This window comes from Endozoicomonas atrinae, from assembly GCF_001647025.1.
Classification (GTDB): Bacteria; Pseudomonadota; Gammaproteobacteria; order Pseudomonadales; family Endozoicomonadaceae; genus Endozoicomonas; species Endozoicomonas atrinae.
Genome location: NZ_LUKQ02000001.1, coordinates 57,233 through 114,903, shown reverse-complemented (window position 1 = coordinate 114,903; position 57,671 = coordinate 57,233). Strand labels below are relative to the sequence as shown.

51 protein-coding genes and 1 tRNA gene (2 of these 52 running past the window's edge) are annotated in these 57,671 nt (G+C 47.1%); 20 read left to right on the top strand and 32 right to left on the bottom strand.

The window, feature by feature from the left end:
* Together AK963_RS00540 and AK963_RS34820 are read left to right on the top strand one after the other, a co-directional pair.
* Positions 1-497 carry the 3' portion of a Gfo/Idh/MocA family protein gene (locus AK963_RS00540; protein ID WP_202969695.1) on the top strand. The gene continues 127 nt to the left of window position 1, outside the view, so the window shows 497 of its 624 coding nt (coding positions 128-624); its start codon lies off the left edge, out of view; it ends in the stop codon at positions 495-497.
* A gap of 6 nt (positions 498-503) precedes the next feature.
* Entirely contained in the window at positions 504-797 is a 294-nt protein-coding gene (locus AK963_RS34820) for a hypothetical protein (protein ID WP_202969694.1), read from the top strand.
* Positions 798-812: 15 nt separating this feature from the next.
* On the opposite strand, the gene sctV is transcribed toward AK963_RS34820, so the two are convergent.
* The 3 genes from sctV to AK963_RS00525 are packed head-to-tail and all read right to left on the bottom strand — an operon-like array spanning position 813 to position 3,644.
* A complete protein-coding gene (sctV, locus tag AK963_RS00535) occupies positions 813-2,894 on the bottom strand; it encodes a type III secretion system export apparatus subunit SctV (RefSeq protein ID WP_066013130.1) in 2,082 nt (693 codons plus the stop codon).
* Between the two features lie 45 nt (positions 2,895-2,939).
* A complete protein-coding gene (locus AK963_RS00530; protein WP_066013128.1) occupies positions 2,940-3,233 on the bottom strand; it encodes a tetratricopeptide repeat protein in 294 nt (97 codons plus the stop codon).
* 12 nt (positions 3,234-3,245) lie between these two features.
* Positions 3,246-3,644: a hypothetical protein gene (locus tag AK963_RS00525; RefSeq protein WP_139117176.1), complete on the bottom strand. Its 399-nt coding sequence runs from the start codon at positions 3,642-3,644 to the stop codon at positions 3,246-3,248.
* Positions 3,645-3,879: 235 nt separating this feature from the next.
* On the opposite strand from AK963_RS00525, the gene sctC reads away from it, so the two are divergent.
* The 3 genes from sctC to AK963_RS00510 all read left to right on the top strand — a co-directional run bounded on the left by sctC (position 3,880) and on the right by AK963_RS00510 (position 8,736).
* Positions 3,880-6,207, top strand: a complete 2,328-nt coding sequence (sctC, locus tag AK963_RS00520) for a type III secretion system outer membrane ring subunit SctC (RefSeq protein ID WP_066013124.1) — start codon at positions 3,880-3,882, stop codon at positions 6,205-6,207.
* A gap of 27 nt (positions 6,208-6,234) precedes the next feature.
* A complete protein-coding gene (gene glpD / locus AK963_RS00515) occupies positions 6,235-7,752 on the top strand; it encodes a glycerol-3-phosphate dehydrogenase (RefSeq protein ID WP_066013158.1) in 1,518 nt (505 codons plus the stop codon).
* A 66-nt stretch (positions 7,753-7,818) separates the two neighbouring features.
* Entirely contained in the window at positions 7,819-8,736 is a 918-nt protein-coding gene (locus AK963_RS00510) for a gluconeogenesis factor YvcK family protein (RefSeq protein WP_066013123.1), read from the top strand.
* Positions 8,737-8,744: 8 nt separating this feature from the next.
* On the opposite strand, the gene AK963_RS00505 is transcribed toward AK963_RS00510, so the two are convergent.
* From AK963_RS00505 to AK963_RS00455, 11 genes are all read right to left on the bottom strand, one after another.
* Complete coding sequence (locus AK963_RS00505; protein ID WP_066013122.1) at positions 8,745-9,386, bottom strand: sugar transferase; 642 nt, start codon at positions 9,384-9,386, stop codon at positions 8,745-8,747.
* 32 nt (positions 9,387-9,418) lie between these two features.
* Positions 9,419-10,615, bottom strand: coding sequence for a glycosyltransferase family 2 protein (locus AK963_RS00500; RefSeq protein ID WP_066013121.1), 1,197 nt, complete (start codon positions 10,613-10,615; stop codon positions 9,419-9,421).
* On the bottom strand, positions 10,612-11,706 hold the full coding sequence (locus AK963_RS00495; RefSeq protein ID WP_066013120.1) for a glycosyltransferase: 1,095 nt from the start codon (positions 11,704-11,706) through the stop codon (positions 10,612-10,614). Before AK963_RS00495 ends, AK963_RS00500 begins: the two co-directional genes overlap by 4 nt.
* The gene (locus AK963_RS00490; protein WP_066013118.1) at positions 11,703-13,208 is read right to left on the bottom strand and encodes a GumC family protein; all 1,506 of its coding nucleotides are present in this window, start codon (positions 13,206-13,208) and stop codon (positions 11,703-11,705) included. Before AK963_RS00490 ends, AK963_RS00495 begins: the two co-directional genes overlap by 4 nt.
* Complete coding sequence (locus AK963_RS00485) at positions 13,198-13,710, bottom strand: hypothetical protein (RefSeq protein WP_066013117.1); 513 nt, start codon at positions 13,708-13,710, stop codon at positions 13,198-13,200. Before AK963_RS00485 ends, AK963_RS00490 begins: the two co-directional genes overlap by 11 nt.
* Positions 13,711-13,940: 230 nt before the next feature.
* The gene (locus tag AK963_RS00480) at positions 13,941-15,071 is read right to left on the bottom strand and encodes a glycosyltransferase (RefSeq protein ID WP_066013116.1); all 1,131 of its coding nucleotides are present in this window, start codon (positions 15,069-15,071) and stop codon (positions 13,941-13,943) included.
* Complete coding sequence (locus tag AK963_RS00475; protein ID WP_066013114.1) at positions 15,064-15,789, bottom strand: acyltransferase; 726 nt, start codon at positions 15,787-15,789, stop codon at positions 15,064-15,066. The genes AK963_RS00480 and AK963_RS00475 overlap by 8 nt, the downstream gene beginning before the upstream one ends.
* 55 nt (positions 15,790-15,844) lie before the next feature.
* Positions 15,845-17,245 carry an O-antigen ligase family protein gene (locus AK963_RS00470; protein ID WP_066013113.1) on the bottom strand — a complete coding sequence of 467 codons (1,401 nt, stop codon included), beginning with the start codon at positions 17,243-17,245 and terminating at the stop codon, positions 15,845-15,847.
* A 12-nt stretch (positions 17,246-17,257) separates the two neighbouring features.
* Entirely contained in the window at positions 17,258-18,688 is a 1,431-nt protein-coding gene (locus tag AK963_RS00465) for a lipopolysaccharide biosynthesis protein (RefSeq protein WP_175404398.1), read from the bottom strand.
* A gap of 5 nt (positions 18,689-18,693) precedes the next feature.
* Positions 18,694-19,794, bottom strand: a complete 1,101-nt coding sequence (locus tag AK963_RS00460) for a glycosyltransferase family 4 protein (protein WP_066013110.1) — start codon at positions 19,792-19,794, stop codon at positions 18,694-18,696.
* Positions 19,787-21,874, bottom strand: a complete 2,088-nt coding sequence (locus AK963_RS00455; protein ID WP_238593601.1) for a putative bifunctional diguanylate cyclase/phosphodiesterase — start codon at positions 21,872-21,874, stop codon at positions 19,787-19,789. The genes AK963_RS00460 and AK963_RS00455 overlap by 8 nt, the downstream gene beginning before the upstream one ends.
* A gap of 353 nt (positions 21,875-22,227) precedes the next feature.
* Between AK963_RS00455 and AK963_RS00450 the strand changes: the two genes are divergently transcribed.
* The 3 genes from AK963_RS00450 (at position 22,228) to AK963_RS00435 (ending at position 26,672) form a co-directional block, all read left to right on the top strand.
* Positions 22,228-22,560: an STAS domain-containing protein gene (locus AK963_RS00450; protein WP_066013106.1), complete on the top strand. Its 333-nt coding sequence runs from the start codon at positions 22,228-22,230 to the stop codon at positions 22,558-22,560.
* 537 nt (positions 22,561-23,097) lie between these two features.
* On the top strand, positions 23,098-25,968 hold the full coding sequence (locus AK963_RS00440; protein WP_083232355.1) for an SLBB domain-containing protein: 2,871 nt from the start codon (positions 23,098-23,100) through the stop codon (positions 25,966-25,968).
* Positions 25,965-26,672: a CpsD/CapB family tyrosine-protein kinase gene (locus AK963_RS00435; RefSeq protein ID WP_083232354.1), complete on the top strand. Its 708-nt coding sequence runs from the start codon at positions 25,965-25,967 to the stop codon at positions 26,670-26,672. Before AK963_RS00440 ends, AK963_RS00435 begins: the two co-directional genes overlap by 4 nt.
* Before the next feature lie 97 nt (positions 26,673-26,769).
* Here the strand turns inward: AK963_RS00435 and AK963_RS00430 are convergent, their stop codons facing one another.
* The 15 genes from AK963_RS00430 to hemA form a co-directional block, all read right to left on the bottom strand.
* Positions 26,770-27,546 carry a substrate-binding periplasmic protein gene (locus AK963_RS00430; RefSeq protein ID WP_066013102.1) on the bottom strand — a complete coding sequence of 259 codons (777 nt, stop codon included), beginning with the start codon at positions 27,544-27,546 and terminating at the stop codon, positions 26,770-26,772.
* 32 nt (positions 27,547-27,578) lie between these two features.
* Complete coding sequence (locus AK963_RS00425; protein ID WP_066013100.1) at positions 27,579-28,250, bottom strand: SanA/YdcF family protein; 672 nt, start codon at positions 28,248-28,250, stop codon at positions 27,579-27,581.
* A gap of 86 nt (positions 28,251-28,336) precedes the next feature.
* Positions 28,337-29,515, bottom strand: coding sequence for a hypothetical protein (locus AK963_RS00420; protein WP_066013099.1), 1,179 nt, complete (start codon positions 29,513-29,515; stop codon positions 28,337-28,339).
* An 83-nt stretch (positions 29,516-29,598) separates the two neighbouring features.
* Positions 29,599-30,696, bottom strand: a complete 1,098-nt coding sequence (gene trmA, locus AK963_RS00415; protein WP_066013098.1) for a tRNA (uridine(54)-C5)-methyltransferase TrmA — start codon at positions 30,694-30,696, stop codon at positions 29,599-29,601.
* A gap of 93 nt (positions 30,697-30,789) precedes the next feature.
* Entirely contained in the window at positions 30,790-32,097 is a 1,308-nt protein-coding gene (locus AK963_RS00410; RefSeq protein WP_066013097.1) for an NCS2 family permease, read from the bottom strand.
* Positions 32,098-32,404: 307 nt separating this feature from the next.
* The gene (locus AK963_RS33055) at positions 32,405-32,578 is read right to left on the bottom strand and encodes a hypothetical protein (RefSeq protein WP_175404397.1); all 174 of its coding nucleotides are present in this window, start codon (positions 32,576-32,578) and stop codon (positions 32,405-32,407) included.
* A 64-nt stretch (positions 32,579-32,642) separates the two neighbouring features.
* Positions 32,643-33,614, bottom strand: a complete 972-nt coding sequence (locus tag AK963_RS00405) for a GIY-YIG nuclease family protein (RefSeq protein ID WP_066013096.1) — start codon at positions 33,612-33,614, stop codon at positions 32,643-32,645.
* A 261-nt stretch (positions 33,615-33,875) separates the two neighbouring features.
* Positions 33,876-34,343, bottom strand: a complete 468-nt coding sequence (gene rimI, locus AK963_RS00400; protein ID WP_066013093.1) for a ribosomal protein S18-alanine N-acetyltransferase — start codon at positions 34,341-34,343, stop codon at positions 33,876-33,878.
* A 47-nt stretch (positions 34,344-34,390) separates the two neighbouring features.
* Positions 34,391-35,323 carry a uracil-DNA glycosylase family protein gene (locus tag AK963_RS00395; RefSeq protein ID WP_066013092.1) on the bottom strand — a complete coding sequence of 311 codons (933 nt, stop codon included), beginning with the start codon at positions 35,321-35,323 and terminating at the stop codon, positions 34,391-34,393.
* A 110-nt stretch (positions 35,324-35,433) separates the two neighbouring features.
* Positions 35,434-36,987 (bottom strand): 2-isopropylmalate synthase, encoded by a 1,554-nt coding sequence (locus tag AK963_RS00390; protein WP_202969693.1) that lies wholly within the window; start codon positions 36,985-36,987, stop codon positions 35,434-35,436.
* Positions 36,988-37,429: 442 nt separating this feature from the next.
* The gene (gene hemH / locus AK963_RS00385) at positions 37,430-38,452 is read right to left on the bottom strand and encodes a ferrochelatase (RefSeq protein WP_066013090.1); all 1,023 of its coding nucleotides are present in this window, start codon (positions 38,450-38,452) and stop codon (positions 37,430-37,432) included.
* A gap of 197 nt (positions 38,453-38,649) precedes the next feature.
* Positions 38,650-39,825 (bottom strand): Na+/H+ antiporter NhaA, encoded by a 1,176-nt coding sequence (gene nhaA, locus AK963_RS00380; protein WP_066013087.1) that lies wholly within the window; start codon positions 39,823-39,825, stop codon positions 38,650-38,652.
* A gap of 212 nt (positions 39,826-40,037) precedes the next feature.
* Positions 40,038-40,913, bottom strand: a complete 876-nt coding sequence (prmC, locus tag AK963_RS00375; protein ID WP_066013085.1) for a peptide chain release factor N(5)-glutamine methyltransferase — start codon at positions 40,911-40,913, stop codon at positions 40,038-40,040.
* A 3-nt stretch (positions 40,914-40,916) separates the two neighbouring features.
* Positions 40,917-42,002: a peptide chain release factor 1 gene (gene prfA, locus AK963_RS00370; RefSeq protein ID WP_066013084.1), complete on the bottom strand. Its 1,086-nt coding sequence runs from the start codon at positions 42,000-42,002 to the stop codon at positions 40,917-40,919.
* A gap of 45 nt (positions 42,003-42,047) precedes the next feature.
* A complete protein-coding gene (gene hemA, locus AK963_RS00365) occupies positions 42,048-43,352 on the bottom strand; it encodes a glutamyl-tRNA reductase (protein ID WP_066013082.1) in 1,305 nt (434 codons plus the stop codon).
* Between the two features lie 632 nt (positions 43,353-43,984).
* Between hemA and AK963_RS00355 the strand changes: the two genes are divergently transcribed.
* The 6 genes from AK963_RS00355 (at position 43,985) to AK963_RS00330 (ending at position 50,681) form a co-directional block, all read left to right on the top strand.
* A complete protein-coding gene (locus AK963_RS00355; protein ID WP_083232353.1) occupies positions 43,985-45,814 on the top strand; it encodes a tetratricopeptide repeat protein in 1,830 nt (609 codons plus the stop codon).
* Between the two features lie 93 nt (positions 45,815-45,907).
* Positions 45,908-46,531 (top strand): lipoprotein insertase outer membrane protein LolB, encoded by a 624-nt coding sequence (lolB, locus tag AK963_RS00350; RefSeq protein ID WP_066013077.1) that lies wholly within the window; start codon positions 45,908-45,910, stop codon positions 46,529-46,531.
* 199 nt (positions 46,532-46,730) lie between these two features.
* Positions 46,731-47,687 carry a 4-(cytidine 5'-diphospho)-2-C-methyl-D-erythritol kinase gene (gene ispE, locus AK963_RS00345; RefSeq protein ID WP_066013075.1) on the top strand — a complete coding sequence of 319 codons (957 nt, stop codon included), beginning with the start codon at positions 46,731-46,733 and terminating at the stop codon, positions 47,685-47,687.
* Positions 47,688-47,758: 71 nt separating this feature from the next.
* Positions 47,759-47,833 (top strand) — tRNA-Gln (locus tag AK963_RS00340).
* A 144-nt stretch (positions 47,834-47,977) separates the two neighbouring features.
* Positions 47,978-48,919, top strand: a complete 942-nt coding sequence (locus AK963_RS00335; RefSeq protein WP_066013073.1) for a ribose-phosphate pyrophosphokinase — start codon at positions 47,978-47,980, stop codon at positions 48,917-48,919.
* A gap of 421 nt (positions 48,920-49,340) precedes the next feature.
* Positions 49,341-50,681 (top strand): sodium/glutamate symporter, encoded by a 1,341-nt coding sequence (locus AK963_RS00330; RefSeq protein WP_066013151.1) that lies wholly within the window; start codon positions 49,341-49,343, stop codon positions 50,679-50,681.
* A 63-nt stretch (positions 50,682-50,744) separates the two neighbouring features.
* Here AK963_RS00330 and AK963_RS00325 read toward each other — a convergent pair whose 3' ends face one another.
* A complete protein-coding gene (locus tag AK963_RS00325) occupies positions 50,745-51,053 on the bottom strand; it encodes a PadR family transcriptional regulator (RefSeq protein WP_066013070.1) in 309 nt (102 codons plus the stop codon).
* Between the two features lie 54 nt (positions 51,054-51,107).
* Here AK963_RS00325 and AK963_RS00320 point away from each other — a divergent pair, with 54 nt between their 5' ends.
* The 4 genes from AK963_RS00320 to pth all read left to right on the top strand — a co-directional run bounded on the left by AK963_RS00320 (position 51,108) and on the right by pth (position 54,019).
* Positions 51,108-51,812, top strand: coding sequence for an ABC transporter ATP-binding protein (locus AK963_RS00320; protein ID WP_066013068.1), 705 nt, complete (start codon positions 51,108-51,110; stop codon positions 51,810-51,812).
* Positions 51,812-52,609: an ABC transporter permease gene (locus AK963_RS00315; protein WP_066013066.1), complete on the top strand. Its 798-nt coding sequence runs from the start codon at positions 51,812-51,814 to the stop codon at positions 52,607-52,609. The genes AK963_RS00320 and AK963_RS00315 overlap by 1 nt, the downstream gene beginning before the upstream one ends.
* Positions 52,610-52,780: 171 nt before the next feature.
* Positions 52,781-53,398 (top strand): 50S ribosomal protein L25/general stress protein Ctc, encoded by a 618-nt coding sequence (locus AK963_RS00310; protein WP_083232362.1) that lies wholly within the window; start codon positions 52,781-52,783, stop codon positions 53,396-53,398.
* Positions 53,399-53,419: 21 nt separating this feature from the next.
* Positions 53,420-54,019, top strand: coding sequence for an aminoacyl-tRNA hydrolase (pth, locus tag AK963_RS00305; protein ID WP_066013065.1), 600 nt, complete (start codon positions 53,420-53,422; stop codon positions 54,017-54,019).
* 20 nt (positions 54,020-54,039) lie between these two features.
* Here the strand turns inward: pth and AK963_RS00300 are convergent, their stop codons facing one another.
* Together AK963_RS00300 and AK963_RS00295 are read right to left on the bottom strand one after the other, a co-directional pair.
* Positions 54,040-55,041: a D-alanine--D-alanine ligase family protein gene (locus AK963_RS00300; RefSeq protein ID WP_083232352.1), complete on the bottom strand. Its 1,002-nt coding sequence runs from the start codon at positions 55,039-55,041 to the stop codon at positions 54,040-54,042.
* Between the two features lie 237 nt (positions 55,042-55,278).
* Entirely contained in the window at positions 55,279-56,493 is a 1,215-nt protein-coding gene (locus AK963_RS00295; RefSeq protein ID WP_139117175.1) for a hypothetical protein, read from the bottom strand.
* Positions 56,494-56,784: 291 nt separating this feature from the next.
* Here AK963_RS00295 and trpR point away from each other — a divergent pair, with 291 nt between their 5' ends.
* Both trpR and AK963_RS00285 read left to right on the top strand, forming a co-directional pair.
* The gene (trpR, locus tag AK963_RS00290; RefSeq protein ID WP_066013060.1) at positions 56,785-57,057 is read left to right on the top strand and encodes a trp operon repressor; all 273 of its coding nucleotides are present in this window, start codon (positions 56,785-56,787) and stop codon (positions 57,055-57,057) included.
* Between the two features lie 73 nt (positions 57,058-57,130).
* A protein-coding gene (locus AK963_RS00285) for an amino acid permease (RefSeq protein ID WP_066013058.1) crosses the window boundary here: on the top strand, positions 57,131-57,671 show its 5' portion. It continues 722 nt past the right edge of the window; 541 of the gene's 1,263 nt are visible here — the first part of the coding sequence; its start codon is at positions 57,131-57,133; its stop codon lies off the right edge, out of view.

Here is a 57,671-nt window from a genome sequence, read left to right as displayed (position 1 = left end):
GGAAGTATCGGGTAAACGACTTTTGCAGTGATTATAAACAGATGATTCAATTTGATCTTGATGCTGTCATGATCCACAGCGCAACATCATCTCATGTGGAAATAGCGACTTACTTTCTTAAGAATAGAATCCCTGTTTTTGTGGATAAGCCTTTATCAACTGACTATAGTGCCTGCGAGAAACTTTATGATCTGGCCGAACGAATTAGTCAGCCGCTTTTTATTGGCTTTAACCGACGCTACCTACCCATTCTACGTGAGCCGCTGTCCCAAGAGTCAGAAGTATCTCCACTGCTTTCTATCCGATGGGAGAAAAACCGACATAATCTGCCCGATTTTGCTCGTACCTTTGTCTTTGATGACTTTATCCACCCTCTGGATAGTGTCAATAGGTCTGCAGATGTTAATACTGGAGATCTTCTGATTTCAGAGCAAATGTCGGGCTCTGTAGTTAACCGAATTGATGTTCAGTGGCAGTCTGGAAGTACGTTTATATAGACTTCCATGAACCGGTTGAATGGCATTACCAATGAACGAGTTAGTTTGAACTATGAAAACCGCTCATACCTGTTTGATAGTTTTCAAGCCGGAGTGCTTCAGGAAAATAATCAGGAACAGATAATTCGTCTTTCGGATTGGACTCCTATGCTTGTAACCAAAGGGTTTTATGGAATGATTGAGCATTGGTTGGACGTCGTTTCGAAAGGGAAGTTAGCCGAAGATGTGATTGCCAGAAATCTCAGCTCTCATCTGCTGGCTGAAACGATCTGCCAGCAGGTTGAGAAGCGCATCCGTTAAATAGATGCTTTCTTTTTACAGAGATATACGGCCCAGTGGTTGAACGGTAATCTCTTCCGTTAACTCCTGGTGTGAAAGCACTGCCAGATCATAGACTTCAAGCTCCAGAAGTTTTCGGACATAGCGGCGTATATCCATTGAAGTGATCAGGACAGGCTTATGCTCAAGATGGCCAATTTTGCCGACAGAGTGCTTAACGTTTTCTACAAACTGAGCAGAAGTCGATGGATCAAGTGCAAGGTAGCTGCCAGCTGAAGTCTGACGGATACCTGAGCGGATGGTATCTTCGACATCCTGATCAAGTAGGTATACTGGCAGCATGTTCTTGCCGTTTGAGTACTTGTAACTGATGTAACGCTTTAATGATGAGCGTACATACTCGGTTAACTGAACAACCTCTTTCTCCTTATGTCCCCAGACAACCAGGGACTGCAGAATAGAGCGGAGGTTCCTGATTGATATATCCTCAGATACCAGGCGCTGGAATATCTCGGTGATCTTGTTAACGGGTAACAATCTTTGGACTTCCTTAATCAGTTCACCAAAACTGCTTTCCATTTTTTCCAGAAGGTAGCGTGTTTCCTGAATGCCAACAAAATCTTCTGCATATTTCTTCAGAACATGTGCCAGGTGGTAAGTCAGAATTTTTGGAGAATCCATAAAGTTGACATTGTTACGCTCAAGTTTGTCTTGCTGGCTTTCATTGACCCAGAGAGAGTCGAGACTGGGTAGAAATGCATCGCCAACTTCATAAGGTATCTTCAGCATGTCCAGGTGCTCATTACTCTCCCTGACGAAGAGTGAGCCTGGTTTGAAATAGCCAGATGCGACCGGAACCTCCTGTAGCAGTATGCTGTAGCTGTTCTCATCCATGGAGTCATTAAATCGCAGGTGTATACCGGGAAAAGGTACCCCAAGATCCATGTAAAGTGATTTCCGGACTTTAAGCAGCTCTTCATTCAAGGAGGATGTGTTCAGGCTTTTCTGTACAGAGGTAGGGACGTCAATAATCAATGGCAGAGTTTGTGTAAACTCTTCCTGCTGGTCCAATCTGGATTTGGCCTCGCTGGGCGTTTCTGTCGCTGCGGCCATGGCAGGAATACCTCCATCTTCCTCCGCTGTACGGGCTTTTTCCGCTTTCTTCATTAGAAAATAGCCACCACCACCAATGGCTGCTGCGAGACTCATAAAGGTTAGTGTTGGAAAACCGGGAATCAGGGCAAAGCCAAGTAACAGTGCGCCACCAACCATCAGGGCTTTTGGTTTATCAGTAAGTTGGGTGCCTATTTCATTACCCAGGTCTTTGGCATCCTCATTGGATACCCGGGTAACGATAATACCAGCCGTAATGGAAATCAGCAGAGCCGGAATTTGGGAGATAAGGCCGTCACCAATGGTCAAAATAGCGTAGAGTTGCAGTGCTTCTCCACCGGTCATACCTTCGCTGGTTCCGATAGCTACTCCAGCGGTTATGTTAACAAAGATGATAATCAAACCGGCAATAGCATCACCTTTTACGAACTTCATGGCTCCATCCATCGAGCCAAACAGCTGACTTTCTTTGGTGACCAGCTCTCGACGGCGTTGGGCCTCTTCCATTTCGATGGCCCCGGCACGAAGGTCAGCATCAATACTCATCTGCTTGCCAGGCATACCGTCCAGAGAGAAACGGGCACTGACTTCTGCTACACGCTCAGAACCTTTGGTGATGACCAGAAATTGCACAATGGTGATGATAAGGAAGATAACCACACCCACAGCCAGGCTTCCACCGACTACAAAATTACCAAATGTATAAACAATCTCACCGGCGTCAGCCTGCAGAAGAATCAGACGAGTGGTAGTGATGGACAATGCCAGTCGGAAGAGGGTCGTTATGAGAAGTACTCCTGGAAAAGATGAGAATTCCAGAGGTGACTTCAGATAGATGGATGTCATCAATAGTAAAGTAGATATCCCCATATTCAGAGCAATGAGGAAGTCTACCAAGGGGGTGGGCATGGGCAGAATAATTAGCCCAATGACGGAAACCAAAAGACCTGCCAATACCAGGTCGTTTTTCCCCCCCATGTTAAGTCCGGGTAACAATTGTGACATAAGAACCTGCCGTCTTTATGGGGGGGCAGGCTAATGTCTTGAAGATCAGCGGCTCAGTGCAGCTTTTCTCTTCTTGAGCAGGGCTCGCCCCTTGATCCATTTAATAGCCCGGACATCACTGCCAGGCCTTGCGTATTTTAGGAAATTATCGGCTGCGCGAATGGATTCTTCAGGTCGTTCTGCCTGTAAGTAGGCATAGCTGAGCATACGATAAATATCGGGGTTTTTCTTGTCTATTGACATCAGTGCTTCTAATAGAGCGATGGATTTTCTGGGCTGAAGGTATTCAAGATAATACGAAGCCTGTGACAGCATCCAGGTTTTTAATGACTTATCCATTTCAATAATCCTTTAGCTGGCAATCAGTACATTGCGACACATCATTAAATATTCACTGTCTTCTTTGGCTTTCTCTATTACTGACAGTGCTTCTTTCATTATTTTGGCATTAGGGCTGTTTTCAGACTGTTGTTTTAAAAAGTCGGAAAGAGAGTCGATTGCATCCTGTGTGAAACGATAATGTTCCTCGGGACTTGAATAAATATTCTGGCCAGAAATATTGGTGGCAAACTTAAGCTCACGGTTCTCAAAATTACGGCTCATATCCAGTGCCTTCCAGGTGTAATCAACAACTTTGTCACCGGAGGGTTTGAAATTTGATTTTGATTTTGGAAAGTCAGAGTGAACTAATGCACTGTCGATCCTTGAAATACCGGAAATACCACTACCGAAAGAAACTGATGCTGCCATGATAATGCCCGCCTGATAATTTAATCCTTTCGTTCTATCGGCTGGCATATAGAGTGATTAACGGAATTTCCTCATGTTAATTATTTTTTTGACGAAATACTGGTGAATCCAGTTTGTTTTCCGATAAACTGGTATGTAACGAACTTTTATTGACACTCTCGAAATTACAAGGCATCTATTCATTAAGGGCTGTTGAATAAGCTGGAGCAGACATGAGCATGGAGGCACGCGTCTGATGGGCTTTATAAGAAATACCCTGATAATCCTGTCCCTTTTACTGGCGGTTACCTTTCAGGCGCTGGCAAACTGGTCATCTGAAGAGCCGCAAACCAGAAAGCATGTAGTGCGTCCTAATGAAAGTCTGGAAGTTATTGCTGGCAGTTACGGGTTTGAGGTAAATGAGCTTGCCCGCTATAACAAGCTGGATACTGCTCAGGAATTACGGGTAGGACAGGTTATCTATTTTCCATCCGACATCGTGCCGGATCAGCCCGACCTTCCTTCAGTTGATCAGGGGAGGGCTCTGGATGCCAGAGTATTTCCCAATTCAGTTGGGGACTCTGTTGATCAAGGCAGGCCATTAGATGTCAGAGAGTTTACCAATGCAACTGGACCCTCTTCTGATCATGGGGCTCCGCTGGATGCCAGAAACTTTTCCAATATAATTAGCGCCCCTGTTGATCATAGGAGGCGACTGGATGCCAGAGCGTTTCCCCAGCCAGATAATTCATCTGTAGATGCAGAAAGAGCACGACTAATGCCATTTCTGAATGATGAGCAGCTGTCCGGGAAAGAGGCTGATATCTCCCAGTATGGCAATCAGACTCATTATGCAGCAACATCTGATTTTGATTATAACTATGCTCAGAAAGATGACCGTCAAAATGTAAATGAAAGGCCCCAGTACTCTTCAAAAAACCTCTATATGATTCGACCAAACTCGCCATCAGGAAACAGAATGGTTATTTCTGCAGAGGAGGCTATCCGGGATGCGATTGACGATTTTGAAGGTACTATTGGTGATGATGAATCACCTGCCCTGGCCGCATTCGGTGTTCGCCCGTATGCCTATTTTGGGAATGGGGACAGCTTGAAGGAAGTTTTGCAGAATTTTGCGGCGAGCTATTATATGCCAGCCATCATAGCGGATACGGTCGTTGGGGAAGTTAATGGCAAGATTGGCCCTATGACCCCTGTTGATTTTTTGGATCATCTGGCCAATATCTATGGCTTTATCTGGTATTTTGATGGGCATACCCTGTTTGTTTATGACGGAAGCGCCTCCAGCCAGCAGATTATCAGCTTAAACTATTTACCGATAAAACAGCTCAAGAAAACCCTGAAAAAGATTGGTATCTGGGATGGTCGCTTTTTCTGGAAAGAGCAGCCTAAAGAAGGTCTGGTCTTTATTTCCGGGCCTCCCCGTTATATTGAACTGGTTTCTCAGACAGCATTGATACTTGATGCGAAAGAAGGAGAGCGTCAGAAAAGTAAATTGACGGTTCGCACTTTTCCGCTCAAATATGCCTGGGCAACTGATAAGTCATTTACTTTCAGAGGTCAGCAACTGACCGTTCCGGGAGTAGCCACTATTTTGACGAGGATTATTAAGGGTGGTGGTGTCGCTCAGGTTACCAAGCAGGGATTGCCGAACACATCAGTGACTCCGGCAGAGAGTGTCAGTAAATCCGGTGAGCCAGCCCCTGCGGATAGCTCAGAGTCATCCGCAGGAGAGCAGTTGAATGCCGGTGCGGTAGCCGATGAAATTTATATCAATGCTGATCCACGACTGAATGCGATCATTGTGCATGATCTTGAATCCAAGATGCCAATGTATGAAGAACTGGTCGCTTCTCTTGATAAACCGACTTCTCAGATAGAGATCAGTGTTTCAATTATTGATATCAATACACAGGATCTGAAAGCCTTGGGAGTCGACTGGAATAATTCCGGTAGCTCAAGTGATACCAAGTTTTCTTTTACACCTTATCCAAATGCCCCGGCTCCAAACTATACAACTATTGTCTCCAGTGCTCTTGGATCATTTAATGCGAACTTACAGCTGCTTGCTGATGAAGGTAGGGTCAAAATTGTTTCAAGGCCGTCTATCCTGACACTTGATAACATAGAGGCCATTCTTGATAACAGCAGTACTTTTTATGTATCCGTAGCCAGCAATGAAGATTCTGAACTATTCCCGGTAACATCTGGGACAGTTGTTCAGGTAACTCCAAGAATTGTTCGTGAAGATCAGGGGCGACGTATTCATATGAGTGTCAATATTCAGGATGGTACGGGAAGCCAGGGGACAGAAGATATTGGGAATAAACTGCCGGAAGTGACTAATAGCTCAATTAATACTCAGGCTATTATCAGTGAGCAAGAGAGCCTGTTAATCGGTGGTTTTTATAAAGAGCAGGATGAACAAAAGCTTACCAAAGTTCCATTATTGGGTGATATTCCGGTTCTTGGTCATTTGTTCCGTGCAGAGTCAACGTCAAAGATCAAACAAGTACGCTTATTCCTGATAACGCCACGTATCATTGGCTCAACAGACACCTGATATCACTTAAGGGAAATCATTTTGGCAGTGGCTGAACAGGCAGCGGATTATGATCTTCTGGTGATTGGCGGCGGTATTAACGGAGCTGGTATTGCTTATGATGCTGCCGGGCGTGGTCTGAATGTTTGTTTATGTGAGATGGGGGACTTGGCAGGTGCTACATCCTCCTCCAGCAGTAAATTGATACATGGCGGGCTTCGTTATCTGGAGCAGTACGAATTTCGCCTGGTCAGAGAAGCGCTCGCAGAGCGGGAGACGCTACTGAAAATAGCGCCTCATATCACCCAGCCCATGAGCTTTCACCTTCCTCATCAATCCACGGTGCGGCCTGCCTGGATGATTCAACTTGGTTTATTCCTTTATGATCATTTGGGGCGGCGGAATACGCTGGTAAGTAGCCGTAGAATCAGGCCTGATGAAGACAGCCCGTTAAAATCTTCTTTCCAGACTGTATTTGAATACTCAGATGCCTGGGTAGATGATGCTCGGCTTGTGTTATTGAATGCCTTGGGCGCTCGTGAGTATGGAGGCGTCATCTATACCAGAACCCGAGTTGTATCTGGCTATCGTAAGAATGATTTATGGCACATCGGCCTTGAAGATCTGCTGACTGGTAAGACCAGAGAGATAACAGCAAGGTCACTGGTTAATGCTGCTGGCCCATGGGTTACTGAGGTTTTGTCGGGATTATCAGAAAAGTCAGCGAATAAAATACGTCTGGTAAAAGGTAGCCATATCATTGTTCCTGCCATTCACCTGGGAGATCAGGCCTATATACTTCAGAATAAGGACAAAAGAGTTGTTTTTGTTATCCCCTTCCTTGGAAAGTACTCATTGATAGGTACGACGGAAGTTGAGTATAGCGGTGATCCATCAAAAGCCACTTGCTCTGATGAAGAGCGTGAATACCTGTGTCAGGCAGTGAATGATTACTTCAGAAGAACTATTTCCGTAGAGGACATCATCTGGGAGTATTCTGGTGTCCGTCCGCTGTTTGAGGATGAAGCCAGTGATGCCCGTGCGGTTACCAGAGATTATGCTTTCGAATTAGAGGATAAAAATGGCAAGGCTCCCTTACTGTCAATTTTTGGAGGCAAGCTGACAACATACCGTAAGCTGGCTGAACATGCTGTGGGGAGACTATCTCGCTATTTGCCGATTGAGGCTGGCTGTTGGACAGGAAATCGATTGTTACCAGGAGCTCAGCCAGTTGATCAGTGTTTACTTGAACTACGAAAGAACTATCCATGGCTTCCTGATGAGGTGGCTACACGTTTTGCGCACAGTTATGGCTCTCTAGCTCATGAGTTCTTGGGTGAAGTATTTAGTGTTCAAGAATTGGGAATTCATTTTGGCGCAGGTTTATATCAATGTGAGGTTGATTACTTGATCCATAAAGAGTGGGTGATGGAGGGGGATGACCTACTGTGGCGTAGAAGTAAGCTTGGGCTTTTCCTGAGAGCCGAAGAATCTGGTGTTTTGGTCGATTATATTCGAAGCAGTGTTCAGCGTGCTTTGTCCTCTGGAATGTTAAACAGGCTCTAGGCTCATGTTGAAACATATAGCGAAAGGCACGATATACCGTACTTTATACTCATAAAAGAACTTGCCATGTATTCTGTAAAAACACTTTATCAGTGTCGCCGGATCGTTGCTATTGGTGGTGGGCATGGCCTTGGGCGGGTCATGGCAAGCCTGGGGTTTCTCGGAGAGCGCCTGTCAGGCATTGTTGCTACAACTGATGATGGAGGGTCAACTGGTCGACTCAGGGATGGCAGTGGCTGTATTGCATGGGGGGACCTGAGGAACTGTCTTAACCAGCTGTGTTCGGATAGCCCTAACCTGGCGCGGATTCTGTTTGAGTATCGCTTTAAAAATAGTGGTGATATCAGCGGGCACAACCTGGGCAACCTGATTTTACTGGCAATGGATCAAATGTGCGTTCGCCCATTAGATGCCATAAACCTGATTCGCCAGATGTTACAGGTAGGCGCAGAGTTGATACCGATGTCAGAAGAGCCTGCTCGCCTTGGCGCTATTGTGGATGGGCAGGAAGTGGTTGGTGAAACAACTATTGATTCTCTGGATAAATGCCCGGAGAAATTGATGATTCTGCCGGCTATCCAGGCGACAGATGAAGCTGTCACCAGGATAAAAGAGTCAGATATAATTATCTTAGGGCCGGGTAGCTTCATGACCAGTATCTTACCTGCGATCTTGATGCCAGAAGTGGCAGAAAGTGTTCGTAACAGCAATGCTTTAAAGGTATTTGTGGGGAATATTAATCAGGAAATGTCTGCTGTCGGAAAAATGTCCATTAGCGATAAATTGTCGTGGATGAGTGAAATGACGGGCGTATATCCAGATGTGTTATTGTGGCCTGCCGAGAATGAACAACCTGAGAAACTTCAATGCGATATACATACTATGCCACTGGCGGATACCTTCCAGCCAGGTGTGCATAGCCGAGAGGCCTTAAGGCAAGGTCTGGATGAGATTGCCGGCGTTCTGTTTCAGCATGAGACTTGATTACCGTTCTACTGTCCCCTGCCTGTTACCATGACAAAAATGGTTTTAAACATGACGTAAATATCCATTTTCAGCCATTCCCAAGGGCTGCTCAGAGACAGAGCGTAGGCATGGTCATAGGCAACTTTATTTCTCACGTCATTCAATGTTTCATCATAACCCATGTTTACCTGGGCAAGCCCGGTAATGCCGGGAACTACATCAAATGTTCGCTCACTGTAAAATGGAATGTTCGCTTCCAGTTTATTGTACATTCCTGGCCGTTCAGGTCTTGGGCCTACAATGGCCATATCCCCAACCAGCACATTCCAGAGTTGTGGAAGCTCATCAAGGCGCGTTTTTCTCAGAAAGTTACCAGTTTTGGTAATTCTTGGGTCATTTTTCTGAGCCCAAACCGGACCGGTTCCTGACTCAGCATCATTCCGCATGGTTCTGAATTTTTTCATCATGAATAAACGAATATAGTTTTCCTTCTGATAACCAATACGCATCTGCTGATAAATTATTGGTCCAGGGCTATCAAGACGAATGGCCAGTGCGATAAAGGGAAACAGTGGCAGGGTGATGGCCAGCCCGGCCAGAGCGATAAGAATATCCATTAATCGTTTGCCCATTGAGGCGAGAGGATGGACATAGGTTGACTCTTTCATGGGTACACTCCTTAAGTACGTGTTTAACATCCTTAGGTTTCAGTATTTACTCTTTTCCATTGGCCTTTGGTTTGGCCTGAAAGGTAGTTAATTAAGCCGATAGCCATGGCTATGTGCCCGGATACCAGGTAAAAAAGTACTCTCAACCTCTTATGATTGGGTTGTGAGCGTCGGAAGATATACAATACCGTGATGCCGTAAATGCCCAGCTGAACGAAAAGAAAAATCTGAAAAATAGTGTATGACAGAGACAGTAATGCTGAAGACGCCAGTGCCATAAACAGAAACAGTGGCATGAATGGGCGTAGAAATTTTCCTGAAAAAAAGTTGAATGCTATCTTTCCAAACTTTGGATGTAATAAACCTGCGTGGCGAAGGGCCTGTTGAATATTTCCGGCAGCAATTCGCTTTCTTCGCTGGAAATCCATTTCATTACATGCCTGCTCGAGTTCCATGGCAATTATTCTCGGGTCATAAAGACATCGATATCCCTTCAAAATTATTTGTACAGGCAGGGTGAAATCATCATTGATTGTATCTGCGGGGATCAGGTCAAACAGCTCGCGGCGAAAGGCGTAAAATGCACCGTGCACACCGAGTGTTGCCCCCAGAGCACTCTCTCTTGTTTTAATGCTTCGCTGATACTGCCAGTAGGCCTGCTCTCCAACACTGAGTGATTTTAAAAAGTGGTAGCTACCACAAATTACCCCGGTGTTTTCATTGCTTAAGTGAGCCGCAACGACTAACAGACTGTCGTTTGATAAAAGTGATGACACATCGGAGAGGGCAACCACACTGCAACGGGAGAGGCTGATGGCCTCATTCAAAATAGCTACTTTTCCACAATTTTCAGGCTTTTCAACTACCGATAAGTTCAGGTGGCTGCATTCAGATTCGGCCAGTGTCTCATTTGCCAGCTGAGCAGTACCATCGGTACAGCCATCGCAAACCAGAACTACTTTTAGCTTATAGTCTGGGTAATCAAGGGCTGCAAGGTTTCTAATTTTTTCCTGAATAGTGCCAGCTTCATTATAGGCGGGCATGATCAGACTGATACTTGGCAGCATATGATCAAGAGGCGTGATTTGATGGCGTCGGTGATAAAAGTTGGGTAGTGTGTTTTCCAGTCCCTGTGTCAGCATTTTCAGAACAAGGGGATAACCAATATGGTGATATACAATCACCATGGCTGCCATGAAGAAGATAACTAAGGCCAGCCACTCGATCATATTGACCTCCCGCAATACAGGTCATCGTATTGACTGATCATTCTCTCCAGGTTGCAATGGTTGACCACAAAATTGCGTGCTGACTCCTGATTTTCTTTATTGATGCCTGAAGAGAGCTGTGCTTTGAGCGCTGTTTCCAATTCCTGTGTACTTCCGGCTTTTATCAGGATTCCACTCTCTGGATCAACCGCTTCACGACAGCCGCCAACATCGGTCATGACAACGACTCTCTGGCAAGCCTGAGCTTCCAGTGGTGAGAGTGGAAGACCTTCTTTTTTTGATGCGAGACAGAAAATATCAATAGCATGGTAGAAGCTGGGCATATCATCAATGACACCCAGAAAGTGTACCCGTTGCTCTATATCAAGCCGTCTGGTCAGATTTCTAAGTTTATGCTCAAGCTCTCCACCACCGGCAAGAGCAAGGTGTGTATTGTCTGGTAACCTGGAAAAAGCATGAATCAACAAGTTATGGCTTTTAACCTCAGTAAAACGTGCTGCACAACCAATAATGGCCGCATCCAGGGGGAGGTTCAGTTTACTTCTGGCTGCCGCCTGATCTGATGGTTGGAATTTATCCGTATCAATGCCATTAAGAACGACTGACGGCGTAAAGAGTGGGATATGTTGTCGAATACTGGTTGCAACCAGCTCTGCATCTGCCGCGACGGAAGGTTTAAGCAGATGGAAGCAGGCAGCTACCAGCCAGCGTCGCTTTTGATTGTTAAGATGCCACGCATCATGCTCAGTATGGATATGACCACATCGGGCCAGTTTGGCTGCAACTCCACCATAGATAAGGGGACCAACATGATGGGTATGAACCACATCAACATTAAGCTGTCGTAAAAGTTGAGCGAGCTTTGTAACGGTTGAGAAACTCAATCCGGGAGGTTTGGTAAGAAAGTGAACCCTTTCCATACCCTGAAGTCGTGGCCAATGCTCAATAGCTCCAGGCAGTGTCCCCTCAAGGCTGATAATATGAACATTCTCGGGTTTTCTGGCTTTTCGCTGTATGTCTAAAGCCATTGTCTCGATCCCGCCCGGAGCGAGGTGCTGTACTATCTGTGCTACAACGAGAGGTGCTGTCATGATGATACCTCCCCCTCATCGAACCAGTCTTTTTCCGGATCGTAAACCAGGGTTGGTGCTGCGGGCATTGAAGGTATCCTTGCCAGAACGGGGACGCCCGCAATTCGCTCAATACTGTCCTGAAGTCGCAAGGTGGTATCGGATATCTCTGAAATCGCTGCCAGACCGGTACCGATACCCAGACCGGCAAAGAGGCCTGCCACAATAAATAATGACGCGGGAAGCTTGTTAGGGCTGCTGGGTGTGAAAGGTTCGTCGATGATTTTAACCTGTTCTGATTCCTGGTAAGCGCTCAGGTCTTCCGTTACTTTTGCCATGACATAACGGTTAAGAAAATCATCATAAAGTTTTTGTTTAATACCGAAGTCACGTTGCAGTTCAACGAGAGTCCGCTCTACTTCAGCAAATTGCTGCACTTTATTCTGGAGCTGGTCGGTTTGTTCTTTAATATTTTTCACTTCATTTTGAAGGCTGTTCACTTTGGCTTTGGCTTCCTGAACCGCCTGAAGCTGAGTGGCCAATATAGTGGTTTGTGTTCCCTGGGGGTGATCCATTGAAACAGAGGGAGTTGATGACGCCAGATTCCAGAGACGCTGAATATCTTCTGTTTTAAGCTGACTGCTTTCGGCAATCATTCTCTGCCGCTCAGCTTGCAATCTATCGAGTTCTCTTACCAGCGTCTGAACCTTGCTGTGTCTCTCTGTATAGCGGGAGCGAAGCATACTCAGCGTAGTGCGAGTGTTAATAATTCGCTCTTCAAGCTTACCGATAACAGGGTTGGTTTGAGCCAGGTTACCATTGAACTCTTCCATTGCGGCTTTGGCTCCGGCCAGTTCGGTCTCTTTTTCCATTAACAACTGGCGGAGTTCAGCCAGCCTGGTTACGTTCGCTTTATGGAGTTCAGGAAGTTCCAGTGCGAATCTTGCCTTGTATTCAGACAGTTTCAGCTCAGCATCAGAAAGCTCCTGGTGACGGCGGTCTACCTGATCCTTGAGAAACTGGGTTGAGGCAACCTGCCATGATTTTTGGGGGGCCTGAACCAGGGTAAGGAAGTGTTTAGTGACTTTGGTCAACAGCTCTTTAATATCGGTTTTGTTCTGACTTCGATAATAGATTTTGACCAGATCACCGCCGAAGACGATGGACAGTGAGCGTGAGAGCTCATCAATGGCTTCATCAATTTGCTCTTCTGACGAGGTATGGTCGATAAGCTCGACGGCCTTGGCAACGCCTTTTAATACCTTGCGGCTTTTAAGGAGAATTTTCAGTGCTAACTGTCGTTCTTCCAGGTTGGTTGATATGGTGAAGTCTTCCAGAATTGGGTTTAACTCAGTGGTATTCTGAAGAAGTATGGTGGTATGTGCTTCATAATATTTGGGGGCCATGAAGCTGGCAATAAAACCAACCACCGGCATGATGAGAATAGGCACACAAATAGTGTAACGACGGCGCCAGGCTGCACTGAGAAGTCGGAAGAGGTTTCTCAGGATTTCACTGGACACCTTTACCTCCTGAAATATTATTTCCCACCGCATGAATGGTGGCTGAATCAAGATCCAGTTCAGGTTGGTAAACCAGCTCTATTTTTTCGCTGTATTGCTCCAGTATATTCTTGAGGCTCTGTAGCCTTGCCCAGGAGTCATTCAGTGTTTTGAAGGGCTGTCCAGCGGAAGAAGGAGCTACAGAAATAATGATATTGAGGTGCTGGCTCTCGGGTAATGAATTAAAAAATAGTTCGATGACTTGTTTATGCTGACTATTAACCTCTAATTCCTTTTGGGTGAAGTTGATAGACAGCTGGCGGCGATACATGTTTTTTGAAATAGGTAATGAGTTTTCTGTTTCATTTATTCGAGTGATGGCATCGGCAATCTGCTGTGTTGATCTTGCTTGCTCCTTATCCATCAGGGTCTGAAAATTAAGTTGTGATTTGCATCCGTAAAGAAATGACAGACTGAAAAAGATCAGTAGGACAAAGATGCGGGATCCATATCGCTTAATCACGGTGACTTCCCTGTTATCAGCTTCAAATTACTCTTCAGTCAACTAGCTCGGTGGTAGATTGTCATTGATTGACAGTTTTTTGTCCTTCAGCGAACAGTTGATTACCCTGATAGCTAATAGTGTTAGCTTCTATGACGCTTTTTTGCAATAAACACAGATGTTTATGCTTCATTACTATTAATTGTAGCCTCTGTTTTTGAGGAGAAATTAATTAAATGAGCAGAGTGTTTTTACCGTGATAAGTGGTTGATCAGTGCTTCCAGCTGAGTGGCTCTGTGCTGCCATGATTCGGTTGAGACCCTGGCCTGCCGGTTGGCTTTTTCTTCCCTTTGATCATTTGCTCTCAAAATTACTCTGGAAAATGGCTCTTTAGGTGACTGAATTGCAACGAGATTCTCATATTCTCTAGCAGCAGGAAAAGAGGTGGAAGCGATGGGAGTACCCGATGCAAGATATTCTCTCAACTTCAGTGGATTACAGGCCGCTATCTGTTTGTTATTTCGAAAAGGCAGCATGGCTACATTCCAGTGCTGAATATAGGAGGGCAGCTGATTATGGGGTTTGGCTCCCAGAAAGTGTACATTTGGCAGAGCCTGAAGGGATGAAATATCTGTTTTAATATCGCCGATAAAAACAAACTGCCAGCTGGGTAGGGCAATGGCAGATTGAACCAGTAAATCCGTTTCCAGCCAGGCAGAAATACTTCCGTAGAAACCGGCAATTGGACCACTATCCGGAAGATCATGGGGTTTAGCTGCCGGTGATGAAAAAAGCGGGTAATCAACACCGTGAGGCAGAATTATGGTGTTAGGGTGAGTAAACTTCCTGGCCAGTGTTTTGCTGACGACAAGGATCAGGTCAACCTTTTCAGCCAGCTCCTGCTCCAAGGGTTTAATCATTTTGTGATCAACACCGTCAAGGCCTTCAAAATCATCACCACAGTAGTAGATAGAAGCCTGTTCATTCAAGCTACCCACCAGATCGACGGCAGTAGGCAATGAGAGCCAGAGAATAATCTTATCGAATCCTTCCTGATCTATTGCTCTGTTAATGTCTTTCAGTAAAAGTCGTTTGTTAAGCTGGCGAACCAGTTTTAGCCTGTGAAAAGGAAGAACTTTTGGGTGGATGATAACCGGTGTTATTTGCTCTGATGATGTTTGTGCAGGCTTGCCAGTTCGCCTAAGCATGGCCATCATCTTTTGAAAGACTCTTTTTATATCCCGTAACGAAAGCTGTGGCGACCTCATTCCAATGGAGTTTACCCAGATTACCCGATGCCTTTTCATTAAATGACTGATCAGGTGCTGGGTACTGGAAGGCAAGCCTCCCCAGTCTTCTCCAAATACAATGAGATCAGCCATTGTTGTTCTCCGATGGCAAATCCAGTGATTTGATGACCTTGGCAGGAATACCTCCAGCAAGAACACCTGGAGGCAAGTCTCTGGTGACAACGCTACCAGTGGCTACAATCGTTCCTGCTCCGATGGTTACACCTCCCATAACGGTAACCCCAGCTGCCAGCCATACATCATCTTCGATAATAATACTGCCAACCTGATCATCACTATCCGGTTCTCCCCGGGCTCTGGCTACCGGGTCAACAGGGTGCCCCGGGTATCCAACCAACCTGACTTTAACAGCCAGCCGAACGTTATCTCCAATCTCAACGCGATCACCGACAAAGATTTCATTCTGCCAACTGATACCGACATTATTGCCTATCTTTAGTTCCGGCTTTTGGTGGCCTGAGGCTCTTCCACTGATGGTGGTATGGCCTGATAGTCTGCAATGGTCACCCATGGTGATTGTTAATGGCCCCAGTAGCAGAGGCATACCTGAATAGAGGTAGAGTTTCCTGGGGGTATTGGCGAGTTGGGATTTGAACACCGGTGTCCAGTAGAAAATACGAATCAGACTACTAAAAGCCCCAGTAATCATTTTATGCAGCTGATACAGTAAGCCATGAAACGGTCTGATTACCGGCATTTCAATGCTTCGAATGGATTTCAAAAAGGAGAAAAGAGCCCTTCCTGCGACAGAGTCACTATTTTTTATTCGGGCTTTTAGGCTGTCTAGCATGTGGCAAACCCTTGCCGTGTCTGGTTTCCGCTAATCTTTTAACTATAGACGCTTTTTAAATATCTGCGTCTTCTTTGATTGGGTAGTGATTGTCCATAAAGTTGGCAATGGCAATACTGATTGATGTGATGATGTAGACTGGCCAGAGAAATCCCTGGCTTAGAAAGGTTCCAGATACACAGAAGCCAACTAGCCCGGCGTAGGTGCCTATCGCGATAGCTGTCATATGGGGATCATACTCTGGAGACCCTTTATTTCTGTCAAGCCGCATCAGGGAGCTGCGTATCGACATGAAAATGGTGAAAATCATAAAACCGAAAAGGCCAAAGCCAACAAATCCTGACTCTGACATGACCTGAAACCAGGTGCTGTGGGTTACGTGTGCCTGACCCTCTGCTCGACTATGGGTTGCATAATCCCAGTAATTATCCAGAAAGAGTGACAGGCCAACGCCGGTCATTGGGTTTCTGAGGGCCATGTTAAAAGCTGCTTCCCAGGCATGGATACGGCCCATGGCCGATTCATCAACGCCATCCTCTGCAGCACCACCGGATTTTCGGTCGCTGATACCAGCGGCAGCTACCAATATCATCAGAGCAAAGCTGCCGATACTGATGAGCAGTAATTTTGATTTGATGATGCGAAGACCAAAGATACCAAACACGGCAACAGTCGCCAGTAAGCCGCCACGGCTTTGTGTCGCAATGATTGATGAAACAAAGACGACAATACCAATCAGGCCAAGAAGCGTTCTGATCTTGCCGGTGCCTTTGGTGGTTGCGAATGCCACGGCATAGCTCATGGGAAAGCTGAGAACCAGAGACAGGTCGTTGGGGTCACCCAGACTGGTGCCCGGAATCGTGACACGGGTTTCCTCCACCATACCAATACCGTTGGCATTGTTATATAAGGTGACGCCGCCAACAGCCAGACCAGAGCATATGATCAGAAAGTGAGCCAGTTTGAAGTGCCAGTGCTCGGTCATCAGCCATGAGATAGCCAATACCATGATGCCGATTTTCATATAAACACTGGTGAAGCTGCTGAAGGCTGAGGGGGGATAGCTGGAAAATGCTATGCCAATCACGACCCAACCAAAAAAGCGGGCAAAAATGGTATGTTCATGCCGCCAGTAGACCTGAACTTTCTTGGTCAGGATGATATGCCAGGCCAGAACAAAATAGGAACCCAATGCGGTTAACAGCGGGATCTTGATGGGATCCAGCTGAGGAAAAACTTCATGAAGCCGGAAAAATGAGAACATGATAAAAATCAAACAAACCACAAAGGGTTTTTTAAGAATAAATATCAACCCAAGAGGGATCACTGCAAGTGGTAGCAAGGCTATAGGGTGTGGGAATATCAGACTAGGCAGTGCCGCAAGTGTGCAGTAAACGGCGACGGTTACTGTCTGGTAGCGATTAATAAACAGCCGTTCGATGTTGGGTAGCTGCATCTTTAAAACACCTTAGTGCCTCAGGTACTTGAGTGTTGTAAAGAGCTGACGACGAAAAAGCAGTAGCTGGGTGACTGAAAACACCAGCACTCCTGCCAGGATCATCAGGAACAGTTGAGCTGCCTCATGCACCTGACCGGTCAATTGTTCTCGGAGTAGCAGTAAACCCACCAGCATAGTAATGGAGCTGCAGAGGGGCGGTAGCAGAGCGCCCAGGAATGATGATGTCTTCAGCGCAAATGCTGGCAGAATGAGTTTCAGGTGGAAAGCGAAACTGATCAGATTAATGCTTAACCAGGCCCAGCATGCCCCTTCAACACCATATTGGATCCCATAGAAAAAAATAGGCAGAGTCAAGATAGTTAACAGCAGGGTTCTGCTGTTTTTACCAGGCTCTCCAATAGCGGTTATACCGGTAGCCATCATTTCCGACAGCATTCGGAATGGGCTGGTCAGGCAGAGAATTTGAAACGGAACAATAGCAGCGGCCCATTTATCAGAAAGTACCAGTGTGATCAGTTCAGGTGATATCGCACACATACCGAGATACATGGGAAAGAGTACCAGACTGGCAAGCTGAACTGATTTATACAGATACTGTCCGGCAACAGCGCGCTCATTCTGAAGTTTGGCAAATGATGAGAGCCCCAGGTGATTGAGAAGTTCGCCGATCTTATCGCTGGGAAGGTTGGCCAGGTTTCTGGCAACAGAGAACACCCCCAGGTCTGCTTTGGTAAGCAGGCGGCCAATGCTGATGTTGCCAAAGACATTGACAAAATAACGCAACACATCATTCACGGTGGCTATGCCGCTGAATCCTGCCATTCTGGAAAAACCCTTGAAGTTCAAGGCTGGCAAGACCCAGCAGGGGGCAATGAGGTTATAACCAATGGCCAGAGCCAGGCGCATGAACAGATGCCCCAAAATCAGTGACCAGACGCCGAGACCGGAAGCAGCCATGGCAATAGTGACGACACTGGTCATCAGTGCCGTATAAAACTGAACCTTTTCCCGTTCTTTGAACAGCATCTTGCGACTGGCCATGGCATAAGGCAGTGTGTGGAACACCATAATGAGATGCTGGCAGGCTACTGCCTGGATAAGAATAGTAACCCTTGGTTCATCAAAGAAGCTGGCAATAACCGGGGCGATTGAAAAGAAAAAGCTGAAAAATACCAGACAGGAAACAATATTAATTGTGAATGCCTGTCTGAGGCGGGCTGTGGTGAGTTCTTCTGCCTGAATGATCGCTTTGCCAATACCAAAGTCTCCCATCAGTGCAAATATACCGATAAAAGCCATGGTCATAGCCATCAGACCATAGTCATCAGGGGTCAGGAGGCGGATCAGAATCAGTGTATTGAGCCAGGTGAATATCTGTGCAGCAAGGCGCAGCATCGCTCCAACTTTCAATCCTTTGATAACGTTCTGGCCAAGTTCCATTGAGTTCATCCAACCGTTTGAGAGCGATCCTGTTTCTTGTTAGCTAATCCTGAGGCTAATGTCTCATTGAGCGTGCAGGGCCAGTCATACCCTTTTGCCTGCACGGCTTGCTGGTAAACATCAAGAATCTTTGGAAGAATCGCCTGACTTGAATATTTATTGATAACTGTTGCAACACACGCTTCCCTGAGCTGCCACTTCACTGCCTCTGGCAGGGAAAACCAGAATTGTAGCAAATTACTCATTCCATGAAGGTCTCCAACCGGAGATGTCCAGCCATTGAAGCCCTGCACAATGAGGTCGGGTAATCCTCCCAGTGGAAAGCAGAGAACTGGCACGCCATGAGCCATGGCTTCAAGTGCGACCATGGGTAACCCTTCAAAACGGGATGTTATACACAACAGGCCGATTTCACGCCAATGGGCTTCCATGGACTTAACCTGCCCCATGAACATGACGTTATTGATCTGCTGTTTTTTTAGTATGTCTTCCATTGGGCCGCTGCCGTAAAGCCTGAAGGGGAGTAGTGGCTGGTGCTTGGCCAGCTGCAGAAACAGGTCAGGACCTTTCTCGTGGCTCAACCGGCCAACAAAGGCGATGGCTTTTCCCGAAGACGGGTGATGTTCTGGAACATCCACAAAGTTATCAATGCGATGGGGTGCTCTGATCCATCTTCTGGCAATTTCATCACTGACGGCAATGTTTTTAGAAACGGGACTGCTCAGCTGATCAAGCAGTGAATATAGCCGGACAATACCTTCACCCGGATCACCATTATGAAAGGTGGAAACAATAGGCGTTCTTGTGATTACTGCAGCCAGGCGGCCAAAAATGCCGGCTTTGTAACCATGGGTATGAAGTAAAAGAGGTTGTGTAGATTTGAGCGCTGAAATCAGCTCAGGTAACTTGCCACTGAGATAGCGGAAACGGATTGCTGAGTCTTTCAAGGCCTGTTCAAGAGGGTGCTCAGCCTGATATTTTTGGTAAAACCAGATTTCTGCAGGCCAGCCACTGCTTTTCAGAGCTTTGCCAAGTTGATAAACATGGGTTTCTATCCCCCCTGCCTGCCTGGAGTCCAGCAGTATGACAATGGGGTGATCAGTCATTATTATCTCCCTGGCTACCAGGCTTTCCAGTCTTTTCTTGCGTATTACGCGATAAAACACTCTGGCTTGATACGAGGTTGATAAAGTCATGGGCGGACAGTGGCTTTCCGTAGTAATAGCCCTGTCCTTCCTGACAACCTTTTTTAGCCAGGTAAGCTTCCTGTTCAACAGTTTCTACACCCTCTGCCAGAACTTTCAGGCCGAAGCTCTTGCCAATCTGAACAATAGCTTCAACGATGCCACAGTTTTCCCTGTTATGGGGAAGGTCGTCGACAAAGGACTTATCAATTTTGATTTTATCGAATGGAAACTGCTTAAGGTAACCCAGGGAAGAATAACCCGTTCCGAAGTCATCAAGAGCCAGTGTTACCCCTATGCTTTTAATATTCTGTAGCTGGGCTTTTGAGGCTTCCAGATCATCAATAATGGAAGTTTCAGTGACCTCAAGTTCCAGAGTCTCAGGAGGAATCTGATACTTATTCAGTAAAAAAGCGATACGATCCACAATATTCTGATCCTGCAGCTGAATGGCAGAGAGGTTGACTGCCATGCGCAGGTTTTGATAACCAACATGATGCCAGTTACTTAACTGTTGGCATGCATTTTCCAGAACCCAGTCACCAATAGGGATAATATCAAGACTATGTTCTGCCATGGGAATAAACATATCAGGCGAGATCAATCCTTTTTCAGGGTGATTCCAGCGCAGTAAGGCCTCTGCTCCCACCAGCTCACCTTTTTGATAGTTAAACTGTGGTTGAAAGGCCAGACTAAGTTCTCGGTTTTCAAGGGCTTGATGGAGATCCATCTCCAGCCGTTTGCGCTGGCGGATTTCAGTATCAATAGTGGCTACATAGAACTGGTAGCGATTGTGGCTTCTGGACTTTGCCATAATCATGGCAAATTCAGCCTGTTGAAGTAACGTGTCGACATCCTCACCATCATCAGGAAATAGAGTTATTCCCACAGTAGCGCTGATTGTCAGTTGCTCACTGTTAATCTCGAAAGGTCTGTCAAGCTGCTTGATCAGAGACTGGGCCATTTCAGCTGCCTCATAGGGCTGCTCGATCTTTGATTGAATAATGGCAAACTGATCTTCACCTAATCGGCCAATATAGGCTTTATTACCGATGAAATTTCTAAGACGATCCGAGACTTTTACAAGAATATGCTCGGCGGCGTTGAAGTTTACCTGAGCATTTAATGATTTAAAGTCATCCAGTCCAAGGCATAGAATGGCTATGTTCTCATGCTTTTTAGAGGCCTTTTGGATAAATGTATTGATCTGGTTCTGTATGGTACGTCGGTTTGGCAGCCGGGTCAGATAGTCATATTGGGAGAGCCGCATGATGCGGGCTTCTGCTTTTTGACGAAGAGTTTGATGGTAGTTAATGGAAGTTAACAGTTTATTGGCAGTTCTGACCCAGAGGCCTAATTCATTATTTTCATTGCCTTCAGGTACAGGCAGTTGTTGTTGTCCAGGCTCTTCAGGGTTAATGCTTGATAAATGGCGTATCAAACGATTCATGGGGCGAGTTAGCAATGTTGAGTAGATCAGGTATAGCAACAGGGCCATCGCTATGGCGCGGATTATCCCAGCGAACACGACAACGACAGATCTTTGAATAAATGCCTTGCCTTCGTAGGCTGTATCAATAGAGAGAATCAGCTCCCCAAAGTACTCTTTCTCAGGCTCATGACTATACAGCGGCTGGCGGTATATACGGATGGGGTCAAAAATATAGTCTGAGAGGAGGCGGTACCGGGATGCAAAAATGGGTCTCTCAACCATTACCAGCTTTGAAGTATCATCAAGGCGTATTGCTGCCACTTGTACAAACTTCATTTCCAGCAGACCATTCAGCACTTCTTGACCCATGTCGGTATCAAGACGATAAGCCGCCCTGCTGGCAGGCTCATGAATCATTGCCAGCATTTCCCTGGCTTTTCGATCAATATCAGCGTTTGAAAGGTGAGCATCCAGAAAGACCTGCACAAGGCTTAATAAGATGCCTAATATACAGGCACAGAGTAGAACCGCCTTAAGCAGTTTGATGGACAGGTGTTCTGCAGAATGCATGCCCTTCTGGGTATCCATAAAAATAACGTCAAATGTTAGCCATTGATTCAGAGTTATTTGGATACAGCTTCATTCTGAATTCGTTTAGGCAGATTGTCTGATTGGTGTTTTTTTTACAGTCTTATGAATTAACTATAGGGTTTGCTCAGGCTTGTGTTTTATAAAAAAATGGAATTTTAATTTAATTTTAATTACTGTATCTATTTTATGAACTTTGTTGTTTCTTGATAATATTACTTTTATAAGATGCTTTTCTGTTATTTTGTCTAATCTATTTAAATGTGTGTTGTTTAAAAGTCTGTTTTACTTTGTTAGATAAATAATAAGAAGGTTGAAGTTGGGAGTAACAGGTAATGGATTACGCGACTTATCAAGCCAGTAGCTGTGATGTTATTGAATTGCATAATAAATTCAATGCAGAGACAGTAAATGAGGTTAGAGGTCACTTTGATCATTTAATTAAAGATTGTGCAGGAGATGTACTTGTTGATATGAGTTCTGTTAATGAACTTGATTCTTCAGGTATTGGTGCCCTGGTTTTTCTTTATAAGCGACTAAAGACAGAGAGTAGAAATCTTGGATTGCTTGGTGTTAATGGAAAGCCTGACGAGTTATTGACAATGCTCAGGATTAACCAGACGATCAAGCAATATGAGAGTATTGAAGAGTATCTGTCGAAAAAATAAATTATTTTTATTTTTTTGTTTTGTGATATCGGGTAGGAAATCTGCCGGATATCTGTTTATTTGTCTTTTTTTTCCTTTACTCTCCTCATGCGTAATTCTCTGGCCCTTTCATGCCGATCGCGATTATAGCCTTACCGAAGATGAAAGACGCAAGGTCAGGGATATTGACCGTTCTGACGTACTTTCTCTATTGGATTTAAGTCTATCAAGGTACCTTGAGCTAAAAGGGGTTGGTGGTGAGTTTTGTCTTCCGGGGCAAATGGAAATCATCAAAGAGCAGCATAGACTAGCTATTCATGAGGTTGATGGTGATCTCCTAGGAGATGCTATTTACACGCTAAGCGAATCAATTCAGGCCTTGGATAAGGTTCGTATAATGATGGAAGAGATAGCTGAGGATGGAGGGTGTCCTTTACAGTATGCTGCCGGTCTCATTCAAAAGGACCGCAAGCAACTAAGATCTATAGACTCTGTCCTGGGATTGTCGGACTGGCCACGACCCATAAGCTTGAAAGCGTTTATGAGGGAATCCCGGTGATGATAGCTTATTGCAGAGGGGGGCGTTGCAAAAGCCTGTTCCATGTTCTAATTATTCTCATCCTTCTGTTGCACTCTTTTGTCGGTGAATCATCAACTACTCCTATCGAAAAAGGTGGGGTGTTCATTATAAAGCTGAGTGATGGTCAAGGGACTCTCCCCCTTCTGCAGGTTGATGAGACGCTGGCAATCACTTTTCCTGACGGAATGGTTCTCCATTTTATGGAGATGGATGAAGAGGCTGCTGCTGCTGAAATACTTAGAGAGACTAAGACTAGCGAATCATACAGTGTAGAAACCATAAACTATATTGGCCCGAAAGGTATAATCAATATTGCCATTCTTGGTGATATTCAAAATCCTGGGAAGTATGCTCTTCCCATTGATTCATTTTTGCCCAGCCTTAATTCATACCACGCTCTTTTTGATGATACTGACGTTGAAGCAGATTTTACCCTGATTCGGAACAGTCAGCATATTAAGGTGCCAGCTGCAAAGTCAGCGGAATGGCAGCTGGAGGCTGGTGATGCTGTTCTGATTTCTTTACGGGGGAAAGTCCCTGAAAAAACTGTTGATTCCCAGGAGCATGAAGATAGTGATAAGGGTATTTCACACCAACTTGACTTGGAAATTAATCAAAGTTCTGGCACAGGAGCCCAAACCTCTATTACACCGGTAAAAGGAGATGAGCTTGAGACTGGGATGGTTGACCCAGAAGTTGCTGCTCCAGAAACAGTTGATTTGGAAGCAATTGATCCAGAAGTAGCTGATGCATCAAACGTTGAGGTTGATATGTCATCAGTCCGGATGAGGGATCCTGAGCAATACCAGTTGCAGTCAGGGGATATTCTGGTCATTGGGCTGCCGGGAGAAGAGGGGTTTAACACGAACTTTCTTATTGGTAGAGATGGGACTATTCACCTTCCTGAAATCGGGCAGTTGAAAGTAGCCGGCCTTACAATAAGGGCAGCAGATAAAGCAATTTATACGGCGCTGTCTGATGTTTTTCTCGGACTTGATAAACTGACCATTCACTTGAAAGAAAAGCGGCTGTTGATCACTGTGCTGGGCTTCGTCAACAATCCCGGTGAGGTAGAGCTGCCCAGCACCGGTAATATCCAGATGGCGATTACCGAGGCTGGAGGTTTCGTTGATGGTGCCCAGTTGGATAAGCTTCAACTGAGAAGGGATGGTGAGAAAAACGTTTTTAATTTTAAACGTTATCTGGATACGGGAGACCCCTCAGTACTTCCTGAAATAAAGTCTCTGGATGAAATTTTTGTACCTACCTCGCCGGGCCTGAGCAGCGTTCACGGTGAGCCAAGGGCCGTAGATGATAAAGCGGTTGATTCTGTTTCTGACAGAACCGTTATCAAGGTATTTGGTGAAGTGCTTAAGCCGTTAAGTTTTCCTTATCAGGAAGGCATTAATGTCGTGGATGCCATTTTGAAAGGTGGGGGGGTTACACGGTATGCCAATGTTGAACAGATTCGGGTGCTTTCCGGTGTAGAGCCCAAGCTGTTTAATCTGAAGCAGTTTCTTGACAGTGGCAAAGATGAAGACTTGCTGATGTTAGAGCCAGGGGCAACCATCTATGTTGCCCAGCAGGTTGATTCAGTTTCTGGTGGGGCGCGTAAAGTGTATGTGATGGGGCAGGTTCAGAAGCCCGGTGCATTTGAAACGTCCGAAGGTGTTGGTTTTCTGGATGTTATCGCTAATTCAGGTGGGCCTACCCAATATGCCGATATCCGCTCAGTAAGGATTCTTAAAAGAGATGGTACTGTTACACCATTTAACTTTCAGGATTTTACAGAGGGACGTACAACCGATATACCGATAATAGATTCAGGTGATGCAGTCTTTTTTCCTGAGAAAGGTCCTGAGGATGACAAGTCTTGGCTCAAGCTTGAAACTGATGACTCACTGAAAATACTCGGGGCCATAAAAAAACCAGGGCGCTATGAGTGGGCACCTTCGGTAGATTTTATGGATTACCTCAGTAACGCCGGGGGGCCTACAGAGAAAGCAGACCTTTCCCATGTAAAAATTATTAAGCCGGGTCCCAATAATCAGCGGAATGTCATTGAGTTCAATATGCAGGAGTTTATTGAGATTGGTGGGGCTTGGTCGGATATGCCTGAATTGACAGGTGGCACAACGATAGTGATTCCTGAGCTACCTGAAAGTCCGTCATCCAATACTTCAACCTGGATCAAATTACCAAAAGAGAATGCCATTTATATGATGGGGGCTGTATCTAAGCCCGGGCGATATGCTTTTAATGAGGACATGGGGTTCCTCGATATACTTTCTGCAGCCGAGGGGCCTGCTGAAGAAGCTGACCTGTCACAGATACGAGTGGTTCATCGAAATGAGGGCGCTCCCAAGGTCAGTAAACTGGATCTGCTTCGCTACTTTGAAACGGGTGATGATACTTTGCTGCCAAAAGTAAAACCCGGTGACACTATCTTTTTCGCATCCAGAGAACGGAAATGGGTTGAGAAAGACCCTGAAGATACGGTCAGGATTATGGGGGCTGTGTTTGTCTCAGGCCGTTATGAGTTTACCAATAACATGACCATTCTGGATCTACTTGCAGAGGCGAGGGGACCGAAAGAGTCTGCTTATATTGAAAAAATACTCATTGTAAATAGCTCCTGTTGTGAAAACAGGGCAACGACATTTGATCTGGTGGATTTTATGAAAGACCCAGATACTTCACGGTTGCCGGTGTTAAGAGCTGGTGATACGGTTTTTGTGCCAGAACTATCGCAATCGAACTGGAATGTGATCATGGGGCTGGTTGCTGATGCGGCCAGTGTTTTGACGGTAATTCAATTCCTCACTAATTTGGGGTGGTTTTCACCATGATCAAGCTGCCGGTTAACTATCTGGAGATTGAAGAGATATATGGCAACAGTATTGGTAAGGGGTTGCGTTCTGTGGCTATTACTTCCGCCAACCCGGAAGAAGGTTGTAGTACTCTGGCTTATGCCTTAAGTCAGCGTAGCGAAGTCGATGGTAAGCGAACATTGCTGGTGGAAGTAAACATGCTACATCCTGAACTGGGTGATATTTCCGGTCATATTCATACAGACTGGCTGCCAAACCCTCAGTCTGCTGACGGGTGTATTATGCGTTCGGATGATGTGAATCTCGATATTCTACCGGCTCCATGTGATACCGACGTACTTCGGTTCCGCAGTATTGCTAACATGAGCAAGCTTATGGAACATTGGCTGGAAAATTATGATGCTGTGATTTTTGATACTTCCCCGGTAAATGCCAGGAATCGCAATAATATTCCCGCAGAGTCCATTTGTGCCATGGTTGATGGCGCCATAATGATTGTGATGGCTGGAGTGACACGACAAACGCAGTTCAAAACGGCACTTGATAGGCTGACCCAAAATGATGTGTCATTGATTGGTATTGTGTTTAATGATTTTCTAAACCCTCGCCTGGCGGATGAAATTTGCCGGGAAACTCGCCGGCTAGACAACTGGTTTCCTAATACCATGAAGAAAATCAGAAATTACGTCAGAAAATCTTCATTCTTTAATATCGACCTTTAGACATTTTATTCCCTTTGGGTATTTCTGCATTTTTTTTGTTGGTCAAATGGATTTGCGGGCTGAAGTATCAAAAGGCTCCGATAATAATGCCCCAATTTTACTGATACATATTTATTATTTTTTCTATAACGCCATCTCTTTTTAATTTTTGCAATACTTTGTCTATTTCTTTTCCTTGCTGCTCTTTATTTTTATGGAACATGAACGTGATGGGCACACAGTCAAATACAGAGCCTGTTTCAAACTGATTCTGAAAATGATGTCTTAACAGGTAACTGGCAATGGTGCGGTCCATAAGCGCTAGGTCTGTACGCATATAGGCCAGCATTTTTAATACGCCACGTTCATTCTTGGCATCAGCGCGGTAAATACTTCTGTCGGCAAATAAAGGCTCAAAGCTTGGAAAGGTATAGTTTTGAACAACACCAAGTCGTTTACCTGTCATCGAACCAGGAGATGGTGTATTGAATGATTCACCTTTGCGAAAAACGGTGACTTCACAATGTTTAGCTATAGGCTTGGTAAAGTAGGTGTGTTGTTTATACTTTTTACGCCAGGCTGCTGATGTCCATGTTTCTACATCAAGTTCATTGCTGATGACTTTGCTGATTAGACGGTTGAAAGGGTAATAAAAGTACTCAAATTCGAACCTGCTGTTTTCACTGACTGCATTCAGGATATCTTTCACAATGCCCTTGTTTTCATTGACCCAGAAAAGTGGGGGGTAGTCTTCGGGCAACAGGCCTACTCGAATAATTTCTTCGTTGGTTTTATGGGCGTGGACGAATGTTACTGAAAAAAGGGTATTGCATAATAAAACGGCAATTGTCTTTTTTAGTAATAGTGTACAGAAGGATCTTATATCTCTATCCATGAGAGTTCCATTGTGAATATGAAAATGGTATGTCAGGTAGGTGGCGTAACACCAATCTCAATGGTTGGGCCAAGGAATTTTGGGCCTGTATTGAGAAAGTGCACCTCCAGTACAGCCAGTACTCTGGCGAGCATCTCCCTGGCCTTATTGCTAATATCAATGTTATAGCCTTCACCAGCATTATAAGCAATGGCATCAATATCATGATTCATTGCGATGTAAAGAGCTCGCTTATTGTGTGGAGCCTGGGAAATAATAGTAAAGCTGTCCAGGTCAAAAACATGATGAGCCCTCAGGACAGAATCAAGCGTTCTGAAACCGGCATAATCCCGATATATTCGTTCTGCAGGGATTCCTTTTTTTAGGAGATCTCGTCTGATGGTGCTTGGTTCATCGTAAAAACGAGTACTGTTATCGCCGCTAATGAGAATGTAATCAATTTTACCCGCTTTGTAGAGTTGGAAGGCTGCCTCTAGCCGTAGCCGGTAGTGGTCATTAAATCCGCCCAGGCGAGAGTATTTACTGGTACCCAGCAAAACACCTACTTGATTATAAGGGAGCTTGCTCAGGTTAGAGTACAGGGCGTCGTTGGTAGCTCTTGCCACCATGAAGTTGCAAAGTACAGTAAATGCCAGCAAGGCAACTGTAGAGAGAATGGCCAGTCTGACAAAAATCAGTAAATGGGGTATTCGGACACCCATCATAAACCTTCAACGCGAGTCACATCATTCCCTGAGTAGATCATATTGTGTAATTTCTATAAAGCTGATAAATCAAAAAAACACAATTTTTAATCAGACTTTCGTCTTAGTTCGTCAATTATCAGCTTTGATATTGTCCTGCTGGGAGCATCAGGTATGCCCAGACTTTCGGCAACTGCTGGTGCTCTGTAACCCATGATGTGGGCGTTAATCATGATGGCCAGAGGCTCTGGACTTGATGCACGAATGGCAAGCTGCTCGGTCAGCATCAGGTTATGATAGTTTTGATCAGTAACATAGATTACCGGTTTGCCTCTGTAGATGGCCTGCTGAGCTACAGATGATTTATGCACAATAACAGCAGAGGAAATTGTGCTCAGTGTTGCGGTGGAATAAGTGCCGTGATGTAGCAGATGAACATTTCCATCAGATTGAGCCTCAATGATTCTGCGTTCAAGGCCTCCATCAAACTTGGGGTGGTATGAAACCAGGAAAAGAATGTTTGGAAGCATTCTGGTTGCTGCAATAAAGGTTTGAAAAGCCCAGGGGTAGCTGCTGCTGTAGTCACCGGCAAATAACACTACAGGTTGCTCAGGATGTATATTGAGGGTGTCGCGTAACAGGAAAATATCGGTCTCTTCATAGACTCTGTCCCAGTCCTCCAATGTGGGCTGTCCCGTAACGGTTACTTCTGCTCCTAAGGATACTGCTATGCTCTGAAAGCTGAGAGCAGTTGTTTTGCTGGGGACATGGAACTCATCTATGTATCTCAGCTCTTCTAAAAAGGGCTGTACATAACTGATGGAATTAACCGGTTCAAAATTATCATAAAATGCGATGACCTTGGCGCCTCTTCTATCCCAGATATTGGCAATCTGGGCCTGCGCCCGGCTTGCCATGCCGGTATAGACGATTTTGGTCGAGATCCGTTCGGCGAGGTTGTAAACCAGCTTCTGATTCAAGGGCTGGTCGCGATTTTCAAACAGCGCCTCGTTGTGGGTCAGCCTATCTATCTGAATCAACGCTGGATCATCCTTGAAGACTTCAGCAGCATGACCCATTGCCAATATCCGGTAGGGTATATTTGAGCTTTTGAGCTTTTCCTGAATACGCAGGAAGGCGTTGCTTTCACCCTGGTCATAGGCGACGAACAGGACCGCAGTTTTTATGTAGTTTGCATCGTTGCTGTAAGAAGCAGGTGCAAAAAAGAGCCAGAGAACAGAAAAAATGATCAATGCTGGCAGAGATTTCAGCTTGTAGTTTTTCACGTGAGACTACCCCGGTGAACTTCCCTAAAACTTTTTCTTCCTAAGAATCAAAGTAGGAGTCCCACCGGGGAGTGTAAATCTGACTATTTCCGAATCAGATGAACGCCCATTTCAGCATGATGAGTGTATGGAAACTGGTCAAAAAGGGCGATTTTTTCAACTCTATGAGTCTGGCAAATAGTTGACAGATTTTTCTTGAGCGTTTCAGGATTGCAGGAAATGTACAGAATATTGTCGAAATTCTGCACCAGCTTTTCTGTTCCTTCATCAAGACCCGCCCGGGGTGGGTCAACCAGAATGGTTGAGAAATGATAGCTGTCCAGATCGATTTCGCTCAGGCGGCGAAATGCACGTTCCTTGTTCATTGCTTGAGTAAACTCCTCACTGGATAGCCGGGCGATTTCTACATTGTCCACATCGTTCAGCTTAAAGTTTTCCCGGGCTGAGTGTACTGAGATTTTGGCAATTTCAGTCGCCAGTACATTGGTAAAATATCTGGCTAATACACAGGTAAAATTACCATTCCCACAATAGAGTTCTAAAAGATCACTGTTACTGGCGGACGTAATCTCCTGTGAGGCTCGACTGGCCCAGGCAAGCATAAGCTCATTAACACTGGCATTAGGCTGGGTGAAGCTGTTTTCTACCTGAGTGTAATGGAATGGTTTACCATCCACGGTCAATGTTTCAGTGACATAGTCTTTGTCCAGCACCAGTTTCTGCTTACGGGCACGTCCAATAATACGAATACCAAACTGTTCCTGAAGTGCTGTTGCTTCCTGTCTCCACTGTTCATCCAGCTGGCGGTGGTAGATCAGTGAAACCAGGGCTTCCTTTGTCTGGGTGGTGAGAAATTCAACCTGAAAGAGCCGTTTCTTCAGATGGCTGCTGGCAATGATAGCTTCCATCAGGGGCATCATTAACCGGTTAATGGTTTCGGAGCCGCTGGGAAAGGAGGTTACCTCAAAAGGCTGCTTGGTTTGTGGATCGAACATCCGGTAGTAGCAGTGATCTCCCTCATGCCAGACATGAAACTCTGCTCTCATCCGGTAATGTTCCGGTCTGGAACGGAAAAGTTCCAGCTCAGGAATACCAAAATCGGCAAACTCGTTGCAAATGCTGCTGGCTTTTTCTGCCAGTTGCTCTTCATACCTTTCGGGTTGGACTGTAGGTAGGGACATAGCACTAGTGATCAAATAAAAACGGCCCATATTATGGGCCGTAATAGCATGCGGGTGAAGCGTGGTTTATGGCTGGATACTGAATCGTTATGTTTACATAACGATCTTGGCCAGACACAGTGCGCCAACAATGTAGGAAGCAACAGATACCTGACGATAGTTACCGCTCAATAGCTTCAGTATGATGTAAGAGAGCATACCGATAATAATGCCTTCTGCAATGCTGTAAGTCATTGGCATGAACAGCAGGGTCAGGAATGCCGGGATGGACTCACTGAAGTCATCAAGATCAATATCCTTGATAGGTGACATCATAAACAGACCAACCAGCACCAGGGCCGGAGTGGTTGCTGCACCAGGGACCATAAGGAACAGTGGCGACAGGAACAGTGCAACCAGGAACAGGCCAGCTACGACCAGAGCGGTCAGGCCAGAACGACCACCTGCAGATACACCAGTGGCGCTTTCCACGAAGGTGGTTACGGTGCTGGTACCAAGGCACGCACCCGCGGTAGTCGCAACAGCATCAGCAAACAAAGCCTGCTTACAGTTAGGTACTTCGCCTTTTTCGTTCAGCATGTTGGCTTTGGTGGATACGCCCACCAGAGTACCTACTGTGTCGAACATATCCACAAACAGGAAGGTAAACAGGATGATGGCCATGTCCGTGGTGAACACCTGGTCCCACTGAAACTGGAATAAGATCGGTGAAATATCAGGAGGGGTTAGGCCGTTGCTGAAGTCTGGCATGGAGGTCACGCCCAGTGGGAAGCCGATCAGGGTGGTAGCTACGATACCAATCAGCAGTGCGCCGCGGACATTTTTAACCAGCAGGACACCGGTAACCAGAATGCCGATCAGAGCCAGCAGTGGTTTTGGATCAGTCAAAGTGCCAACCGTTACCAACGTTGCAGGGTTAGCTGCGACAATACCGGCGTTCTGAAGACCGATAAAGGCAATGAACAGGCCGATACCGCAGGAAACGGCTTTTTTCAGGCTAAGTGGAACGCTGTTAACAATGGCCTCACGGATATTGAAAGCGGTCAGAATCAGGAAGATGATGCCTTCGAGAAAAACAGCAGTCAGGGCCATTTGCCAGGAGTAACCCATGCCAAGCACAACACCGTAAGCAAAAAAGGCATTCAGGCCCATGCCTGGAGCCAGGGCAAAAGGCAGCTTTGCCCATACCGCCATTACCAGGGTGCCGATAATTGCGGAGATGGTGGTGGCTGTAAACACAGCACCAAAATCCATGCCGGCATCTTTAAGAATCAGAGGGTTGACCACGAGAATATAGGCCATGGTCATGAATGTGGTGAAGCCTGCAATCACCTCGGTTTTGACATTCGTGCCATGAGCTTTCAGGTCAAAATAATTCTCTAGAAAATCCCTGCCGGACATAAGTTACCTTTAGTGTTTACATCAGCATTGTGTTCTTTCAATCAGAAGAGGCGTTCTAAATATTTGCCTGTTCGGATGGTCGGAAAAGCGGTGGAATATATATTTCTTAAGATTATTTATTAATACGTATTTATTCTCTTTTTGGGGCTTGATTTGAATAGAGTGGCTGGTCAATAAATGATCAGGATGTTGTTGTGTCCATGTTTTATAGTCTGTGAGATGTTTTCCTGCAGGGATTAACAGAGTTATCCACAGATGCTGTGGTTAACTGGATACTGTGTGTTAGAGAGGGTTGGCGTCCAGGCATTTAGTTCTGGATATTTTCCCGGATCTGCTGCATTTTTAAGGCGATTTGATCGCTACGATGGCCGATCAGGATCATCTTCTGCTCTAACCTCTGCAGGGTATGGCAGACTTGTTGGAGCTTGTGGGGAAGTGCTCGCTGTGTGTGTTCAATAGAGGGGTCTTTGGGCTTGTCCATAGACCCAAGTATAGATGGGGGAGAGGGGGAGCGGCACTTTCAGGGAAAATGCCGGTCTGAAGAGTCAGGCGACTGCAGCCATGGTCTGGCTATTTATGCCCATGGCTCTTGTGTTGAGTTCTGCAAGCAGTTGTTCAATTTCCTGGCGATCGGATGCCTGGCTATCTGAAGTCTTCTGAGCTCTGGCTTTTCGGTGTCGCTCAATAGCTTCACGGATGCGCTTTTCCCTTGGGTCAAGTTCAATGATGATCTCTGGCTCAGCGGCTTTCACTGGTTCAGGCTGTTGCTCAACGACTTCGATCTCAACAGGTGTGAGAGCGGCTGGTTTGCTGTTGAGAAGTTCAACCGCATTGCTGCTTCCTGAAAGGACAGCGTTGGCTGCTGCCTGAATGGCTTCAAGCTGAGCCGAAATATCGTCACTGAGGCAGATGTTGTTCATTTGAACAACGGCATTCACCTGCGAACCGTTCTCCTGTTTTGCTGCCAGCTTCTCTTTCTGGGCTTCCGCCGTGCTTTCCTGTGCAGTAGAAACATCCAGTTTGATTTCCGGTGATCTGGTGCGTTCAATAGAAACGGCTGTCAGCGGTTTCGCAGGGCTGGGCTGTTGTGGCTCTGCAGTTTTCTCTTCAGCCTGCTTTTTCGGCTCTGGAGATATCTCATCAAAGTCATCGATGTCTCCATCGAACTCGGCAAAGATATTGGCAAGCTCTTTCTCCAGATTGGATTTACGGGTTCGTGTTTTCTTTTTAGGCTGAATTTTTACGGTACTGGTTTTGTAGCCCCGGAGGCTGCGAGCATCCAGCGTTTCAATGGCTTCCTGTTCAAGGGTGTTAAGCTCATTGCGGTCTTCTACGAAATCCCACTCTTCAACGACAAAGCCATCCCTGCCGTGGACGCGAATCTCCTGATATAGCGGGTAGTCAAGATTCTGCTCGGCAGCAGCCACCATTTTTTCCCATTGGTCAACCAGGTCATTGCGGGTTGACCCTACATAGACTTGAGAGGTGGTTTTGTTGGTGACGGTGAAGATAATCAACGCTTAAGACCTTGCTATGACTAAAACAGGGGCGCGATTATACCTGTCAATTTCTCAGTGTGCAGGGGTGGAAAGCTCGTATTTTGTAGTTTTTTTTAACCATGTCTGGCTTGATTTTGAAACTTGGCCGATTGCTTTGTCGTTCGTGCGAAGTCGCATTGCGCTATTACGATTTAATTGTCGTTTAGTGTGTTGGCTTAATGGTTGTCATTTAGGAGTAAGTCGCCCCCAGAGCTTCTGTTATTTTCAGCTTGCGCGGAGCTAGATGAGAAATGTTTCAGGCTCCATTGCCATGACGATGGCGTCTTCCCAGCCCTTGCCCATGGGGTAGTAGTTTTTTCTGACTCCGATCTCGCTAAAGCCTTCATCAAGATAAAGGTTGAATGCTTTGATATTGGAGCGGCGAACTTCTAATAGTATGGTGTTGCAGTCAGACTGTGATGCTTTTTGAATCATATGTTGCAACAGTTGCCGACCAATGCCTTGTCTCTGAAACTTTTTGTCTATGGTCAGAATTAGGATGCTGGCTTCACCGGCAGCCATCATCATTATGCAGTGCCCTACAATTTCGCTGTCCAGTACTGCCAGTTCGCAGGTGTAGCCTGATTTCAGGCTGTCAGAAAAGTGCGCTTTTCGCCAAGGATGCTCTGCTGATTGCTGCTCTACGGTATAGACCTGCTCCAGGTCTTTCTCCAGCATGTGGCGAAAAGTAAGTGATTGCTGTGTCATGGCTGATGATTTGTCTGAATCGTTTGATCTGTGGGGCTGGATGATTCTCAGGCGCTTCCGAGTGTGTTTGGTATTTTAGCGAGTAAGGGAGCCAGGTCCTGCCATGCTTCTCTTTTGAGTATGGACTGCTTCATAAGTTCATTCAGCCCATGAGTTACAGCAAACCATTGGCCTGTATGGGTGCCCTGCTGGATACCCCGGAGTTGCTCAAAATTTTTCTCTGGATCCATGACAAACCTGGCGGCTGACTGGCCAAATAAAAGAATAACCTTTCTGCGGGATAAGCCGTATTGGTTGCTCAGATAAGCGCAGATAGCATCGGCGGCAGCGTAGTCATCTTGGCTTAGTTGGCTTAAGAGACCCCGGCTTTCTGCCATTGGCCAGACAAACTCACGAAAAGCCTGTGGGCCTTCAGGTTTGAGCTTGAGTGCTCTCAGGATGTCATCTAATAGCCGTTGATGATAGCGGCTGAATTGATTGAGCCCGGAGTGTGGCATTTCGGCAACCACAAGACAGTCATCGCTGACTGGCTTTATTACCAGGCGGAACTTGCTGGCAGAACCAGCCAGCTGTTTTATGGGCTCTGGCGAAGGTTGGGCTTTCTGTTTGATTTCCTCTGCAGGTTTTGAAGGTGTAATAAACTGCCCAAGGATATCCGCTGGCTTTGTCGGTGAGTATCCTGCTTGAGAATGCTTTCTTGCTTCGTGTTGGTTGAACGCTGAGCTGCTCTCAGTGCCAGAAACAGAGTTAACTGACTCTGTTTCAGTAAGTGCCCGCGCATCCTCTTCAATCCAGTCAAATGGTCTGGCTGGCTGAGCGTTGGTCAGCTGGTATCTGGGAAACCAGGTCTGAATACCCATCGCTCCCAGGTAGTTTTGCCTGATTTTCTCACGGCGGGCGGTCTGCATCTTTACTGCAGAAATGTCGACAGCCTGATCACAGCTGGATGGTGAAGGTTGGTCAACGGTTTCGCCCTGCATGTTTGCTCTCAATGGTTGTGGCTCTTCTCAAGAGTAAGAGCAGGAGGAAGATTAAAATGCCAATAGTATCACTGAAAGACTCTGTTGGCATTTTAATCAAACCAATATGATCAAACGTTACCTCCCGTCTGTGGGTTGGCTTTGGTTAAATCTGCTTCCAGCAGGTTAAGAGCGTGGATATAGGCTTTGGCGGAAGCAATAACGATGTCGGTGTCAGCCCCGGAACCATTGACTATCTGCCCGTTTTTCTCAAGCCGGACAGAGACCTTGCCCTGGGAGTCAGTACCTGTTGTGATGGCGCTGACGTTATACAGTGCCAGTTTAGCCTGAGAGTTTGCTGACTTTTCAATAGCTTTGAAAATGGCATCAACAGGACCATCACCACTGCTGGAAACAATCCGTTGTTCTCCGTTGATTTCAAGAGTGAGTGTTGCTTCGGGTGTTTCGCCAATTCTTGAGCCAGCGTTCAGGTCAATCAATTTGTATTTTTCAACCAGCTCACTGCTGCTTCGGGCATCGCTCACCAGCGCCTGAAGGTCATCGTCGTAGATTTCCGATTTTTTGTCCGCCAGAACTTTAAACCTCTGGAAGGCATCGTTCAGGTCTTCCTGGCTGTTAAACGAAATGCCCAGTTCTTCCATTCGGGTTTTGAAGGCGTTGCGGCCAGACAGTTTGCCGAGTACCAGTCGGTTGGTATTCCAGCCCACTTCTTCTGCACACATAATTTCATAGGTTTCCCGGTGCTTAAGTACACCATCCTGATGTATTCCGGACTCGTGGGCAAAGGCGTTGGCACCCACAATGGCCTTATTGGGTTGAACCGGGAAGCCGGTGATGGATGAAACCAGTCGTGAGGCTGGTACGATCTGGGTGGTGTTGATGCCGGTGGTTACCCCCAGGCAATCCGAACGGGTTTTCAGGGCCATGACAATTTCTTCAAGAGAAGCGTTACCAGCTCTTTCCCCTAATCCATTGATGGTGCATTCGACCTGACGTGCCCCATTCACAACTGCGGACAGAGAGTTCGCTACTGCCAGACCAAGATCATTGTGGCAGTGTACGGAGAAAATGGCTTTGTCAGCGTTTGGGATGCGCTCGATCAGGGTTTTGATGGTTTCTCCAAACTGGTGTGGCAGAGCATAGCCAACGGTATCCGGAATGTTGATAGTTCTGGCGCCTGCATCAATGGCGGCTTCAATAATACGGCACAAAAAGTCTATTTCTGAGCGGCCGGCATCTTCACAGGAAAACTCAACATCATCAATCTGGTTTCTGGCTCGCTTTACGGCAAACACTGCCTGTTTGATCACATCGTCCGGGCTCATGCACAGTTTGTGTTGCATGTGGATGGGAGAGGTTGCAATAAACGTATGAATTCGGCCTCGTTTAGCTGGTTTCAGAGCTTCGGCAGCACGGTCAATATCTTTCTCCAGAGCCCTTGAGAGGCTGCATACGGTGCTTTCTGTGATGTTGGAGGCAATGGCTTTAACGGCTTCAAAGTCGCCTGGGCTGGCCATGGCAAAACCGGCTTCAATAACATCTACCCTCAGTTTTTCCAGGGTTCTGGCAATGCGTAACTTTTCATCACGGGTCATTGCTGCGCCAGGGCTTTGCTCTCCATCGCGCAGGGTGGTGTCAAAAATCACAACCTGATTATTGTTCATGATGTATCCCTTGCCTTTGCCGTTCGAAAGGCTGATTAATTTCTTATTGGTTATGCTGCTGTAATCGGTTTTGAGTGCGCAGCATTCTGGTTCAGCAAAGACTCAAGCTGAGCAAGCTGGTTTGCTGTCTGGCCATTAGAGCCATGTATTGGGGGAGATAGTAATAATATGCCCTAGGGCAGTAGTAGGAGTAGCAGGCGAGCGGGGGCAAAAAAGGTTTTGGGCAGGTGAATAAAGCCTGCGTCGTGAGAAGCCTTTGTATGGTTTTTTAAGACAACGTACTTTCTGTGCCAGTTTATCACGCTATTCATTGCGCCCTTCTCTTGAGGGGGAGTTGTTTTTACGTAAATCGGCTAGGTAGTTGTACTATAAGGGCAGACTTTGTCGGATACAAGACGGATTTGGAGAGATGGGCATAATTAATGCCCATGTCCATTGGTAATCAATAAGTTAGAGGGTGCTCTGTCCATTGCTGTAACAGGTTTATCCAGGCAGGATGGTCATTCAGGCACGGGATCAGCTCCAGTGATTCGCCACCGGCTTTAATGAACTCTTCTTTGGCGCCAATGCCGATTTCTTCCAGTGTCTCCAGACAGTCGGAAACAAAAGAAGGGCAGATGACCAGTATTTTTTTGGCGCCTTGATCAGCCAGTTGTTTTATGACATCCAGCGTGTTGGGTTCCAGCCACTTGGCTTTTCCAAGTCGGGACTGGAAGCCAACGCTGTATTTATCAATCGGTATGCCTGCTTTTTCAACAAAGGCTTCTGTTGTCTGATATACCTGATGGCGATAGCAGGTTTTGTGGGCAATCGAGGTTTTCTGGCAGCAGCTTTTGTCTTTCAGGCAATGATTGCTGGTAGGGTCATCTTTTATAATATGGCGTTCTGGTACGCCATGGTAGCTGAAGACCAAGTGGTCGAAATCTTTTTCCAGCCAGGATTTTGCGCTTTCGACCAGGGCTTCAATGTAGCCATCGTGATCATAGAAAACCGGATGGACACGAAGCGGAATGTTGACGTTCATCTCCTGCATCAGGCTTTTCGTGCGCTCAATCACGGTTTTGACTGACGACATGGCGTAGTGTGGGTAGAGTGGAAATAGCAGGATTTCCTCAATGCCTGGCTGTTGTGAAAGTTTTTTGAGAGCTTCTGCCATATCAGGCTTCCCATAACGCATGGCCAGCTCGACGGGGATGGTGGTTCGTTCTCTGAGCTTTTCCGTAAATTTCTCACTGTTTACGATCAGTGGGGAGCCCTGCTCAGTCCAGATTGCGCGATAAGCTTCAGCGGATCTTGCCGGGCGGGAAGGTAAGATAAAAAGGCTGAGGATCAGTCTGCGAATAACCCATGGCAGGTCGATCACATGCTTGTCCATCAAAAACTCATTGAGATAGTTTCGAACATCTTCAACAGATGTGCTGTCCGGTGACCCCAGATTAACCAGCAAAACGCCTCTGTTTTCCATAGGCTAATGAGCTCTCTGTAAGATTTGTCAGAAGTACCGCCAATTCCTTTTCATTGTGCAGGCTGGGCTGTATGGGTGGAGTACTTCAGGATTGATAAATTGAAAGCGAGTTTAACAGCTTTGGAGAAACTTTGGTGAGAATGGTTTCATTTCTTGTTTGTTGAGGTACCGGCCTCTAAACAGAGGCCAGGAAAAAATCAGGCCTGTTTGCGTCCAGCCCAGTAAAGAGTGGCAAAGCCGAAGATGGCAGAGAGTATGGAGCCGGTCAGTACACCGATACGATCTGAGATCAGGTAGCTGGTATTCACATCTTCAAAGGCCAGTGAGCTGATAAACAGGCTCATGGTAAAACCAATGCCACAGAGTATGGAGAGGCCGTACATCTGGATCCAGTTGGCTCCGGTGGGTAGTTTTGCCAGTCCCGATTTAACGGCCAGCCAGCAGAAGCTGAACACACCAATCTGTTTGCCCAGGAAGAGGCCGGTTACAATCCCCAGGGGGATTGGGGTGAACAGGCTTCTGATCTGTTCAGCATTCAGTTCAAGGCCTGCATTGGCAAACGCAAAAATAGGCAAGATCACATAATGAACACTGCTGTGCAGGTTATGCTGCAGGGCTTTCAGTGGGGATCGGCCTCTACGATCAACCGCTTTCAGTGGAATGGTAAACGCCAGAAGTACGCCAGCCAGCGTAGCGTGAACACCTGACTTTAATACGCAGATCCAGAGGAGTGTGCCCACAACCATATAAGGCCCGATCCTGGTAATGCCTCGATAGTTGAAGAAAGCCAGGATTGCGAGTAAGACAGAGGCAATGCCCATTGACATCAGGGACAGGTCTTCAGTGTAGAAAATGGCAATGATAATAATAGCGCCAAGGTCATCAATGATGGCCAGAGCCAGAAGGAATGTCATCAGTGATGCGGGTGCACGTTTACCTAGTAGGGCAAGAATACCTACGGCAAACGCAATGTCTGTCGCGGCGGGTATTGCCCAGCCCTTAATAGCAGTGGGGTCTGAGTAATTGAAAGCCACATAGAATAGAGCTGGTACCAGCATTCCGCCGATGGCGCCAATGCCTGGCAGCATAACCTGAGCCGGAGTGCTGAGTTCCCCTGCAAGAACTTCCTGTTTGACTTCGAGGCCGATCAAAAGAAAGAATACTGCCATCAGGCCATCATTGATCCACAGTAACAGTGGTTTGTGGATGTCCAGGGGGCCTACGGTAAAACGGATAGGGGTTGATAGCAGTAAGTCGTAATACTCTGCAAAAAAAGTATTGGCAGCAAGCATCGCCAGTGCCGAGGCGATAAAAAGCAGTACACCAATGGCGTAGTCCTGCTGCAAAAAGCTATGAAATCGTCTGGCAAACATGTTTTCTCCAAGTGCCCGTAGCTAACCGCCCGAAGCCCATCAATTACACTAGTGTGCCCGTAAGAATTTTATGCCTGTTTTTGATTAAAAAGTATACGTTGGCATAGTGGGCAAAAAATGGCATCCAGTTTATATGCACTGAATGCCGCTTGGTATTTAGGGCTATTACTTATGACGGCAGTGTGGAGTAAGCCTGTAGTGGTATTGGTATTTCAGGCAGCAGGTTTGCGGGCAAGGGTCACGCGGTCATGACCGGCCAGATCAGTTTCTGTACGAATTTGAGTGAAGCCTGCCTGAGAAAGGATTGTCTGGACGGGGCTGCCCTGGTCATAACCGTGTTCTAGCAGAACCCACCCTCCAGGCTTCAGGCTTTGCAGTGATTGCTCGGCAATATCACGGATATCGTCCAGTCCATCAACTCCGGAGACCAGCGCTGAAAGGGGTTCGTAACGGACGTCACCTTCTTTCAGATGCGGGTCATTGCTGCGAATGTAGGGAGGGTTGCTGACGATCATGTCCATTGAGCTTTTCGCCAGCGGTGAGCACCATGATCCCTCGATAAATACCGTGTTGCCGATACCATTGATAACCGCGTTTTCTGAGGCAACAGCAAGGGCGTCCGGGCTTTTATCGATCGCAGTTACTTCCCAGTCAGGCCTTTCCTTTGCCAGGGCGAGGGCTATTGCACCGGTACCGGTTCCCAGGTCAGCAACTTTGGTTTTTGGCTTGGTGTTTTGATGAGGTGCAATCTCTAGATTGAGTGCTAGACCCAGTGCCAGTTCAACCAGAAGCTCGGTGTCTGGCCTTGGGATCAGGGTGGCTTTGCTCACTTTTAGCTGAAGGCTCCAGAATTCGCGCTGTCCGGTCAGATAGGCTACGGGGTGTCCTGCTTTTCGTTGATCAATGAGCTTAAAAAAACTGTCCATCTGCTCACTGGTTAGAAGGGCTTCAGGCCAGGTGAAAAAATAACTTCGTGGCTTGTCCAGAATATGAGCCAGCAGTAGCTCTGCATCAAGCCGTGGGGTAGGACTGGCAGAAAGCATGCGGGATGCTTCTGCCAGAGAGGTGTCTATTCGGGAGCTGCTCATGACTTACTCACCAGCCAGGCTGGCCAATAGCTCAGCCTGATGTTCCTGAAGCAGAGGGTCGATCACCGGATCCAGTTCGCCTTCAACAATTTCTGGCAGTTTATAGAGGGTAAGGTTAATACGATGGTCAGTAACCCTTCCCTGTGGATAGTTATAGGTGCGAATCCGTTCAGAGCGGTCACCACTGCCGACCAGACTTTTACGGGTATCGCTGATTTCTTTTGCTGCAGCTGAATCCTGGGCATCCTGAAGTTTGGCTGCCAGCCAGGTCATTGCTTTGGCCTTATTCTTGTGTTGTGAGCGTTCGTCCTGACATTCAACCACAATGCCGGTTGGCAGGTGGGTGATGCGAATGGCTGAATCGGTCGTGTTGACGTGCTGGCCACCAGCGCCAGATGAGCGGTAGGTATCGATTCTCAGGTCTTCCTTGCGGATCTCAATAGCCTGTTGTTCATCAGGTTCTGGCATCACGGCAACGGTGCAGGCAGAGGTATGGATTCTTCCCTGGGATTCAGTCTCAGGCACGCGCTGTACGCGATGAGCGCCGGACTCAAACTTCATTCGACCGTAGACATCGCTGCCAATAACACGGGTGATTATCTCTTTGTAGCCACCATGCTCTCCATCGCTTGCACTGATAACCTCAATTCGCCAGCCACGTTTTTCAGCGTATCTGGAGTACATTCTGAAAAGGTCACCAGCGAAAATGGCCGCTTCATCACCGCCGGTTCCTGCACGAATTTCCAGGAAGGTGTTCAGACCGTCCCGTGGGTCTTTGGGCAACAGCAGAACTTCGAGGTTCTTTTCCATCTCTGGCAGTTGCTCTTCACAACTGGCCAGTTCCTCGCGAGCCAGTTCCGCCATGTCCGGGTCACCTTCTGCCATCATGGCTTCTGCTTCGGCTTTGTCGCTGAGTAGCTGGTCATACTCTTTGTAGGCTTTAACTACCGGTTCCAGTTCAGCGTATTCCTGGGAGAACTTGCGAAACTGATCCTGGTTACCAATAACTCCTGGGTCACTCAACAGTGCTGAAAGCTCTTCGAAGCGCTCACCGAGGTTTTCCAGTTTGACGAGAATGGACTCTTTCATGATGTCTGCAAAAGGTGTCTATAAAGGGGTGGATTCAGAATACCATCAGGCATCCTGAGTTGAATCAGTTTTACGACTGGAGTTCAGGCCCAGAAGTTTCTCTGCCCACTCCAGCTTTTCCTGCTGCCCTTTTGCGGCAGCGCTTTTCAGCTGTACACTGGGGTGGTGCATCAGTTTGTTGGTCAGAGAGCGAGCAAATTGCTGAAGTACTTCTTCCGGTCTGGCTCCTCTGGCCAGCCATTGCAGTGCTTTCTCAAGCTCCAGATCTCTTATCGCCTCTGTGCTCTGGCGATAGTTGCGCAAAAGACTGACGGCATCCAGAGCGCGCAGGCGAGTCATGAATTCAAAGGTGTCAGCCTCAATCATGCGTTCAGCCTGTTGGGCAGCATCTTTTCGCTGTTGCAGATTGTCTTCAATCACATCCTGCAAGTCATCAACAGTGTAGAGAAAAACATCAGCCAGCTCACTTACTTCCGGTTCAATGTCCCGGGGAACCGCAATATCCACCATAAACATTGGTTTGTGTTTTCTCTGCTTCAGTGCCTTTTCAACAGCGCCTTTGCCGAGCACCGGTACAGGGCTGGCGGTGGAACTGATAACAATATCGCTTTCATGCAGTATTTGGGGTAAATCCGAGAGTAGGACAGGCTTTCCGCCAAAAATATCCGTTAAGCGCTGGGCCCGCTCCAGGGTACGGTTGGCCACGATAATGTTGGCAACACCTTGCTGGCAAAGGTGTCGTGCGGTCAGCTCAATGGTTTCGCCAGCCCCGATTAATAATGCCGTATTTTCGCTGAGATCGGAAAAAATCTGCTTTGCCAGTCGGGTAGCGGCATAGGCTACGGAGACTGGCTGCTCGTTGATAGCGGTTTCTGTCCGAATCTGTTTGGCCGTGGTAAAGCTGTGCTGAAATAATCGATTCAGGCCTGGGCCGGCAGTGTCTGCTTCCTGTGCGCTGGCGTAAGCAGATTTTAACTGTCCCAAAATCTGGGGTTCGCCGAGAACCATCGAGTCAAGCCCACAGGCAACACGCATCAAATGGCGCACTGCTGCTTCATCATGGAAAAGGTAGCTGTGTTCTGTCAGTAATTTACAGTTGGTCTGATGATAGCTGGTCAGCCAGTCAATCAGTCTTTCATAGCAAAGTCTGGCCGCTTCAGACTCGGAACTGTGGATAGCACAGTAGATTTCGGTACGGTTGCAGGTAGACAGAATGGCAATTTCTTCAATGCCAGTGTGGATCCTGGCGCTTTGAAGTGCATCGGACAGCTGGTCAGCAGCAAAGGCAACCTGTTCCCTCAATGTGATTGGTGCTGTCCTGTGATTGATACCGGCGGTAATATACCCCATCAGACCTCTGTTGCTGTCCTGGTTCACTGCTACTATAGATTGGCTGACATATCAGTACCCGTATTATGCAGCATTCGATGCTATATGGACGGGGCGTTATGTAGCTCAATTTTTAATTTGAAAATGCTTTCAGAGGAGTATGCCCGGTTCAACGTGGGTACTGCCTGACATTTTCCGCTTAAGGCTTTCTTTCAGGAAAGCTCTTGATTGCTGGAGCGTTCTGCAAATCCTGCTTATGTTTTTTCTGGCTTATGACCATATCCGATACCTCAATCGCAGCTATCAGATTCAGACTCAGGCCGCAGTCAGGAGTGAGAATCTTTATGGGGTTGCTGGATTGATGGGTGTTTCGGCCGATCAATTCTGCAATGGAAAGCGTGTAACTGCAAACTCTCTTCACGTTTTTTAATGGATATTTTGCACAGTTTGCTGGTCTTTGATGAGAGGGCTGTTCTTGGTGCGGAGAGCTGTGTTTGCTTGTCGACAGGAATAAATCCAAAGGGCGACTGCTTCTATACCTGAAGGGCTTGAAGTTGCTACGCTGCTATCAGTGAGTAGATGTAGCCGGCAAAGTAACAGCGTTAAATGTGACGGGTATATCAACCAGAATTAGGGGAAAGGGCATACCATCCATGATTAGAATGATTGCCAGGGCTGAATATTTCATCAATGGGGCTGAGGTTTTCAGAAAATGCAGTAAACCGTTGATTCTTGTTTTTGTTGCTTTTCTAGCGGGTTGTGCCAGTCAGAATGTTCAGCAGGTTGATAGTAATGCTGCAAGCTCAACGGATGGCCAGTCACAGGCTCGGGCTGATGAGCTTGTTACCCCTTTTGAGGCGGAGACGCTTTATGATTTGCTGGTGGCAGAGGTTGGTGGCCAGCGTCAGCGCTACGACCTGGCGCTGGGTAATTATTTGAAGCAGGCGCACAAAACAAGAGATATCGGCGTGGCTCAGAGAGCCTATCAGGTTGCGGTTTATGTAGGGGCACGACAGGCCGCGCTGGATGCTTCATTACTTTGGGTTGAACTTCAGCCGGAAAACCTGGATGCACTTCATGGGTCTGCGCTTGAGTTGGTGTATGCCGGTCAGTATGACAGGGCCTTTGCCCAGATGAGCCAGCAGCTTTCCCTGGGGGGGAGTCCTGCCTTTGACGTACTTGCCAGTGCAGCTGGCAACGCCCAGGGGAAGGTGGCTAAAGATAGCCAGCTTGAACTTATTCGTCAGTTTGACAAATTGTCTCAGGCTTACCCGGATTATCGTGTACTGAAGCTGGGTAAGGCTATTCTGCTTCAGCAGAGCGGTGAGTTTGAATCAGCGCTTGCTCTTGCAAATGAGCTCCTTAGGCAGGATCGCGGATTTGTACCTGCCATGATGGTAAAGGGCCGGGCTTTAAACAAATTGAAGCGGGATGCTGAAGCTGAAGTTATGCTTGCTGAAGCGGTTCAGCGTCACCCTGATAAAAACCGCCTTCGATTGTTATATGGCAGAGTTCTCGTTCATGCAGGTAAGCTCGACCTGGCAAAGAAGCAGTTTGAAATTCTGCTTGAGAGGGCTCCCGGGGAGAGTGATATTGTATTGTCTCTGGCGCTTATCACATTGGAAAATGGTTTGGAGCAGGAAGCCGGGCGGTACTTTGAGCAGCTGCTGGCCCTTGGTGAGCGGAACAATACAGCTCACTACTATCTTGGACGTTTGAGTGAGAAGCAGCAAAAGTACTCTTCAGCAAAAGAACATTATCTTTCTGTCGGTCCTGGAAAGGAGTTTATGGCGGCCCAGGTGGCATTGACCCAGATGCTGGTTGAGCAGAATAAACTGGAAGAGGCGCTGACCCATATAGGGGAGGCAAGAAATCGTCACCCTGCACGAATGGAATCGCTTTTCTTGCTGGAGGGGGAGCTTCTGGTTAATGATCGTCAGCTGGGCAAAGCGTTGATATTGTTTGAACGGGCGCTTAAAACAAACCCCGAATCGGTAAACCTTCTTTATTCAAGAGCAATGGTTTATGAAAAGCTGGATGACCTGAAAGGTTTGGAGAAAGACTTGCGTTCTATTCTGGAGTTTGATCCTGATAATGCTGCTGCATTGAATGCTCTGGGGTACACTCTTGCTGATCGAACCGACCGCTTTAAAGAAGCTGAAGCACTTATTTTGCAGGCTTATGATTTGAACAGCGAGGATCCGGCGATTCTGGACAGTATGGGATGGGTGCAGTTCCGCCTCGGAAACCTCGATCAGGCAGAGAAATATTTAAGAATGGCGTACAGCCAGTTTCCTGATGCTGAGATTGCTGCTCACTTGGGTGAGGTGCTCTGGGTAAAAGGTGAGAAAGATGCTGCCAGATCTCTATGGGCGGAAGCGCTGAAGAAAAGTCCTGATAGTCAGATTTTAAAGGATACAATGGGTCGGCTTTCAGGAGCTGACTCCAAGAGCCAGGCAGAAACGCTCAGTACTGCACAGTGATTTTTTTCAAAAAGTAAATGTCGAGCCTTCAGTGGTTATATTCATGACGAGGGTTGTGCGATCTACGCATAAAACAGTTTGGTGTGTATAGGAATGGGTATTGATAAATACTTTTCTGGTTTAAGAGTTTTACTGGTTCTATGCTTTTTCATCCTTTCCGGCTGTGCTTCCCGAACGATTGACTCGGGCAGGCAGGTTAGTGATGAAGAGAAAGAACAGCGCTGGCAGCGACATCAGGAGCGGCTGGGGCAGATTAAGTCCTGGGAGATAGCAGGGCGCCTTAACATGAGGGTTCCGGGGCGATCCGGCACCATGTCGCTTGATTGGCGACAGCGTGCGGATGAATACAAGCTGTTTCTGGATGGCCCTTTTGGTGTGACGGTTGCCCGTGTTTCTGGAAATCGTCAGGGAGTGTCGGTATCCACGTCCGATGAAACCCGTTATGGGCCGTCACCTGAAATGCTGCTTTATTCCCTGACCGGGTGGCAGTTTCCAGTCAGTAATCTAAGGTATTGGGTCAGGGGGCTTCCGGCTCCTGGTAATGACGCCAGAATCCAGCTGAATAATCAGGGGTACCCTGAAAAAATTGAACAGCAGGGCTGGACGGTTGCTTATCAACAGTATGGGTTGAGCCAGTCATCGCGTTTGCCTGCTAGGTTGACGGTAACGCATGGCGAAGTCCGCCTGACCCTTATGGTAAATAGCTGGAAATACTAGGGCGTTAATGTTTTGTTGTGGCTTCGGCATATCTGGGTGCTATTTCCGGTAGCCCCGACTTGAGTGCTTTTTCTTCAGGTGATATTTCGGAATGAATTTTAGAGAGCTCGTCATGAGCAAATGTTTTGTTCTGACAGAATATTGCGAATCATTATTACAGGCTTTTTTAGCGTAAAAACATTTTTCTGGAGTCTTCTGGATGCTGACAGAATTGGTGTTGCCAGCCCCGGCCAAGTTGAACCTTTTCCTGCATATCACAGGTCGCAGACCTGATGGCTATCATAACCTGCAAACACTTTTTCAGTTTCTGGATTTTGGTGATCAGCTCACTATCGCCAGCAGTGATTCAGGTATTGAGCTGGTTTCTGACTTGGAAGGAGTGGAGCCAGAAGATAACCTAATTGTTAAGGCCGCCCGCCTTCTTCAGCAGGAGACCGGTTGCCGGCAGGGGGCAAAGATACGCCTGGATAAACAGCTGCCCATGGGGGGGGGGGTTGGAGGTGGCAGTTCCAATGCAGCGACCACTTTGCTAGGGCTTAATGCCTTATGGGGGTTGAGCCTTACCCTTGATCAGCTGGCGGCACTCGGTTTAAAACTGGGGGCTGATGTTCCGGTTTTTGTGCGTGGGCACAGCGCTTTTGCCGAAGGGGTTGGTGAGATTCTTACTCCTATTGAGCTTCGGGAGGATTGGTTCCTTATTGCGGTTCCGAATGCACAGGTGAATACCGCCGCGATGTATGGCCACAGTGATTTGACAAGAGATTCATTGCCGATTAGAGTGCGCGACGTTCTTGAACGGGAGGGGGCCGCTCTTGCTCAGGCTCTCGATAACCATCAGGGGCAACAGAGGCGAAATGATTTCGAACCTCTGGTCCGTTCGTTATATCCCGAGGTTGATAAAACGCTCTCTCTGTTGGATAATCTCGCAGATTCGAGCATCGGACGGGCCATGATGAGTGGTTCCGGGGCATCAGTGTTTGCCCGGTTTGCCAGTCGTGAACAGGCGTTAACGGCTCAGGCTGAACTGACTCTCAGCGTTACTCGTCCTGAGATTGCAGATGATACATCAAAGCTACACAGCTTTGTGGCGCACGGCATTAATCGTTCGCCCCTGCATACAGCTTTGCAGCAGGCAGGCTTTACGCTTACAGCGTAATTCTGCAAAAACTTTGATGTTAACTACGATAAATCGGCCTGGATTGTGCACGGATTGATAAAGAGATTTACTGGGGTGTCGCCAAGCGGTAAGGCATCAGGTTTTGATCCTGACATGCGGGGGTTCGAATCCCTCCACCCCAGCCAGTATTTTGTTCGTGTGCTCTATCGTACCGGAAGTCGTTTCCTGCCATCTATTTATGCTGATTTTTCAGGCAGCGCTCTGTCTGAACCCTCTCTAGTTACTCGATTTTTCCACCTACGCCCAGTATCCAAGCAAGGTAATTTCTCGTGTCGAAAATGATGGTGTTTGCCGGCAACTCAAATCCGGATTTGGTTCACAAAGTTGTCAATCACCTGCATATCCCACTTGGCAAGGCTTACGTTGGCCGTTTCAGTGATGGCGAGTGCGCCGTAGAAATTCAGGAAAATGTCCGTGGCCGGGATGTATTCATCATCCAGTCAACCTGTGCACCAACAAACGATAACCTGATGGAACTGCTGGTGATGGCGGATGCCATGCGCCGCTCTTCTGCGGTTCGTGTTACTGCAGTTCTTCCATATTTTGGTTATGCCCGTCAGGATCGTCGTCCTCGTTCCAGTCGTGTACCGATCAGCGCCAAAGTTGTAGCGGATATGATTGCTGGTGTGGGTATAGATCGTGTCTTGACGGTTGATCTGCATGCGGATCAGATTCAGGGCTTCTTTGATATTCCTGTGGATAACGTCTATGGATCACCAATCCTTCTGGACGATATCGAGCGTCGTGATTACAGCGATGTCATGGTGGTTTCACCAGATCATGGTGGTGTGGTTCGTGCCCGTGCCGTGGCCAAGCGTCTGAACTCAGACCTGGCTATTATCGACAAGCGTCGTCCAGAGGCCAACAAGAGTGAAGTAATGAATATCATTGGTGATGTTTCTGGACGCACCTGTATTCTTGTTGATGATATGGTGGATACGGCCGGTACTCTGTGTCAGGCTGCCGCAGCCCTGAAAGAGAAGGGTGCAAAGGCCGTTTATGCATACTGCACACATCCAATCCTCTCTGGTCGTGCTTTGGAAAATGTAGCTAACTCTCAGCTGGATGAACTGGTGGTAACTAACACCATTCCTCTGAGCCCAGCAGCCCAGGCTCTGGACAAGATTCGTCAGCTGGATATGTCTCCTCTGCTGGCTGAGTCTGTGCGCAGAATCAGTAATGCAGAATCCATCAGCGCAATGTTTCAGTAAATCCTGAGCGAGGCCTGATGTTAAAAAAGGATGCCAGAAATGTGCATCCTTTTTTTGTGTCTGTTTTTTCTTGTCAGCCGATTTCGTCGCTTATTGTGATTGTTTCGAGTTGCTGAGATAGAGGCTGTGTAGAGAAAGCTACTGCAGTTGATTCGGTTTTTGTTTTGTTGTGGCGGGTATGCCTTGTATTTTTATGGGCATAACTTTGTGGATTACAGGGGGAGACTAGGTATTAATCATTAGGTTATAAAATTGCCAGCCTGTTATTATTCAGGCTCAAACCTGTTCGGCCTTAATTCTTCTAAGGCTTTGTCTGGCATCCCATGGCCAGATGCACGTCATCAAACTGATGGCATCAACCACTTCAGGCGTGTCCTGCACGCACTGCAATCGAAAAATTCAATTCTATAAGGACAGTGTAATGACAAAATGGGTCATGCTTACTGACTTTGCCCTTGTTGGCGCTCTTCTGCTTCTTGGAAAAATACTGAGGGTTCATTGTCGGCCATTGCAGCGTATTTATATGCCTGTTGCTGTGCTTGCCGGGATGGTTGGCCTGATACTTGGGCCATCGAGTGTTGATATTCTTCCCTGGGGAAGGGATTTTGCTTCCAATGCCAGCCTGTTGACGGCAGTGCTGTTTGCAGCATTGGGCCTGGCAACAGATCTCCCTTCTCCCAGGTGTGTTGCCCAGCGTGCGGGGAGTCTTTGGGCTTTTAACCAGGTTGCTACCGTTTCTCAATGGCTGTTTGCGGCGATGCTGGGGTTGTTTCTGGCAACGTTTTTCTGGCCTGGGCTGAATCCGGGGTTTGGCCTGATACTTTCAGCAGGCTTTATGGGGGGGCATGGTACTGCCGTTGTCGTTGGAAATATATTCAGTGATCTGGGGTGGGCAGATGCCTTAACGCTGGGGCTGACATTTGCCACCGCTGGTATTTTTATCTCCATTTCTGTTGGAATGTTGATTTTGCAGCTTGCTGTAAAGTTGGGAGTTATTCGAAATTTTACCTGTTTTAACAGGATGGATGATTACCAGCGTAAAGGATTGATCGCACCAGACAAGCAGCAGGCTGTGTTAAAGGAAACGCTGTCTGCTTTGTCAGTAGACTCGTTTGCTATTCATATTGCACTTATTGCTGTCGTCACCGCATTTGCATATCACAGTGCGAATTATCTCTCTTCATTTTCAGAGCAGATCCAGATACCTAATTTTGTTACGGCGTTTATCGGTGGAATGATGGTTCGCCTGGTGGCCCAAAAGACTGGCTGTAGACGCTACCTTTGTGACAATGTGTTTAATCATGCAGGTGCTACCACGACTGATTTTCTGATTGTTTTTGGTATCTCTTCGATCAAGGTAATGGTGCTGGCCAGCTATCTGCTGCCGATGCTGATTCTGCTTGTTTCTGGAACGTTGTTTACCCTGTTTCTGGTGCTTTGGGTTGCTCCGAGGATGCTTGGTGAGGAGTGGTTTGAAAAAGGGATTTTTTCATGGGGCTGGCTTACAGGAACAGTGGCCATGGGCATTGCACTGTTGCGAATCATTGATCCAAGGATGAATGGGGGCGTTCTGGATGATTATGCCATTGCGTATGTGCCAGGCAGTATTACTGATGTGTTTATTATCTCGATGATGCCGCTGGCGATGGTGCATGGTTTTTATATGGAAGCGGTAATGGCGTCTGCAGTTTATCTTCTGCTGGTCCTGTTTGTCTGGAAAGTCTTTCTTTGTAGATCTCAAGGCCAGCCTGTCATGGAGTAAGTGCAGGTCAACCTGCTGTTTGTCGGCTTTCGCTGGTAAGAAGGCAAACAGCTTTTTGAGTATTCAATCTCTTGTTTTTTCTGCCAGCTCCAGAATTTTGTTATTCGCTTCGAAAAGCACCTCTTTGCCGAGCTGGGTGATGAAGTAGTACTTACGTTGCCTTCCTTCGCTGACCATGACTTCTTTTTTGATCAGACCTTCTTCTTCCATTTTGTGCAGAAGTGGATAGATGGTTCCCGGGCTTATCCTATAACCATGGTCGTTCAAATGGTCGATCAGCCAGGCACCAAAAAAGGGTTCCTGGTTTGCATGCCTGAGAACGTGTATCTGGATAAAACCCAGAAAAAGTTTTCTTAAAATCTTTTCTTTCATAAAGGATTCAAATAACGTTTGCAAATATCAACTTCTGATATTTGGGTGAGCGCGATGTGTGAACCGGTCATGCTTTGTCAATTGAAAGGGGCATTTATTGGCAGCGCCTCAACACCTTTGCTTTCTGGTGTGGATTTAACCATAGCAACGGGGGAAAGTCTGGTTTTTCATGGCCCTTCGGGCGGTGGCAAAAGCTCGTTACTTAAGTCTCTTTTGGGAGGGGTTCATATCTTCCGTGGAGAGTACCGTTTTCGAGGTCAGTCTGTGGATGTTCGCATGTTGAAAGAGATTCGGCAGGCCATGGCTTATATACCTCAGCAGCCCGAGATCGGTAAGGAGGCTGTGACTGACTATCTGCAGCGGCCGTTTTCCTGGAAGGTATCTTCTGGCAAGTCTTTTAACCAGAGAGAGGCAGCTGACTGGTTTGACCGGTTTGGGCTGGAAAATGCACTGCTTTCATCATCCTGTGATCGACTGTCAGGTGGTCAGAGGCAGCGACTGGCTATTGTTCGTGCGCTGATGACCGGTAGAAAGATTGTGCTGGCTGATGAGCCGACCTCTGCGCTGGATGATGAGGCGTGCCAGAAAGTGGTCTCGACGCTTTTGGCGGGAGAGTTTACCGTTATTTCAGCGTCCCATGACCCTCGTTGGATGAATCACTGCAGCCGCCGGGTGCTGGTTGCTGCTGGCCAGGTTGGTGAAGGTCAGAATGGTGCAGATAACTGCAAAGCCGGTCGTGATGAAAAGGTAGGTGTGTGATGAATGAGGGGGGAGTAGGCCTGATTCAGCTGTCCTTGTTTTATGGCATTCTTATACTGCCATTGGCTCTGTTGTGGTGGCTTGGGCTCAGGCAGCTGGTCCACGGACTTATCGTTGGTGTGGCCAGAATGACTCTGCAGCTGGGCCTGATCGGAATATACCTTAAGTTTCTCTTCGATCAGGACAGTCTCTGGCTTAATGTTTTCTGGCTTCTGGTCATGGTTACGGTTGCTAATCTACACATTTTGACCAGGGCGGGTATATCAAAAAGGCATTTGTTCTGGGTGTCCCAGTTCAGCCTTCTGGCTGGGGTGGGTATTGTGCTGTTCGGGATGATTCTGGTTGTGCAGCCAGAGCCTTGGTATCAGACTCGGTACCTTATTCCGCTGGCGGGTATGCTGCTTGGAAACTGTCTGACAGGTAATATTCTGGTGCTTGAGCGTTTTTACAGTGCTGTTGGTGAACGTTATGAGCAGTTTATGGGGGACCTGTTGTTGGGAGCCAGCCTTTATGAGGCATTGCAGCCATTTATACGAAATGCATTGCAGGCGGCGTTGAGTCCGATTGTTGCAACCTTGACCACATTGGGGGTAGTCGCTTTGCCTGGGATGATGACGGGGCAGATTCTGGGAGGGGCAGAGCCGGTTGAGGCGGTCATCTACCAGATAATGATTATGCTTGGGATTGCCAGCAGTATGGTGATTTGTGCAGTATTGAATATTGTGTTGAGTATCCGTATCGCATTTGATGGTTATGGGCTGTTGAACCGGTCGGTTATGCTTTCGCCGGAAAGATAGTCCAGAAAGCGTGGATTTTCAGTAAATACCCAGTCTGATGCGGGAAACATATTTTGCTTTTTTACGTCATGCCGGTATGATATCGCACCTTTGAATCCCTTTGTGGGGTTCTGTTTGAAAAGCCTGACTCTGCCTGGTCGCAAGGTGGTGGCAGGTATATTGGAGATAATCATGTCTGAAGCAATCGTTTTAAACGCAACAGCGCGTAAGGATATCGGGAAAGGTGCGAGCCGCCGCCTCCGTCGTGCTGACCTGGTTCCTGGTATCATCTACGGTGGTGAAGCTGAGCCTGTACAGATCACTCTGGAAGGTAAGGCTATTCGTAAGGCCCTGGAAGTTGAAGCTTTCTACTCTCAGGTTCTGACCCTGACTGTTGACGGCGCCAAGCAGCAGGCTATCCTGAAGGATCTGCAGCGTCATCCTGCTAAAGAATTCGCCATGCACATGGACTTCCTGCGTGTTGATGCAGACCATGAGATCACTACTAATGCTCCTCTGCACTTCATCAATGAAGAAGAGTGTGTAGGCGTGAAGGCTGGTGGTGCGATCGTACACAACCGTGTGGATCTCGAAATCAAGTGTCTGCCAGGTGACCTGCCAGAGTTCATCGAAGTTGACATGGCCAAGGTTGAATTGGGTGGTCACGTTCACCTGAGCGATCTGACCATTCCTGCGGGCGTTGAAGTTCTCGCTCACGGCCAGGATCTGGACATTGCCAGTGTTCAGGCTACTCGTGGTGGTTCTGAAGAAGAATCCGAAGAGTCTGCTGAAGAAGCTGGCGAAGAGTAAGCATAAGGAGGCAGTGGCATTATGGCAAAATCTTCGGAACAGTCGATTCGACTGGTTGTGGGGCTGGGAAATCCTGGAGCACAGTATGAAGACACCCGCCATAATGCCGGCTTCTGGTACGTTGAGCAGTTAGCAAGAAGCCATGGTGCAATCCTGCAGCCAGAAAAGAAGTTTTTTGGCATGACTGCCCGGGTACAGATAGGCGGACAGGAAGTTCGCCTGCTTAATCCTACAACTTTTATGAATCGAAGTGGTCAGGCTGTTGGTGCCATGGCGACTTTCTTCAAAATCCCTCCTGAATCTATCCTTGTGGTTCACGATGAGCTTGACCTGCCAGCAGGCGTTGGTCGCTTGAAGCAAGGCGGTGGCCATGGTGGTCACAACGGTCTCAGAGACATTATTTCTTCTCTTGGAAACAGTCGTGAGTTTTTGCGGCTTCGTCTTGGTATCGGTCATCCCGGAAACAGTAAAGATGTGGTGAACTATGTGTTGACCAAACCATCAATTGCAGAACGGCAAAAGATTGATGCTGTCATTGATGAATCTATCCGGGTAACGCCTGAAGCTTTGAATGGCAAACGATCCAAAGCGGTTCAGGAATTGCACACTTTCTCTGGCTGAGATTTTTTCTCTGGTGCCTGCTACTGAATTGATACATTCAACTCAGGGATTGGCCAGTAATCATTTTTATTAAACTGTTTCTCCTTTCTAAGCATGGCGTTGTCGACCAATCGACATATCAGCTCTTCGAACTCTATTCCGGCATGCCTTGCTCCATCAGGAAACAGGCTGGTCGGTGTCATTCCGGGTAGATTGTTAATTTCTGAAAAGATGGGCTCTCCGTCCTCTGGGACAATGAAATCTGACCGACTGATATCGCGGCAGCGAACCAGTTGGTGTGCCTGCAGAGCAATTTCCTGAACCCTTTTTCTCTGATCATCAGTAATGCGGGCGGGAATAATGTGTTCGCTCAAGCCTGGTGTATAGCGGTGGGTATAGTCGTACCAGGCATTATCAGGCGTAATGATTTCCGTGGTTGGAAGCACCTGTGTGGTCTCCAGCTCAAGTACCCCGGCGGTGACTTCTCTACCCTGAATAAATGTTTCCACCAGTAGTTGCTCATCTTTTTCAAAGCCGCTTCTGAGCCGTTCTGACAGCTCTTTCTCGCCTTGGGCAAATTGAATGCCGATACCGGAGCCCTGGGCGAAGGGCTTGATAATAACCTTCTCCCCTAGAGCTTCAAGGCATTGATTGACGGACAGATTTAACGGGGCTGTACGAGAAACGACGCAATCTTTTGCCATGGGAATGCCTGCAGCCTGTAAAATACGCTTGGTTGTGACCTTGTCAAGGGCGCACGCACTCCCTAAGACCGCAGAGCCAACATAAGGGATGCCCATGATCTCAAGAAGCCCCTGAAGGCAACCATCTTCCCCCATTGGGCCGTGGGCAACAGGAAATACAACATCGACCTGGTGGAAGGTCAGGTTGGTGGGTAGCATCTCATCCAGTTCAAGAGTTACTACTTTCTGAAAGTTTTTCTCCAGAGGTGAGCTGATTCGACCTGCTGAAAGTCTGGAAACACCGGCTTCAGGGGAGGGGCCTCCACAAATTATTCCCACGGTAATACTTCTGTCTGGCATCTAGTGATCCATAAGCTTAAGAATACAGTTAATCAAATGTAGTTGTTTTTGTTGTCCTGCATATTGTTAATTGCTTTATCGCATGAGGTGTTCTTTTGGTACAGGAAAGGGGGGGGGCGTACAGCTTTTCTACATAAGCCGTAAGCCGTGGAAGATCCTTTGATTGTGACCACACAAGCATTTATTGCCTGAGTGCTTGTGTGATCAACTGACCCCATGGCTAATTGAGAATGCCCCTTAATATTCAGATGTTGCCCAGCGATAAAATCCAGTGGCCAGAATGATGCCAAGTCCAGCTTTCATAACGGTATAGATGTAGGGGGAAGATGAGAGGTAGCTGGCAATAATATAAAAAAGCATGGCTGTACTTGCTATTTCTACGGTTGCCAAAAGACCCCCTGCTGCACCCGTCAGACCGGGAATGCTTTGCATGCCCAAAGTATGACCAATGGTTCCTGTAAACGGGCTCGTGCCTTTCCAGAGTTTGCTGATGTAAGGGTGTCTTTGGGCATAATCGGGGAGATCGTATAGCGATGGGAATTCCTCAATTATTTCCCAGTCATTAACAAGAGCATTTAAATAATGCTTGTCACCGGTGGAGGTAATCAGTGCTGCTGGTTGAGCATCAAACCTGATGTTGCCTTTACTTTCTTCAATAAGCTGTAATTGCCTGGCTGCTTCTATGAGTTGATTGACTGTTTGCAGTTCAGGTCTGCCGCCTGTTTCACTGTTAAGGAAATGCATCTGGTTTCTAAGGAGTAAAGAGCTGTATGTTGCAGGAGGCTCGCTTCCGGTGTCGTCATGCCTGTCATATAGCTTTGTTGTTGCTATTTCTGCTGGTATTTCACCAACGCCTCTTTTGCTTAAAGAAAGAACGGCTACTGTTGGTGTCTTGTTGATAATGCCATTTTCGACCCTGTGGCATAGAAGGGCGTCGACTGTTGAAGTTCCATCAAAATGTAATTCATTTAACACTCTGATGATTTTCGGTGTGGCCACTCTGGCTTGCTGCCTGGCTTCACCGGTTTCGCTTTCAGTTTCTACTGGGCTCTCCGGAATGAGAGAAAGGTGGGTGATTTTTTTGATCCGCTGATCATGGCAATAATAGTTATTTGAGGTTAGAGGTGTGCTTTCAGGTAATACGATTGGTGGGGAGCATGGGTCAATGAAGTAATCGGCCGGGGCAAGCACTCGATTGTTTCCAATGAGAATACCCTTTGCCATTCTTTTTTCTCTTGCAAGGAGGGTGCCGGAGCAATGGTCAAAGTGAGCGGTAATAACTGGTGGGGCGTCGGAGTGCTTTTCAAGGATGTACCCGGTAGCCGTCAAATAGGAGTCGATATGTTCACCGGTTTCCACGGGTTGAGTGTTTTCTTCTGCAATGGCTGTGAGTGGATAAGCTGCCAGTGCAAATACCATTTTAAGAATGACGGTTTTGATAAGTTGATTCACAGGATTATCGCCTTGGTTAATAAGGTAATACATTTTTTTGCAGTTAAAATGGCCTGGATTCATTTGTCGGTCACAAGCCGCTTTCTGGTAATTAGTTTTAGATGTTGAACGCTTGGACATTTTTTTGAGCGGATAATTCTATTTTTTGAGAACACCGAAAGCATGGTTAAGCCTGAATCTGGAATTCTGATTATTTTAGTTGTGCTTGTTAGTATTTTCCGTAATATCGACAATGCGTGTACTTTTGTACTGTTACATCAGTACAGGTGGCTGAGATAAATTGAACACGGCATGAAGACTGAGTCCTGGTTTCAGGTAATCAAACTGCTGAAGGGACAGCAGGATGTGGACGCGCTCCATGAGGTTATGGGGGTGTTACTGACTCGAGAAGAGCGGGAGGCAATTGGCTCAAGGTTGGCCATTATGCGGGCCCTGCTTTCGGGAGAAGAGTCTCAACGGGAGATCGCCAGGCGGATAGGGGTGAGCATCACCAAGGTGACCCGCTGTTCAAATTATCTCAAAACGCTGTCTGATGCTGAAATGTCTATGATTGAACAGATCTAAATAGTCAGTGTCTTATTAGAAAACAGACTTGAGCTGAATAAACAAACAGTTCCATAAAGCAGTAGGAATAATAATGTCTGAAGCAGTTATAACGGAAAGTTCTTCGGACTCTGCCAGGAAGCAGGGTTCGGTTCTTGGAGGAACGGTGATCGTTGCCGGAACCGCGATTGGTGCCGGAATGTTTTCACTGCCGGTAGCCACCAGCGGTCTCTGGTTTGGTTACTCAATGCTGCTGATGGTCTTTACCTGGTATTGCATGTACAGTGCCTCACTCTACCTTCTGGAAGCCAACCTGCGTTTCCCGCTGGGTGCGAGCTTCGATTCTATTGCCGAGGGCACCATTGGTTCTGTTGGTCGTGTTGTTAACGGGGCCTCTGTTGCCTTTCTTTGCTACATCCTGACTTATGCCTACATCTCGGGTGGCAGCTCCATCATTACTTATTCTCTGGAAGCTGTAGATGGCATCTCTCTGTCCCCTCCGATGGCCAGCTTTGTTTTTGCCTTGGTGCTATCGGCTATTGTAATGACCGGAACCCGTGCGGTAGATCGTGTGAGTACGGTGCTGATTGGCGGAATGGTAATAACCTTTCTATGGAGTATCAGCGGCTTACTGG

Excerpts from the sequence above, each read along its gene's own strand:
- AK963_RS34820 (WP_202969694.1), top strand. The coding sequence starts at position 504 with ATGAACCGGTTGAATGGCATTACCAATGAACGAGTTAGTTTGAACTAT.
- sctV (WP_066013130.1), bottom strand. The coding sequence starts at position 2,894 with ATGTCACAATTGTTACCCGGACTTAACATGGGGGGGAAAAACGACCTG.
- AK963_RS00530 (WP_066013128.1), bottom strand. The coding sequence starts at position 3,233 with ATGGATAAGTCATTAAAAACCTGGATGCTGTCACAGGCTTCGTATTAT.
- AK963_RS00525 (WP_139117176.1), bottom strand. The coding sequence starts at position 3,644 with ATGGCAGCATCAGTTTCTTTCGGTAGTGGTATTTCCGGTATTTCAAGG.
- sctC (WP_066013124.1), top strand. The coding sequence starts at position 3,880 with ATGGGCTTTATAAGAAATACCCTGATAATCCTGTCCCTTTTACTGGCG.
- AK963_RS00510 (WP_066013123.1), top strand. The coding sequence starts at position 7,819 with ATGTATTCTGTAAAAACACTTTATCAGTGTCGCCGGATCGTTGCTATT.
- AK963_RS00505 (WP_066013122.1), bottom strand. The coding sequence starts at position 9,386 with ATGAAAGAGTCAACCTATGTCCATCCTCTCGCCTCAATGGGCAAACGA.
- AK963_RS00500 (WP_066013121.1), bottom strand. The coding sequence starts at position 10,615 with ATGATCGAGTGGCTGGCCTTAGTTATCTTCTTCATGGCAGCCATGGTG.
- AK963_RS00495 (WP_066013120.1), bottom strand. The coding sequence starts at position 11,706 with ATGACAGCACCTCTCGTTGTAGCACAGATAGTACAGCACCTCGCTCCG.
- AK963_RS00480 (WP_066013116.1), bottom strand. The coding sequence starts at position 15,071 with ATGGCTGATCTCATTGTATTTGGAGAAGACTGGGGAGGCTTGCCTTCC.
- AK963_RS00475 (WP_066013114.1), bottom strand. The coding sequence starts at position 15,789 with ATGCTAGACAGCCTAAAAGCCCGAATAAAAAATAGTGACTCTGTCGCA.
- AK963_RS00470 (WP_066013113.1), bottom strand. The coding sequence starts at position 17,245 with ATGCAGCTACCCAACATCGAACGGCTGTTTATTAATCGCTACCAGACA.
- AK963_RS00465 (WP_175404398.1), bottom strand. The coding sequence starts at position 18,688 with ATGGAACTTGGCCAGAACGTTATCAAAGGATTGAAAGTTGGAGCGATG.
- AK963_RS00460 (WP_066013110.1), bottom strand. The coding sequence starts at position 19,794 with ATGACTGATCACCCCATTGTCATACTGCTGGACTCCAGGCAGGCAGGG.
- AK963_RS00455 (WP_238593601.1), bottom strand. The coding sequence starts at position 21,874 with ATGCATTCTGCAGAACACCTGTCCATCAAACTGCTTAAGGCGGTTCTA.
- AK963_RS00450 (WP_066013106.1), top strand. The coding sequence starts at position 22,228 with ATGGATTACGCGACTTATCAAGCCAGTAGCTGTGATGTTATTGAATTG.
- AK963_RS00440 (WP_083232355.1), top strand. The coding sequence starts at position 23,098 with ATGATAGCTTATTGCAGAGGGGGGCGTTGCAAAAGCCTGTTCCATGTT.
- AK963_RS00435 (WP_083232354.1), top strand. The coding sequence starts at position 25,965 with ATGATCAAGCTGCCGGTTAACTATCTGGAGATTGAAGAGATATATGGC.
- AK963_RS00430 (WP_066013102.1), bottom strand. The coding sequence starts at position 27,546 with ATGGATAGAGATATAAGATCCTTCTGTACACTATTACTAAAAAAGACA.
- AK963_RS00425 (WP_066013100.1), bottom strand. The coding sequence starts at position 28,250 with ATGATGGGTGTCCGAATACCCCATTTACTGATTTTTGTCAGACTGGCC.
- trmA (WP_066013098.1), bottom strand. The coding sequence starts at position 30,696 with ATGTCCCTACCTACAGTCCAACCCGAAAGGTATGAAGAGCAACTGGCA.
- AK963_RS00410 (WP_066013097.1), bottom strand. The coding sequence starts at position 32,097 with ATGTCCGGCAGGGATTTTCTAGAGAATTATTTTGACCTGAAAGCTCAT.
- AK963_RS33055 (WP_175404397.1), bottom strand. The coding sequence starts at position 32,578 with ATGGACAAGCCCAAAGACCCCTCTATTGAACACACACAGCGAGCACTT.
- rimI (WP_066013093.1), bottom strand. The coding sequence starts at position 34,343 with ATGACACAGCAATCACTTACTTTTCGCCACATGCTGGAGAAAGACCTG.
- AK963_RS00395 (WP_066013092.1), bottom strand. The coding sequence starts at position 35,323 with ATGCAGGGCGAAACCGTTGACCAACCTTCACCATCCAGCTGTGATCAG.
- AK963_RS00390 (WP_202969693.1), bottom strand. The coding sequence starts at position 36,987 with ATGAACAATAATCAGGTTGTGATTTTTGACACCACCCTGCGCGATGGA.
- hemH (WP_066013090.1), bottom strand. The coding sequence starts at position 38,452 with ATGGAAAACAGAGGCGTTTTGCTGGTTAATCTGGGGTCACCGGACAGC.
- nhaA (WP_066013087.1), bottom strand. The coding sequence starts at position 39,825 with ATGTTTGCCAGACGATTTCATAGCTTTTTGCAGCAGGACTACGCCATT.
- prmC (WP_066013085.1), bottom strand. The coding sequence starts at position 40,913 with ATGAGCAGCTCCCGAATAGACACCTCTCTGGCAGAAGCATCCCGCATG.
- prfA (WP_066013084.1), bottom strand. The coding sequence starts at position 42,002 with ATGAAAGAGTCCATTCTCGTCAAACTGGAAAACCTCGGTGAGCGCTTC.
- hemA (WP_066013082.1), bottom strand. The coding sequence starts at position 43,352 with ATGGGGTATATTACCGCCGGTATCAATCACAGGACAGCACCAATCACA.
- AK963_RS00355 (WP_083232353.1), top strand. The coding sequence starts at position 43,985 with ATGATTAGAATGATTGCCAGGGCTGAATATTTCATCAATGGGGCTGAG.
- lolB (WP_066013077.1), top strand. The coding sequence starts at position 45,908 with ATGGGTATTGATAAATACTTTTCTGGTTTAAGAGTTTTACTGGTTCTA.
- ispE (WP_066013075.1), top strand. The coding sequence starts at position 46,731 with ATGCTGACAGAATTGGTGTTGCCAGCCCCGGCCAAGTTGAACCTTTTC.
- AK963_RS00330 (WP_066013151.1), top strand. The coding sequence starts at position 49,341 with ATGACAAAATGGGTCATGCTTACTGACTTTGCCCTTGTTGGCGCTCTT.
- AK963_RS00325 (WP_066013070.1), bottom strand. The coding sequence starts at position 51,053 with ATGAAAGAAAAGATTTTAAGAAAACTTTTTCTGGGTTTTATCCAGATA.
- AK963_RS00320 (WP_066013068.1), top strand. The coding sequence starts at position 51,108 with ATGTGTGAACCGGTCATGCTTTGTCAATTGAAAGGGGCATTTATTGGC.
- AK963_RS00315 (WP_066013066.1), top strand. The coding sequence starts at position 51,812 with ATGAATGAGGGGGGAGTAGGCCTGATTCAGCTGTCCTTGTTTTATGGC.
- AK963_RS00310 (WP_083232362.1), top strand. The coding sequence starts at position 52,781 with ATGTCTGAAGCAATCGTTTTAAACGCAACAGCGCGTAAGGATATCGGG.
- pth (WP_066013065.1), top strand. The coding sequence starts at position 53,420 with ATGGCAAAATCTTCGGAACAGTCGATTCGACTGGTTGTGGGGCTGGGA.
- AK963_RS00300 (WP_083232352.1), bottom strand. The coding sequence starts at position 55,041 with ATGCCAGACAGAAGTATTACCGTGGGAATAATTTGTGGAGGCCCCTCC.
- trpR (WP_066013060.1), top strand. The coding sequence starts at position 56,785 with ATGAAGACTGAGTCCTGGTTTCAGGTAATCAAACTGCTGAAGGGACAG.